A 57,671-nucleotide genomic window follows, 5' to 3' on the forward strand; every position below is an offset into this window, starting at 1 on the left:
TTTAATATTAAAAACGGTCAACATTATTTAGGGAAGTTCAAATGTAATATTCATTTTAATTTTTTACTGCTTAGCTGATTTGACAATACTTACCAATAGTCTTATTAGCTCAGTAGACTTCGATTTAAATACTTTAAATTCCTCCTCATTAATAAATTTGGTTTCATGAAGTAAATCTAACCAATAGTCTGTTTCATTAGCTTCTTTTAAGCTTATTGACATTTTACTGATAAAATCTGGTTTACTTTGAGCAAATTCAGCTTCCCTGACATTCGCCCCTATAGATGTTCCTGATTTCAATACTTGTCTTGACATCACATATTCTTTTTTATCATATGCCAAGTTTTTATATAATCCCACAATATCTACTGCAAAATTAAAACTCTTGTTTTTAATAACATTTTGTCTCATAACAACCAGAACTAAAAGTAGCCATAAACCTACAATATTAGTTCTTTATTTTCAACAAGAATTTCTCATTTTTAATTATTTCCTTTTAACTATTAATTTTTCATTATTCACTTTTAATTAAATTCGCCCCAAAGCCAACATGATCATTAATATATTGTCCGTTTTGACAAAAAACAGCCAATTCGTTCTCAATAAACGCTAAAACCGTTTTGGCTTCCTTTTCAGGATATAAAACATGTACATTCGCTCCAGCATCTAAGGTAAAACATACTTTAGAACCTGTTTCTGCTCTAAACGCCCATATTTTATTAATGATTTGAAGCGTATTGGGTTTCATTAAAATAAAATACGGCATGCTAGTCATCATCATGGCGTGGAGTGTTAAGGCTTCACTTTCTACTAGGGCAATAAATTTATCGAGATCGCCTTCTTGTAAAATTTTAGAAATGGCTTCTAAGTTTTTATGTGCTTGCTTAAAGCGTTCTTGAGCAAATGGGTGACCATACATCAAATTATGCCCTACGGTACTGCTGACTTGTTTTTCTCCTTTATCGACCAACAATATAGTATCGTGGTAGTTTTTAAAAACATCATGTACTTGATGCGGGAATTTAACGCCGAATAAATCTGAGCTTCCTTCGATATTGGCATGTTCTCCCCAAACCACCAAATCACCTTCCAAGCTTCTACAAGCACTTCCTGAGCCTAGGCGTGCTAAAAAGGATGCTTTTTGAAGGAAATAAGTTTCGTCTTCAGATTTCTCGACTGTACTCGAAATGACATCATCACTTAACAATTCCTTTTCAACACTCATGAGACATAAAGCCAAGGCACTCATTCCTGAGGCGGAAGAAGCGATACCTGAACTGTGCGGAAAAGTATTTGACGTTTCAATCTTAAAATGATAATCCTTTAAAAACGGTAAATAGGTTTCAACGCGCTTAAAAAACGTTTCTATTTTAGGTTTAAAACCATCCTTTTTATCACCGTCTAAAAACACATCAAAGGAAAAGCTGTCACTGTCTTCCTTTTTAGAAAAACTTACAGTTGTTGTGGTTTTACAGTTGTTTAATGTAAAACTTATTGAAGGGTTTTCCGGAATTTGATTTTTCTTCTTTCCCCAATATTTCACTAAAGCAATGTTACTTGGTGAGGACCAAGTGTAACTTCCGTTTTCAACAGTTTTTGCGTAGGCTTTAGGAATAAATTGTGCTTCAGTCATAAGTGGAGTAAAAAATTTTCACAAAGATACTTTTTCCTAATTAATGTTTAGCGCTCAAGGAGATGTTCTGCGCAACCTTCTCCAAACCCTACCTTAATCACTTGTTTTTCAAAATATTAATATTGTGTTAAATACTAATCTCAGTTGGTAAGGCATCGCTTTTATTGTATCATTGAAAAAATAAAATCAATAAAAACTATTACAGAATGAGATTTTCAAAAAAAATTAAAGCCTTAATTGTTTGTTTTTTAATGATGGGAGGCACGATGATGGCCCAGAGCACAGCACCACAAAATGTCACTGTTTCTGACGCAGAACTTGGCAAAATCGCCTCAGTTTTTCAAGGCGTACAAGCCATTAACGTGAAAGCCCAAGAAGGCATGATGAAAACTGTTCAAGACAATGGCTTTGAACTAGACAGATTCAACGAAATATACGAAGCCGCTCAAACTGGTAAAAGCGGTACCAATCTCACTGATGAAGAGAAAGAGAAATTTGGAGAAGTCATGAACGCACTGCAACAGCAACGTGCAGGCATTCAAAAGCAAATGGAAACGGTTATTACAGAAGAAGGACTTACGCTTGAGCGCTACCAAGAAGTAGCTATGGCACTGCAATCTGACACCAAATTACAAGTACGCTTAAAGGCTGAATTAGCGAAATAATAATACACAACACATACTTTTAAAAAAACCTTCCGAAATGAAGGTTTTTTTATGCACTTATTCACACAACTCTAACAACTTCATCATAGTTTTATAGTTTCGTGCTGTGGCCGTGATTTTTAGTTTACGTTCGAAGAAATTATTATTGCATTTGGCTTTGCCATAACCTATAGCACTATGAAAATAAATACAATCATTAGTGATGGAAAAAGTTTCATTAGGCACGTTTAATTTAGAAACTTCGGCCACCAATGCTAATTCTGGCACGTTAAACATCAACATAAAATAACTGTTTTCTTTTTTATCCTGAGGAAATGGACAAGCATCAAAAAGTTCTTGTAAAAGCTTTGGTGTTTTGACCAATACAGGAATTTCAAATGAGAAATGATTTTTTATCGCTTGATGAATTTGATTTTCTAAAACTTCGAGATTGTCTTCGGAAGACTGAAAGATTACATTCCCACTTTGAATATAAGTTTGCACCTGTTCTAGTCCACTTGAAGCAAGCACTTCGCGAAGCGCTGCCATAGGAATTTTATTTTTCCCGCTCACATTAATACCTCGTAAGAATGCTATATAAATATTCATTTAGAAGTTTTGTTTTTGGTTGAGGAATCGGTACACCAAAAGGCTATTAGGTTTTGATACGTAATGAATTGAATAATTGAACCTTTCTAAGGGAATGATTCGAATATCTCTATAACGTATTTGAAAGGCTTCTGGGTATTCGAGGATAATTTGAAGCTGCCTGTTTACATCAAGCCAAAACTCATCTTCTTTACCTGTAAATTCCATGTAGCATTTCGCTTTATGAAATTCTATACGAGCTTCTTCAGAAAAGACGACGTGCTTATCTGCCATACTGAGCTTTAATAGCTTCCCAAGAATGAGTTTTCAATGTTCCGTTTTCATCTCTATCAATCATATCGTCCATCATGGCTTTATAAGCTTCCGAAGGTTCGCTAAAACGCACCGCTTGTTCCTCTAAAGTATATTCGATATAATTTTTAAGTGAACGCTTTTCGAGTTTAGCTTGTTTTTCAAGAATTTCGATAGCTTTATCATCTAACTCAATAAGTTTTTTCGTTTTTCCCATTATATATAGATTATATATACATTAAATATACTAAAAATATATTTAATGACAACTTGAGATGAAAAGTATAATAGCTATTTCGACAAATGCTGCGCTGCAATAAACGCCCCTGTCCAAGCATTCTGAAAGTTAAACCCGCCAGTAATAGCGTCGATATTTAATACTTCACCAGCAAAATAGAGATTTTTTACCAGTTTGCTTTCAAAGGTTTTGAAGTTCACTTCTTTGAGGTTCACACCTCCTGCAGTGACAAATTCTTCTTTAAACGTACTTTTTCCGTCCACATCAAAAACAGCGGTGGTTAATTGACTGGCTAATTCTTCTAATTGCGATTTATTTAAATCGGCCCAACGGGTCGTTTCGGTCATTTGAGACGCTAAAACCAACTTATGCCACAGACGTTTTGGCAAATCAAACTGCGTAGATTTAAACACCGTTTTTTTAGCAAAACCCTGTTTTAAACTTTTAAGAAACTCTAAACAATCGTCAAAACTGCGCTTTATAAAATTAACTTCAATTTGAAACTTATATTCCCGCTTTGCCAATTCCAAAGCTCCAAAAGCCGATAATTTTAAAATAGACGGCGCACTGAGTCCCCAGTGGGTGACAAGCAGTGGCCCTTCGCTTAATAAATCAGTTCCCAGAACACGTACCTCAACATCTAAAGCGACTACTCCAGGAATATCTTGCAAACGGTCATCTTTAATATTGAAGGTAAATAATGAAGGTACTGGTTGTGAAACACTATGCCCTAAACCTTCTAATAATTTCCATATTTTAGGATTGCTTCCTGTGGCTATCATGATTTTTTTAGCAGAAAAAAAGCCTTCGGAAGTATTTATAATAAATTGTTCATTTTCAGCTTCAATCGTTTTTACAGGATGGTTGTAGTAAATGTCTACGTGATGTTTTTCAGCTTCATTTAAAAAACAATCGATAATGGTTTGTGATGAATTTGAAACCGGAAATATACGTCCGTCATCTTCAATTTTAAGTGCGACACCGCGTTCTTCAAACCAAGCGATGGTATCACCAGTCATGAATTGATGAAAAGGACCAAGTAATTCTTTTTCCCCACGGGGATAGTTTTGAACCAGTTCAGAAGGCACAAATTCGGCGTGAGTCACATTACAGCGTCCGCCACCAGAAACCTTAACTTTAGCTAAGCCCTCTTTAGCACGTTCTAAAATAGCGACTTTTAACTCCGGATTTTGCGCGGCAATGTTTATTGCTGCAAAAAAGCCCGCTGCACCACCACCAACCATTATAACGTCTTTGTTTATCATATTCTATCAGGATAATCTGAAATGATGCCAGTCACACCATATTCGATCATGCGTTCGATAGGTTTAAGATTATTTACGGTATAAGTAATCACTTTAAAGTTCTCTTTTAGCTCCTCCACAATTTCAGGAGTCAACATGGTATAATTTGGATGAATTGATACTGCATTAATGCTTTTAGCAAAAGTTACAGCTTCTTCCAAATTGGTATTGGTAAGCACACCTAGCGGAATGTCTTTGTTGATTTTATAAGCTTCTTCTAACAAATCAAACTGAAAACTAGACACGATAATATTACTATAATCCCAGCCTTTTTTTTCAACGAAAAATGTAATTAGACGACAAGCTTCTTTGGCGGTATCTTGCCCTTTGAGCTCAATATTTAATAAACACTTATTATCGACCAAAGCTAAAACCTGTGATAAGGTCGCTATTTGGTAACGCCCTTTCACCTTTACTTTTTTCAAGTTGTTCAAGGTTTGCTTAGACACTTCACCAAGGCCATCAGTCACGCGATTTAATGTGAAATCATGAAAAACCACCAACTCACCAGAAGCACAACGGTGTACATCTATTTCAATACCGTCAACTTTCAAGTCTAAGGCTTTTTTAATGGATTCTAGTGTGTTTTCTGCAAGGTGACCTTTAGCACCACGATGCCCTATTTTTAATACTTTGTTTGTCATTTTTTATCAATTGGACGCATTAAACCTTCTTGTGCTACCGATGCTATGAGTTTACCATCTCTTGTGAATATACTTCCTCTAGCAAACCCTCTGGCGCTTGAAGAACTTGGAGATTCCATAGAATACAACATCCAGTCGTTTAAATCGAAATCTCTAAAATACCACATCGAATGGTCTAAGCTAGCAGTTTGTGTATTGCCCCAGTGCGCTTTACTAGCATGCGGATTAAGAGCTGAAACTAAAATATTGTAATCTGAAATATACGTTAAAATTTGCTGTTTTGTGGCTAAATCTAAATCTTTAGCATCTCCTTTTATTCGAAACCACACATCACTATATGGCGGCACATCCTTTTTATCCATCGGGTTAACAATTTCCGTTGGTTTAAAATCGATAGGACGTTTCACTTCAAAAAAGGCTTTTAAACTTTTCGGTAAAGCATTACCAAACTGATCTAAAATTTCATTCCAGCTTAATAAATCTTCAGGTTGTTTAAGACCTGGTTTCATTTCAATTTGATGACTATAACCTTCTTCTTTGATATGAAAAGATGCCGCTAAAATAAAAATGGTATTTTCGTTTTGATGCGCGGTCACTCGGCGTACCGAAAAACTTCCGCCATCTCTTACCACGGTTACGTTATAGGTAATCAGGTGGTCTAAATTCCCGGCTTCTAAAAAATAAGCATGCATGGAATGTAAAGACCGCTGACTAGATACGGTTCGGCTTGCGGCATTAATAGCCTGAGCCAACACCTGACCACCAAACACAATTGAGTTTCCAATAGTTTTACTAACACCATTAAAAACATAATCGTTAACTTTTTCTAAAACTAAAAGTTTTAATAGATCTTCAACCGTGGTCATTGCTAGTTCTTGTTTTACGGGGTAAATTTATTAAATTATGAACGGCTACGAGAATGTTTTACCAATAGATTAATAAAATTTAATTTTTAAATGATATCTAATCCCCTTATTTTGCTTAAAATTCTGCACGATGCTATTTCCTTTTCATAAATTATTCCTGCTTACCTTACTATTAATAAACTGTAAAACAACACCATTGACAACCATTACTAAATTACCTCATGATTTAAAAGAGGCTTCGGCCATAGAAAAACTGGCAGGCTCCAATTTATTATGGACCATTGAAGATGCCGGCAATAAAAATCATATTTATGGTTTTGACTTACATGGAAATTTAAAAAAGAGTATTGAAATTAGTAATGTGAAGAATAAAGACTGGGAAGATTTAACTTCAGACCAACACGGCAGTCTGTATATTGGTGATTTTGGAAACAATAAAAAGAAACGTGAAAGCTTCTTCATTTACAAAGTTTCAGATTTTGAAAACGATAAATCTTCAGCTGAAAAAATAGAATTTATTCTTCCGAAGAAAACTAAATCAAAAGATTTTGAAAGCTTTTTTCTTCTGAAAGACCACTTTTACATATTTAGTAAAGAGAATAAAAAAACTTTAGTCTTTAAAGTTCCGAATAGTATTGGTAAACATACAGCCGTTTTGATTGATGAGTTCAAATTTGACAAACAATTAAAAAAAATCACTTCTGCCGCTATTAGCGATGATGAACAAACCATTGTTCTTCTGAATCACGACAGAGTTATGAAAATTTCAAATTTTAAAAATGATGATTTTTTTAAAGGGTCCTTAGAAGTTTTAAAATTTAAGCACGATACGCAAAAGGAAGGCCTTTGTTTTAAAAACAATCACACTGTTTACATTACCGATGAACGCGAGAAAAGTGAAGGCGGCAAATTATATGAATTTAATATCAATTAAGCTTATAAGTCTAAGCCCATTCCAAAGGAAAAACGCAGACCATCTTCACTATGAAACAAGGCCATATTTAAGGTAAACATATCCACACCATTTATAAAAACACCGCCACCCACTGAAGTATTCCATTGGTTAGCGTTGTAGCTCCCATTTAATACCAAATCATCTCCTACCCAAACGCGACCATAATCAAATCCGCCATAAACACCTAAATACAGTGGTAATAACCCTGTTTTAACTTTTCGGAAGTTATAACGTAAATCTGCGGTTTGCAGGTAAGCATTTTTACCTGTAAAACGTTCATTTCTAAAACCTCTTAAGCCATTATTAGCACCAATATTTGCAGCTTGATAAAATTCAAAACCATCACCTATATTAAAATGCCCCTTAAATTTTGTCGCAAGCACCAACTTGCCACTTTCAACCAACTTGTAATCAAAGCCCAGCTCTGGAATTATATACCCGAACTCTTTTGTATTTCCTAAATTGTTTTTATAGCCTGCTTTTAAACCAAACAACATTCCAAGCGTTGGAAAGGCATGATTATCAGAGTTTTTATATTGATAAACAACTTCAGCACCAATAAACTCGTTGCTAAAGCTCCCATCATCTCCAATATAAGCATCATTTATAAAGCGACCACTTGTTGCTTCAACCACTATATCTTCGTAAGCGACACCAAATCTAAAAGACCCGCCCAACTGGCCATTCCAAATTAACGTTGGCTCAAACTTTAAGGTTTCTAACTTCACACGGTTATAATTCAAATCAAAATCATCTGCGTTGTTTCCATTGGCTTCAAAATTAGGTGTACTGTTACCATAGCCAAAAAAGTTTATGGTATAATTCGGACTGGTAAATCTACCCGCTATTCCTAAATTAAAATTACCGAAGACATTAGCAAACTCACTATTTAGAGCTAAATCGAAACCATTTGTAGCGAAAAAATAGGCTCCAGAAAGGCTGTGTTTTGAAGTAAACGGATTTCTTTCAAAACCATAATTAGCCCATGTATTTTTAAAACCTAATTTAACCCCATCATCAGGATTCACACCAATGGCTGGTAATAATTGATTGGTATTGTTTTTTAGTTTTTTATAGTGATAGAGATTGACTTCATAATCATCCGTTAATTTTTTCTTGCCTTTTTGAGTTAAAAATTCATTTTTCTTAGTTTTTTGGTCATAAATTTTCAATTTTTTACCATTCAGGATATTATAAACATCATTATTCTGACCTCCAATTAATCGTATTTTTATTAGCTGCTTTCCTTCGCCTTGAACTTCAAAACGGTCATCATCATCTAAACCGTAGATCCAAATTTCTTTAGTATTTCTTGATTGGTAAGTTCGGTCATGAATCACATCGGCTTTTTTTCCTTTTTTGATTCTGAACACTTTCACTTTCGTTTTGCCATGAGGTAAACGTGTGATATCAAACCAATCATCTTTATGTGTTCCTTTTATTACAGCAAATCTATTAATATGCTTATAATAAGTATCTGAAATTTGCTTAAGATTAGCCCGTCTTCCTTTTAACTTCTCCTTAATTTCTTTTATGTTTTTTTGATTAAGTTCTAAAGGAAGATTTAAAAAAGCAGCATCAATAACATCATCTGTTATATGTTTTTGCAAGAATTCTACCTGACTATCCCAAACCGCTTTTTCAGACTCCGTAATGAGTGCCATATCTAAAGCGTAAGGCGAGGTATTGAACCATTTTGGTTTTTTTAAATTATTAGAATAGCTCTTCATTCCTCTAACGGAAGGCTCTAAAACCGTAATCAAATTAGGTAAAAAGCCATCAGACAAAATTGAAAAAGCTTGATCACGATCTCTAGGCACGGGACGATAAACCGTTTTACCTTTTTCTTTAAATTCTGCCCAACGCCATTGGTCGGCGTGTCTATCCCAATCTCCTATAAGCATATCAAAAAGTCTGGCTTTTATATAAGCTTGCTCGTCAAGCACGTACTTCTCATCGGCAGCCAAATTAATGAGTAAATCATCTGTACTCACCATCTCGTTTGAAAACCCAAAACTCTCCTGATCACCATGACCAGAATCTGTTCGCTCTTCAATCATGTACAATTCTTCGCCAAAACCCTCAACAAAACGTCCTAAACTTGGTTGTTTCGGTACATAGTACAATATAGGATTGGTGTGATAAATATTAACCGCATCAGCCAAACTTCCAATCACAAATGGCGCATAAGGATATGAACCTGCAAAAACATCTAACATTAACCCTTTAGTGTAAGTTTCGCTAAATTGCTCTTCAATAAATTGATCTTTAAAGGCTACAGCCTGAATAAATTGCTCGGCATCTTTGCGCAAGGCACGCATAACATATTCTTTGCCTTTATCATCTACTAAACGTAAGGATCTTGATTGCTGACCACCTCCTACTCTAACCGGTTTCAACCCGCCAAAAAGCGTATCTAAGTTGACGGTTGGCGCTAATACTTTGGTACTATAATCTTCACGGTAGCGCTCACCCCATAACCATTTATACAAGCCTCCTTTTTCGGTTTCAGAATTTGCGTAAACAGACCCTTTTTTTTCCTTCGGAAAGGGCACAGAAAGGCTATCCATCGTTTTATAATCGTCTTCAGGAAGCACCTCTGTTTGATAAACTATCTCATTTTCTGAATAAAAACGAACGTATGACGCCCCGTCTTTAAAAACATCTAACCTCGCATAACCAGGGGCTCCGTATGAAAATTGTCCACCACCAACATTTCTTGTTGCCGTCGTTTTAGACCCTGCACCACTAATAATTTGAGGTAAATTATCTTCAATAATGTACTGCAAACTATGGTCATGACCAGAAACAAATATAGTTTTGTCATTCTTTTGAGCCAAGGTCACTATTCGTTTTCTAAACGCTGAGTAACGTGAATTTTGGGTATCAACTGTAATAACACCACCCGTTTTTCGCATTAGGTTTTTTAGGGATCCCAAACCAGGCAATGGTGTCATGTGGCTTTTAAAATCATAGTGACCACCATGTGTCCCGTTAGTAAACATTGGGTGATGAATAGCTACTATTGTAGTTTTTCCTCTGGCTTTTTTAATCTCGCCATCAAAAACCTCAAAAAACTTCTCTCTCGTTTTTATCTCACAATCATCATTTATGGTGGGGTGTTTATTCCAGTTTGTCATATACCATTCGGAATCAACCAAAATTAAGACTGTGTGGTCTGAAATTTTAATACGTTCTATGGGGCAGCCATTTTCAGGTAGAAATGTGTTTTTACCAAGCCGATTTTCAATATATTTTTCTTGTCTTTTCACGCCCTTTAAACCATCATTATACCAGTCATGATTTCCAGGAATAAAAATTGTTTCGCCTTTAAAGTTTTTAACAGCATCCATTTGCACATCTAACTGATGCTCGGCAAAAGCCCTTTCTTTTTCACCTTTAGCAGGTAATCCTTTGGGGTAAATATTATCACCCAAAAAGATGGCTGTACTGTTTTCAGAAGCTTGGCTTAGTTCTTTTTCAAAGGCCTTTATGGTTTCTGTGGAAGTCCCAATTGGCGCATTACCAGCATCACCAATTAAGTAGAAAGAATGTACTATTTCCTTATTTGGAAATGTAGATAACTTGTCCTGGTCTTTATATTGTGCTTTAAAATTGGCACAGGCATGCAAAAGCAATACAAGTAGGATAGTAAAAGGAAGTTTAAAACGCTTCATAATCATGACATGAATAACTGAATATCAAGTTAATAAATTAGTTCCAATGGAGGTGACTACGCTCTTCCCAATAAAAACTAGGTGAGACTTTCATATTTTTTAGCCATTCGAGATCTTTTGTATCTAATCTAAAATCGTTTGCTTTTAAATTTGCTTTTAGCTGCTCAACATTTGATGCGCCGCTGAGCACATAATCTGGTTGAAGATGGTCCATCACAAAGCGTAAAGCAATGGCATCTACCCCAACTTTGTATTTTTTAGATAGTTGTTTTAAAATCATATACGCTTCTTTATACTTAGGAAACAGGTCATTCTCAAAAACACGTCCGTTTGCTAGAGCTTCTTTAACAATCACTGTTTTGCTGCTGGCTATCACCGTTTTTAAAACCTCAAAAGTGGATTGTTCAAACACATTAAAAGACACCTGAAAACTATCGAATAAAGGCTTTCCGTTTACTTCAATTTTTAAAGCTTCGGTTATGACTTCTTTCTGATTCTCACCACTGGTTGTGATTCCAATATTTAAATCTGTTTCATCTTTAATGCGGCATAATGCTTCTAAAACCGCTTGATTTTCCAGAACGCCACTATCAAAAGTCGCAGAATGTATTTGGTAATATTTTAAACTTGGCAGCATGGCTTTGGACACTTGCCATTGCTCGACCAATTTCTCAAGAGAATGCTCCTTGATTTCATGCTTCCCTGGATAGCCTAACTCCCAATTCGCCACATAAGTATAGCCCCATTTTGTGCCTAAAATAACAGCTTTATGTTTTGTTTGGGTTTGCCATTCCTGTAAAAAAGCTTCGCCCTTTCCATAGGAAGGTGCCGTATCAAAATAACGCACCCCTAAATCATAAGCTTCATCTAGAACTGAAAACGTGTTATTTTTAAAAGCTTCCTCGGTTTTATCAATATCTTGATTGGTTCGAATATTAATGTATTCTGGCCTCCCTAATGCCGCTAAACCTAAACCTATTTCTGTTGAAGATTTTTTGATGATGCTAATTTTAATTATTACTTTTTAACTTAGTCCCTATGAACTACAAGACAACATAGAACACCCCACTTTATTTCTAGCCCATTCCGGACGTTTGGCGAACCATTTTTCATGCTCTGGTTGTTCGGCGTAAGGTTGTTTTAAAAGTTGGAACAACTCATCAATTAAACTATAATCGCCGTCATCAGCAGCATCAATAGCCAGTTGTGCCATGTAATTTCTAAGCACATATTTCGGGTTTACCGTATTCATTTTGCTTTGCCTTTCGGAATTTGAAACAGACGCCTCATTTAAACGCTTTGCATAAGTTTCAAACCAAGTATTCCAACGGGTTTCAACGGTTCCCGTAATGTCTTCTGGCTTATAAAAAGCATCATGTATGACTTTTAAACCTTCTTCTGGTTTCTCCTTTTGAAAATGACTTAAATTCCTGAAAAAGATGGTCATATCGGTTTCCGTGAGATGCAGAATATCTTCTAAATCTTGAATGAGTAATTTGTCTGAATCAGCTTCGGTTTGTAAACCTAATTTTGAGCGCATCATTTTAAAAGATACTTTATCGAAAGTAGTTTGGTAGCTGTTTAAAATAGCTTCTAAAGCTGGGACATCTTCGATTAATGGGTAAATAGCATTGGCTAGCTGAAGCAAATTCCATAGTCCCATATTGGGTTGATTGCCGAAACGGTATCGTTTATGCTGTCTATCGGTGATATTAGGCGTCCATCCAAAATCAAAGCCCTCTAGCCAACCGTATGGTCCGTAATCTATGGTTAACCCTAAAATAGACATATTATCAGTATTCATGACACCATGTACAAAACCAACGCGTTGCCAGTGGATAATCATGTCTAAAGTACGTTGGGTCACTTTCTTAAAAAATGCCAAATAGGTATCTTTTGATGGTTCACCTAACCCTTTAAAATGATGTTTTATCGTGTAATCGACTAAAGTTTTGAGTGATTTTGTATCCTGTCTGGCAGCGAATATTTGATAATTTCCAAACCGCAGAAATGATTCGGCCGTACGACAAACAATAGCACCTTTTTCATATTCGGGATTACCATTGTACAACACATCGCGAAGCACTTGGTCGCCTGATAAGGCTAATGATAGCGCACGCGTAGTTGGCACGCCTAGGTGAAACATGGCTTCGCTACACAAATACTCCCGAATGGAAGAGCGCAAAACCGCCAAACCATCGGCAGTACGTGAATACGGTGTTTCTCCAGAGCCTTTTAATTGCAGCGCCCATTTTTTATTATCATGTTTAACTTCACATAAATTTATAGCACGACCATCACCCAATTGACCGGCCCAATTCCCAAATTGATAGCCTCCGTAACACATGGCATATGGGGTTGTATTTGGTAAAACCATATTCCCAGTAAAGACCTTTAAGAAATCTTCCGTTTTGCTGTCTTTTTCTGAAAGCCCGAGATTGTCAAGCATTTCAGGAGATACATGAAGCATTTCTGGCTGCGCTGTTTTCTTAGGCGTCACATAAGAAAAACAGGCTTTTTCCACCTGTCTTCTGTTGTTTTCCAGAACAGGATCGGCGGGTAATTCTTTGGTAAATTTATCGTTGATGTTCAGTTTCATGCTTTTAATTTATCCGAGTGTAATTGGCGGAGTTTCGTCAGTTTTGGTGTGATTACAAAACTACAATAACCCTGTGTAGGATGCGTGCGGTAATAATTTTGATGTTCGGCTTCAGCCTCATAAAAAACATCTAACGGTGAAATTTCAGTTACTATAGGTTTTTTATAGTAAGTACTTATTTCCTCAACCACACTTTTCGCGATTTGTTCTTGTTTTTCATCGTGAAAATAAATCACCGAACGGTATTGCGTGCCTTTATCGGCGCCCTGCTGATTCAAGGTAGTAGGATCATGGGTGGTCATAAAAATGATTAAAATATCCTGATATGAAATCACATCGGGATCAAAAGAAATCTGAATCACCTCGGCATGCCCGGTTAATCCGGAACAAATTTCACGATACGTAGGATGCCCAGGCACCATACCACCAGAATATCCTGAAACGACCTTTTCTACGCCTTTAACTTCTTGAAAAACCGCCTCTGTACACCAGAAACAACCACCGCCAACGGTAGCAATTTGTAATTTACTCATGATCGTCCTCCTTTTCTAAAACCATGGATGCAGAATTGATACAGTAGCGTAATCCGCTAGGTTCTGGCCCATCTGGAAAAATATGACCCAAATGTGCGTCACAAACATTGCACATCACCTCAACGCGCACCATTCCGAAAGTGGTATCTTTTTCGTACTTAATTGCATTCTCTTTAATGGGTTGTGTAAAACTAGGCCAACCGGTTCCTGAACTAAATTTAATTGTAGAATCAAATAACGGGGCATTGCAACATACGCAATTGTATTTCCCTTCATCATAGGTGGTACACAAATCTCCGCTATGGGCATGTTCTGTACCTTTTTTTCGGGTAATTCTGAATTGTTCTGGCGTTAATTCTTCTTGCCAGGCTTCCTCACTTTTGTCTATGCGTTTGTCAGGAATTGGGTTTCCGTTTACGGCGAAACTCATAACATCTTTCCAAGTTAACATATCATAATTCTTTCTTTTTATTATTTTATAACCTTAATTATTTCCAACATAAAACCAGTCGGAAAACCTTATAAAAACTTACGTTGCTATCGTCTGCGTAAAATCATCACGACATGATGTCTCTATAAAATCACAGGATTTTATAACCACAAAAAATATTGTTGTAAAGTTTAGTATTTTTACTAAATAATAAGGAGCATTTATGGAAAAACTTATCGCTGAAGCTAAAAAATTTACCTCTAATTTATTAAACGAAAAATTAGATACGGCTTTTTTGTACCATAACTTAACGCACACCCAACGTGTGGTAGAAAAATCAGAGTTTTTAGCAAATTCAGCTAGTGTAACTGAACACGAGAAAAACCTCCTGACATTGGCGTCATGGTTTCACGATACGGGTTACACAAAAAGTATTGAAAATCACGAAGAAGAAAGCACTTTAATTGCGAAATCCTTTTTAAGCAACAAACAGTGTCCGAAAGCTGATATCGACATGATTTGCGATCTTATTTTAGCCACTAAAAGGAATTATAATCCTAAAACAATTTTAGAAAAAATAATTAGAGATGCTGATTGTTCACATATAGGCAGTAAAAATTATTTTGAAATTTTAGAATTACTAAAAAAAGAATGGGAACTCACCTGCAACAAACAAAGCTCTGAAGCTGAATGGCTAGATGAAAATATTAAATTTCTAACGACTGAACATCGTTTTTACACCATACAAGCCAATGCAAGCTGGCAAAAGAGAAAAGGCAAAAACGTCTCAGAATTACTAAAAGAAAAGCAGAAATTAAAGTCGGAGAGCATCAAGCAAAAACATAAAAACGAAACCTTAAATTTAAAAAAACATCGTGCAGACGTTCCTGAGCGTGGTATTGAAACGATGTTTCGGGTGACTTTAAGAAACCACATTGAATTAAGTAATATTGCCGATACAAAAGCTAATATTCTACTTTCAGTAAACGCCATTATTGTGTCGTTATTGATTTCAAACCTTGTTTCTAAACTCGATAAACCTTCTAACGATTATTTAATTATACCTACCGCCATATTCGTGATTTTCACTGTAATTTCAATCATACTTTCCATCATGGCAACCCGCCCAAATGTGACTAGCGGAAAATTCACGAAAAAAGATGTAAAAAACAAAAAAGTCAACCTCTTATTTTTCGGAAACTTCCATAAAATGAGCCTTAAAGATTTTGAATGGGCTATGGGAGAAATGATGCAAGATCGTGATTACCTATATTCTTCCATGAAAAAAGACTTGTATTTTCTTGGTTTGGTATTGGATAAAAAATATAAAATTCTGCGTTTAACTTATGCTGTGTTTATGATTGGTATTATCGTTAGTGTACTAGCATTTGCCTTTTCCACATATTTTTACACCTACTAATCCTGGATTGTATTGAGTAAGTCGTCATAGGTAAATCCAGGCATATGATTCTGGTCATTATGATAAACCACACCTACACGAATCGCCTTCAAGCCTGTTACGGCCTGTAAATCTTGAACGTCTACAATTTTAATATCGCTGTCTAGATAGTTCTTAGATTGTAAAAACTTGATGTAACGCAAATACTCTATTTCATCTTGTTTCTGCGAATACACAATACTAATTTTACCTTTTTGGGTCACACGTTCGTTCGTCCCTTTTATAAATGCTTTATCCACCCGTTTTTTCACAATTTCATAGCGGGCATTATACGTCCCATCTACATCAAATTGCTTCTCGTCCATTCTAAAACTAATAGACAAAGGTTGATTAAACACCAAAATCATTGAAGCTGTATCTAATTGCACCGGAAAATCACTTTGCATGCTGTAATAGACGTTTTCCATTTCGCACATGACTTGCAACTGCCACAGCCTTAAATTGTATAAGTAAATTGGGTTAAAGCTATCTTCTTTAGTTATAGACTCTCCAATGTACATGGTATGCTCGACTCCATCTGTTTTATAACGTTCAAAGAAATGCGGATACATGGCTTGTGCTTCAATTTGTTTTTCATCAAGGTAAAAAGCCATCTCACGATTTATATGTGCAATGGTATCATCATAAGATTTTCTATGTTTATATAATGATTTCGTTCTATCATCAATGCTTTCAAAGTAAATATCTATATCGATTTTTAAAACATTATCCTTACGAACATGAGCAAAAACAGGTTCTATATCTTGTTTGAAAAATTGTGTAATTTGCTGCTCGCTATCAACTTGAAAACGGGTATTTAAATCTTCTAAAAAATTATTGATTTGATAAATAAACTGCTCATAAATGGGCAATTTATTTAGTTTGGTTGCTTTTTCAAAAATTGATTTGGCCGCATGAAGTTGTAAAGTTAAATCTAACTTGGTTGCTTCATTTCTAGCCTCTGAAGAGCTTTTTATATCAATTTGACCATAAAGCGGGTAAACATTTTCAAATGCAATGTGTTTAAATACAGGCTCTATCCCGTCTATTTCCGTTTTGATATAACTTTTTGCTTCTTTGATAAAGCGCCATTTTACGCTAGGGTGAATTGAAGTACATTCCTTTTGAATAATGGCCTCTATTAAATTATCCTCTTCACGTTTAGAACGCTCAACCGAGGCCACAATATAAGGGGTAATCACCCCAAGTTTATTCGCGTTTATACTATTTAAGGCATAAGGCGTTGAAGACACAACTTCAAGAATCCCCATCAAACCGTCATCATTTGCAATTGGGGCTAAAATCGCACTTTTCACACCTTGAGCGTACAAGCTTTGAATTTCTGGCGAGCAATCTCCCGCTTTTTCACGCATCCCATCTACATTAGATACTGTGAGATATTTGTGCTCATTTATTAATCTATTATAAGACCACTCACATAATGCATTACAACATTTTTCACTTTCTGTTTTCCCGAGTATATAACTACTCACTTCTTCTCCGTAATAACGATAAAATAAACCTTCTTGCTTATCAAATAATGACACTCCAACTTTGATGTCGCTAACACCAAGCAGGGACTTAAAAATACCATCAAAATCATCTAACTTAGTTCTATCACTTTTCTGATCTCCAGAAAGTAAGGTAGACTTGATATTTGAAATGGATTGATCTTCGGTAACATCAAAAATATTAGAAATTACAAAACCACTAAAAATGTAACTGTTAGGCGGAAACTTTTCTTTCCAAAGTTCAACATTTTCAAAATTATCTAACAACTCATAATAATCTTTCTCTGTGATCTTAACCGTATTAGTTTTAGGTGTGATTTCACAAAAATCGGTATTATATAAAATTTTATAATGTCGAATCACCCCATTAGCATCAGGGATTTTATAGTAAAAAGGCACCTTATATTTAACATCATAGCCATAATAAAAATTCAAAATCGTAGCACACACAATAATGTAAACATCATCGTTAGGCAGTGCATCCATCTGAAGCTGAAAATCTTCTCCTCCGGCTTCAATAATGTTTTTAAATCTTTCTGAAGGATTAAAAAACAAGTCCTGAAAAGGTACCGTTCCGGTTTTAATTTCATTTTTACCAAGTAACGGGTTAAAAGTGTCTTGAAGAAGATATTCAATCTGTTTTTCGCGTGTATTTAATATAGAAGCATCAGTAAAACCATCACGTAATTCTGGATAATCTTCAGCTAATTTTAAAATGCTATTAGCTTTTTCCGCTGTAAATGCGTTATCACTTTTAGCGAGCTCTTCGTATTGCTCAAAAAGTTTGTTAAAACTAATTTTCAACTCTAGGGGTGAATCTAATAAATTATTAATATCCATAGCACGAAAAACTTAACTCCCAAATTTATGAAATAATGAGGGTTTATCTATATCTATAAGACGAAAACGCCATAAAAACATAACACTTCCACAACAAACTTTATTAATTGGAACGAAAAAAGCTTCTCTTTTTAAGAATATCTCCTAAAAAGCAAAGCTTTTAACTTATTATGATTTCAAGAAATTAGTTCCCTTTCTTGTAGTCTTCTAAAAATTTAGCTAAACCGATATCTGTTAAAGGGTGTTTTAATAATCCTTTAATTGAAGATAATGGCCCAGTCATTACATCAGATCCTAATTTTGCACAATCAATAACGTGCATAGTGTGACGTACTGAAGCAGCTAAAATTTGAGTTTCGAAACCGTAGTTATCGTAAATCTGTCTGATTTCAGCAATAAGGTTTAACCCATCGGTTGAAATATCATCTAAACGACCAATAAATGGCGACACATAAGTTGCTCCAGCTTTGGCTGCTAATAAAGCTTGACCAGCAGAAAATACTAAAGTGACATTTGTTCTAATACCTTTATCTGAAAAGTACTTACAAGCTTTAATTCCATCAGCAATTAAAGGTAATTTTACCACAATTTGTGGGTGAAGGGCCGCTAAAGCTTCACCTTCTTTTACCATACCTTCAAAGTCTGTTGAGATCACCTCAGCACTCACATCACCTTCAACAATATCACATATTTTAGTGTAGTGTGCTAATATGTTTTCAGCGCCTGTAATACCTTCTTTAGCCATTAAAGAAGGGTTTGTTGTTACCCCGTCTAAAACACCTAAAGCTTGTGCTTCAGCGATATCATCAAGGTTTGCTGTATCTATAAAAAATTTCATAATTATACGGTTTTTAAATATTCTAATACTTCGTTGCTTACTTTTTCGCCTGTAAATCCAAATTTTTCATCTAATACAGATGCTGGTGCAGAATAACCAAAGTGATCAACACCGAACACTTTTCCGTTATCACCAACAAGACCTTCTAAATTCACCGGTAAACCTGCTGTTAAACCAAATAATGGTTTATTTTTAGGAATGATGCTGTTTTGGTAATCTTTAGATTGTAATCTGAAAACACCTTCAGAAGGAATAGAAGCAATATTAACTTTCAAGCCTTTTTCGCCTTCTAAAATTTTAGCTGCAGCTAATAATGTTGAAACTTCCGATCCGTTTGCAATTAAAACCACATCTGGATTTTCAACTTCCTTCACTAAGTAACCACCTTTTTCAGCAGCTAAAGCCTCTTGATATCTTGATTCACCTTGAGCAGGAACATCTTTAATGCCTTGTCTTGATAAGATTAAACCAGTAGGCGTATTTTTGTTTTCTAAAGCCATTTTCCAAGCCACGTTTGTTTCTGCTGAATCGGCAGGACGTAAGGCTAAGAAACTTGGGTTTCCGCTATGGTTCTTTAATTTTTCTAATAAACGAATTTGAGCTTCTTGCTCGATTGGCTGGTGTGTTGGTCCATCTTCACCTACTCTAAAGGCATCGTGAGTCCATACATACTTAACTCCTAATTCTTGGATACCACTTAAACGAATGGCTGGTTTCATATAATCTGAAAACACGAAGAATGTAGCTACCACAGGAATAATTCCACCATGTAAGGCTAATCCGTTTGCAATACAAGCCATGGTTAATTCGGCAACACCTGCTTGCAAGAAAGCTCCTGAGAAGTCTCCTTTTTTAATGGCATGTGTTTTCTTTAAGAAACCATCGGTTTTATCAGAGTTTGATAAATCGGCAGAAGACACAATCATGTTTTCTACATTTTCAGCTAAGTAACCTAATACTGCTGAAGAAGCCGCTCTTGTTGCTAAACCTTCTTTTTGAGCTAAATCGAAATCTAATTCTGGTAATTCACCAGAGAAGAAGAAGTCTAATTTTTCAGCTAAAGCTGGGTTGGCATCGCTCCAAGTTTTGATTTCAGCTTTCTTTTTAGCCGCTTGTGCTGTTTTTTCAGCAACTAAGTTTTTATAAAAATCTTGAACATCGTCAAAAATTTCAAAAGGATTATTAACGTCTGCTCCTAAGTTTTCTAATGTTTTTTCGTAATCAGCTCCTGATGCTCCAATAGGCTGACCGTGTAATTCACAGTAGCCTTCGTACATACTTCCATCAGCAGCTAAACAGCCTTTACCCATTATTGTTTTACCAATAATTAAAGTTGGCTTTTCAGTTTCATTATTGGCATCAGTTAATGCTTTTCTTATTTGATCATGATCATGACCATCGATAGTAACCACTTTCCAACCCCATGATTCGTATTTCATAGCGGTATCTTCAGTAGTCACCTCATCAGTAGAAGTTGATAACTGAATGTCGTTAGAATCGAAAAACATAATAAAATTACTAAGTCCTAAGTGACCTGCAATACGACCAGCACCTTGAGATACTTCTTCTTGAATACCACCATCAGAAATAAAACCATAAACTTTATGGTTCATCCAATCACCAAATTTAGCTTGTAAAAACTTCGCACCAATTGCAGCTCCCACACCCATAGTATGACCTTGACCTAGCGGTCCAGATGTATTTTCAATACCTCTTTTTACATCAACTTCTGGGTGACCTGGAGTAATAGAACCCCATTGTCTGAAATTAGCAACATCATCTTTAGCATAGTTTCCTAATAGGTAATACTGGGCATACATTAACGTAGATAAGTGACCTGCATCCATAAAGAAACGGTCTCTAAAAGCCCACTCCATATCTGAAGGGTCATAATTAAAAAATTCTGAGTATAAAATGTGCATAAAATCTGCACCACCCATTGGTCCACCTGGGTGACCCGATTTCGCTTTTTCTACCATTGCAACAGCTAATGCTCTAATATTATCTGCTGATTGCTGATCAATTTGTTTGTTCATTTTTTAATTATAATTTGTATTTTCTAAATTCTATGCATTGGTTTACTTCTAGAAACACAGAATATTCATAATTTAAACTTCTCAAAATCAATTTACACTCATAGTTAAGGACTTAAAAACACAACACTCATATTGATTTTAAACCGTTTACCTAGATTTATAAAATGATTTTTGCAAATATATAACCTTTAATGGGTTGAGGTAAAAAAAACCATAGAATTTAATTAAAATTAACGAAAGCGTTTAAGTAAAATTAAAAACCTATTTGCGCAACAGACAAAAGAAACTAAAACCCAATGTTCTAAAACACTTAAAACGCAACGAATCATTTAGTGAAGGAGTAGCATTTATATAATTCAACAACAAATGACATCATAACTCATTAGAAATAATCCCCTTTCCAAGAGTTTAGAGTGCTTTTCCATCTCACCAACAGAAGTCAGGTTTCTAATTATTTCCGTTTAAAAGAACGCTTTTTTAATATCAAATAGCGATCATGACAATCATTTATGTTTATGCTAAAGACATCAAATTATGACTAACATTGAGTGGTAAGACTACTTGTTTAGTGAGTAATAAGGTGTTTTTATTTTTCTCAACTTGATTGCGAACATAAAAATGAATTCATAATTTTAATGTCATAAATATTTTACTTTTACTGTAATTCAAACAAAACATTTGATTACATGCACTATAACACTCCTGTTTTGAACCAAAGCCCTTATATTAGAAAAAGCTTTCGCATCTTTCTGGTTGTTTTTTTAGCATGTTTTTATAATGGATATACGCAGGAAGCGCCTTTAGAGGAAAACAATGCCCTCACCAAGCAGCTATGGCTTAGTTTCGATTCAACCTGGGAGCTAAAAGACAGTACTTACCTAAAAACCGATGTCGGCTATCGCACCATAAGCACTAATAATTGGGATCGCTACATTGCGCGTGGCGGTTACGAAAAAAACGTCACCCCCTTTATATTAAAACACTTAAAACGTAAAGAGTCTTATATAGGTGGCTTAGGTTTATTTTATTTCAGTAATAAAGCAGGGCATAATTCTTTAGAAATACGACCATTTCAAGGCTACCGCCTCAATTTCGATATTACTAAACGCATACAACTTGCTAATTATTTTCGTCTAGAAGAACGCTTTTTAATAACCGCTCAGGACAACAGTAACCATTTCGGCTTACGATTTAGGTACCAAATTATGGCTAATATTGGATTACAAGGTTTTTTATTTTCCGACAAAAGAGGGTTTTATTTTCCTGTTGGTATAGAATTCTTTTTCAATATTGTAGAACTCTCTCAATTTAGCGATGTGATTCGTATTACCCCTGGAGCTGGATATCAATTTAACCCCACTTTCAAAGTTCAAGGCATGCTTGCTTACCATTATACCGAGCAAGACATTGGCGGCATCTATAAAACTAATGATATTATTTTTCGATTAAAGGTTATTAAAACATTTTAAAAAAATCAAATCATTGAAGACTAAAAAGCCTCTTAATATTAAGTATAACTTAATATTAAGAGGCTAGAGTTATTTGCTAAAAGTTCTATTAAACTTTTAATCTCAAATTTACTTCAAAGGTTCTACAGGAAACTTTTTCATAAGTTTTTTAATATATTTAGGAATCGTTTTATCTCTTTTTTCTGAATTATCTTTTATAACCTTAGTCATAACACCTTGCCAAATTAAGTTTTTCCCTGAGGTATCGTACATATCTACTACAAGTGTTCCTTCTTTATAGTCATCTTCATTATAAGTTGTTGTTGACGAAACCATTCCTGGCCCCATGCCCCAACCCCAGCCGCGGCGCATACCATAACCATACCCCATACCGCCATTAAAATCGGTATAAGCTGTTGTACTTGTTTTATTATTAACTACTAAATATAAAGTAATTACAGCATCTGCTCCAGATTCGACATATGATAACCCTCTAATTGAAAACTCATTTTTCAAAGCATCTAGGAAACGTTTTTTATCAAAATCATTTAATATTTTATCACTATTTTTTTCCCAACCTTTGAAACTGTAAGTCTTATATTTTGAAAAATCTGTAGATTTATCGTAATCGCTTTTTATTTGAGCAAAACTACTCGTGCCTACAAATAGCATAAGTACAAACAGAGTAATACATTTTATTGATTTCATCGTTTTAATTTTAAAGGGATTAATTAAATTTATTTTATGCAAACTACTCAAATATAATATTAAATACATTCATAATCAACATGTAAAAATGTTTTAACAATAATAAAACAAAGTTTTTTCCTGCAAATAGTTCTAAGTAGAAGTTAGACAGAGTGAAAACAAAAAAAAGCCTCAACACATAAAGTATCAAGGCTTCGTATTCCTAAAGTTGTGCGGGCGGGGAAAGTAAAACCCTAAATCTAACAATATCTTCGTGAATCAAACAAAACACCTAAACACCCTAAAACACTACGATTACAACTAACTCGTATTAAAATGAATTTATTTGAATTTGATTGAATTTAGTATTTTAGGGGAATAATTGGGGGAATAATTGGGGGAAAATATAATTCAGTTATCTATCTTTGAATAAACGATGAATTTATGGCAAGCGGGACGTATAGAACAAAAAAAAATGACGAATGGAATACTTTGTACTACAGATTTAAGCAAGGTGGGCAATTTGATATCGAACTCTCTACAGGAATCCAAGTGCCAAAAGGCAGGTGGAGCCAAACTAAACAACAAATATTGACAACTCATAAAATGAATTCCCACGAGTTCAACAAAAAACTATTTGAATTTAATATTTTTATTAGAAAAGAATATGAGGATTCAAAAATTCACACCAAGATTATCAACTCAAGTTGGCTAAAAGATAAAATATCTACATTTTTCGAAAGAAGAACAGCAAACGAAGAAACCAACCAACACCTGTTCTTAACCAATTTTATTGATGCTTTTATTTTAGAGTCTCACAAAAAGAAAACAAAAAACAACACTCCTGTTTCTAAAAGAACCATACAACATTATAAAACAACCAAAAATAAAATTATCGCATTTGAAGCTTCCACAAATGAACAGGTTCTTTTATCTAATTTAAACATCGATTTCCATACAAAATTTATCGAATTCTTAGAAGAAGAACAACAACTCAACCCAAATACAATTGGAGGCTATATTGACGACATTAAGTTGTTCTGCAGAAATGCTGTTAGAAAAAACATAAAAATCCCAAATGACTATAGATTTCCTGAGTTTTACAGCCCAAGCAACAAAACAAAAGACATTTACCTAAACGAAGTTGAAATAAACAAAATATACAACGCCACATTTAAATTAGAACACCTAGATAACGCAAGAGATTGGCTTATCATTGGACTAAGAACAGGGTTTAGAATTTCTGATTTTCTAAAGCTAACCAAAAAAAACATAAAGGATGGCTACATAGAAAAAACAACAATAAAAACAGACTTTCCTGTTATCATCCCTTTACACAACCAAGTTAAATTTATATTAGACAAAAGAAAAGGTAATTTCCCAAGATCCATAAGTGATCAAAAGTTCAATATTTATATAAAGAAGGTATGCCAATTAGTAGAACTTACAGAAAAGGTTGAAGGCGCTAAATTATGCCACATTGACACAGTAGTTGAAAAAGGTAAAAAGAAAAATATATATCGAAAAAAACACGGAATATACCCTAAGTTTGAGTTAGTTACTTCTCATATCTGCAGACGTTCATTTGCAACAAACCTTTACGGAAAAATTGACACTTTAACTATTATGAAAATAACAGGTCACAAAACAGAAAAACAGTTTTTGGAATATATCAAAATCACCCCAAAAGAATATGCCGAAAAATTAAAGGATTTCTGGAAACTAAACTCAATTAATTAACATAAAAGAAAACAACCAAAACAAAACACACCTCCTAATAAGACATTATTAATTAGCATAGATAAATAATAGTTTTTAAAAACTTAACTATCTTCAATCCTCTATACTTATGTATAAGTAAAAAAACGATATAACAGGTAGCCACTCAAAGTAGTAATAATTATCAATGATAAAAAAAACAATTAACCCTTTTTCAGCAAAAGTCACAATAGGCTTAGTTCAAGGTTACAGTAAAACACTTAACAGTAAAGCATCTATTATTAAGCACATTCAAAAACTACAAGATGAATTAATTCAAAGTAAGAAAATATTTTTAACGGCTGCTGTATCCGAAACAATTATTGTTATGAGCAGGCAAAAAGAACCTCATCTTACACTTAACTTTATAAACTACCCCAAGTTCCCTTTACCTGAAACAGTGTTAAAAGAGGAGATTGAACGTTTAACAAAAAAACTTATGATAAAGTTTAAACAAAACAGGGTGGTTATTGAATACCTAGATGAGACTATTATGTTTGAACAATCAGAAGGTATAGATCCTAATATTAGGGTTAAGTAAAAAATAAATTATATTTGCAATATCATTACGAACTCCTTTAATATGGAGTACCAACCTGCAAGTCAAGCGAAGGTGGTAAAAAAATGAGCCTAACGGAAAAAAATGACAATTCCCCAAGCATCGATTCTCGTAATGAATTTTTATTAATCTTAAAATTCATTAAAATGAAAAAAGCAGTATTACACATTCCCCACTCAAGCACATATTTTCCAAATTATTTAGGATTTGTTGTTGATCAAAAAACACTAGACAATGAAACTTTAATACTAACAGACCATTTTACAGACGAATTGTTCATCACACCGAACTCGATACCTGTAACAGCTCCTTTTTCAAGAGTTTTCTGTGACGTAGAACGTTTTAGAAAAGATTGTGATGAAGTTATGTCTGAAAAAGGCATGGGAGCCACTTACACGAAACTTGAAAACGGTGAATTAATGCGAGTCCTTACAACATCACAAAGAGAAAAGATTCTTCAGGACTATTACGATGTACATCATAAAAAGCTAACTCAAGAAGTAGAAAATCAATTAGCTATCCATCAGCAAGCTATCATAATTGATTGCCATTCATTTCCTGAAACACCACACCCAAGAGCTTTAGATAAAACAGCTAACAGACCTGATATTTGTATAGGAGCAGATAGTTTTCACACTCCTAAAGATCTTTTAGAACGCAGTATTGAGTATTTCAAATCAGCAGGACTATCAGTAAAAGTAAATAGCCCGTATAAAGGCACTATTGTGCCTTTACAATACTACAACATTGACAGGAGAGTCTATTCAATCATGATAGAGGTAAATCGAAAACTATACCTGACAGATGATTTTGAAAAATCAGATCTTTATTTTAAAACATTTAACATCTGCCAAAAGTATTTCGATTTTGTCAATATATAAAGTTTAATAAAAAAGTAAAATTTTGTATAAATTATAACAGAGTTTTCATATTTTAACATATTAATCTAGAAGCATGCATATCATGAAAAAAACATTATTTATTTTAAGCCTACTTATTTCCACAATAGGGTATTCTCAAAATATTTCAGCAATCACCCAAGACGGAAAAACGGTAACACTCAAACCAAACAAAACATGGGTGTACGCGGACTCCGAACAAGCAGTAACTGACAATAAAGGCTGTGACTTAGGTCCGAACTTTAAGGAAGGCAAAGTGAATAAAAAACTTCTAAAACATGTAATGGTTGATATGAGCTGTAAAGAGGATGAAATCATATTTATTAGTTCTTCTACAGGTATGGGAAGGGGGCTTTATTCTCTTTGTGTTAAGGGGAAACCAATGAAATATAAAAAAATAGGAACTGTTTTCATGAAGGCAGATGAAGACCCTTTCGAGAAATAATAAACATCATATTAATTTACGGATAATTAGACATTACACTAAAAAGGGAGAAAGTAAAAACCTTTCAGTACTAATAACTGCCCATCTAAGGCAGATAACATACTGCTAGCATAAAGAGTTTGTAAAGTTGTAACGGTTATGTTAGTAATAGTCTTTTTGACATTGATTTTTAATAAATTAAAAAAAATCAAACCATAACTGTTAAACAATTATAGAAAATACAAGAGAAAGATAATCATAATATCACCTATCTATTTAATGAGTCTTCAATTATACTTTTGATTTTAATTAAAGGCTGTTTATTATTCTTTTTTATTTGGTTAATCCAATTCTTCATTAAATCACTACCTCTATCTTGGAAATAGTCTAACTCATTTATAGATTTCTCAGAATTAAATGAAATTTCATTTAACTTTAAAAACATAAGTTCTCTTTTTATAGTCTCCTCCTCTTTATCAATTGAATAGAAGTTTTCAAAATTTATATCCTGAGATATAAACATATCTAAAGGCTTCTTCTTTTCAAATTGTACCCTATCCAAAGGTTCTTTCATTAATTTTTCAAAATTCACAACCCCAGAACCATATAACTTTGTACTTATATCATCATCAGGAAACCTTGTTACAGTTCTTTTCAAAATAGATCGGAAAAGCTCAATCTGCTCTACAGGAGAAAAATTATCTAAGCCAGACCCATGATGCATTCTCCACAAGCATGCAGCAGTTGCTATAATTGGCACAGCAAAACTTGACCCCTCACTCCATTTATATCCATAACCAATTCTCTTTTTTTTCTTATATGGGTAAGGAATATAGATTTCATAACCAGGAGCACAAACATCAACCTCTCTTCCTCCATGAGTGTAAGCCCATGGTCTATTATTTTGTTTTGATGCAGCTGGTGCAATAGTCCATGGGTATTTGGCGGGGTATGTGTAAACTTTTTTTGATCTAAAAACATGAGAACCGGGTGCAGCTATAAAAATCACGCCATTTTTATAAGCGTCAATGGTGGCGAGCCTATAGGATTTTCGATTCATTAATGAAGCATGACTCATAGAAACTACTGGCATTGTTCCATTCTTGATAATATAATTAATTGCTCTAGGCATTTTATTTCCAAAGGAAATTATATTCCGAGAAACTCTAAATGGAATTACATTAATACTACCATATTTATCCAGCCCATTGTTTAGATCATCAAATAAAACATCTTTTTTTGGTATTTGATTATCTATAGGAATAATCGCTTGAACACCATTAATTATACCTGCACATGAAGTACCATGACCTCCCCAAGAAATTGGGAATGGTCTTGTGCTTTGCAATTTGTCTAATGGCTTCTTAAAACTCTCCCATTTCAAAAAATTTCTTCCATTTACCTTGTCAATTCTTGTAATTTCTGGATGATTAGAATATCCTGTATCAATTAAAGCCAAGTTTATTTTACTTTTATTAATATCATAATATCCAGAACCATTTTCAAAAGATTCTTGAAGAAAAGCAAAAGCTTCTTTCAATTTAATATTGTTATGATACCAACTAGGATCTGGCCTTTTACTTTTTGAGTCGTTAATTAATTCATTTACACCTGAATACCTTTCATTTATGAGTTGTTCTTCAAAGCTATCATCTATTAAAACATCAACATCTTTTAGTACATCAAACTTAAGAAGTTCTCTTTCAATTTCAAACGCCTCACTTTGATTTCTTACTTCAATTGAAGTTTCACCTGCCAAACTCAGGCACAAATTTTTTTCTGAAAAAAAATCTAAATATTCACCGGTTACAGACTTAACAATTGCAATTGCTTTTTTTCTATCTGAATGATTCACGTATGCCGTTAATGTTGCTCTCATTTTTTAATTAGAATTAATTGCTATTTGAAATTAGACTTTTCATAACTCCTGAAAATATAAGAATAAATTCTGATAGAATTTCTTTGTTATTATAATTTTATTAATAATTATAATATTCTCTTTTGCATAAAACCACTGTAATTAGCTCATATAATCATCTACAATCCAGTAGTTATTAAGGAGAGATAACTTACTTAATCTTTCTGACATAAATTTCTTATATTTATAATCTCGCCTTATTAATTATTAGCAAAGTTTAGTGTTCCATTTTCTTAATCAGAAGCTCTCCTACTTTAAAACAAACACTATTATGAAAAAATTATTTGGCTTTTTTGTTTTCTTCTTATTTTTTACTTCTTGCAAAACCATTAAAGTAACTCCTCCTCCAAGATTGGTATATGATACTCCAATAAGAACTCCTAATTACTCTACTGTAAAAATAAATGCTTCTATTTCACAAAACGACGTAATAAACTCCATAAGAAGTCAAATCAAAAATCCAATCGTAAATGAAAACCCTATAAAAGTTATTGCTACTATAGCAGCAACAGAAAGTATAACAGAGAAAGAATTAATTAAAAAATTAATTACACCTTATAAACCAGGTTATTGGCTAGAAGTTAGTAAAAAAGTATCTAAAACGGTGACAGAAAGTTATTCATGTTTGTTAAAACCATGGAAATGGGGTAAATGTTGGAAAAATGTACTGAAATCTGTTTGGGAAACCACTTTAGTATGGGTTGAACCTCAAGCAGCCGTATTTCAATGGGTTGCTGTAGAAGTAATTAAAACATATCAAAAATTGTACAAAACAGAAGTTAGAATTCATTATCCAACCGATCTAGTTGATGTTAAGCTTAGTTTTAATGGAAATACTTTTGAATTTAACACTAAATTTAGAACAAACTTAAAGTTTGATTATGACCAAGCTATTATTCCTTTAGGTCCAACGCTCAGTCTTAATAGTGTCATAAAATCTCCTGTTGATTCCTATGTAAAAGCTAAAGGTAACATAACAATAGTGGAACCAGGTAAAATAAAAATAGATATTGATAAAAGTGCTACAACTTTTCGATTTGGTGAATTCTCTCCCAACCTTCCAGTTTTAGAAGGACAAGATTTAGACAATTTACTATTTCCAGTTTTAGCAAATTTAATAAAACCTCAAATAGAAAAAATGGCTGAAGACGCTATTAATGATGCATTTGTAGAAGCAATTGATGACAATGATGATAAATTAAATTTCAGAAGTGAAATAGATGATTTTACTAGAAGCATTGGTCAACCAAAAGAAATAGCTGATAATGTATGGATAAACATTAATCCAAGAAAGGTCCTATCTGGTCAAATTACTGGAGCAAATAATAGGATATTTTATACTGCAGGATTGGAGTTTATTCCTCAAATAAATTTAACCCCTATAGAGCCATCAATTTCCCCAAATGATATTCCATTTGAAACAAGAATTAATATCAAAAACGAATCATATTTAGATTTACAATTCAATTTTGAATTAAAAACAATTGGCAATTTAATTAAAACAGATTTGAATAATTATATCTCAGAACAACCTTCTATCAAGAAAATTATTAAAGTTTCTGATGTTGAAATATTTAGAACTGACAATGACAATCTTTCAATTAAAATTATAATGAAAAAAAAGAGACTATTTGGTTCCTGGACGTTCTTTGCTAATGCATATATTACTACTAAAATGAATTATAATTCTTTAAGAGGCCATTTTTCTCTTGACAATATAGGGTTTACTTTAGAAACTAAGGAATCTTTAGTTTCATCTATTTTAAATTCCATTGTAGATGATAAAGTGATTGAATTACTTGAGGAGAACTCAACATTTTCTATTAAAGATGAATTAAGAATTGCCAACAGTGCTATAAGAGATACGACAATGGTTTTGGATCAAGGAATTCTATCCCTAAAATTTAAAGAAATAGAAATTTCTTCCCCCTATATAACAAGTAAAAATCTTGAAGTTAACGCTAAGTTTAAAGGCAAGCTTAATTTTTCTTATATACCTGACGACCAGAAGCCAATATATTCCAAATCAACTACTAGCGCACGTTTATTCCTAGATAGCGATGAACAATCAGAAGATATAATATTACAAATGTCAAAAAATATAATATCAAAGGATTTAAATACCACTTCAACATCAATAGACTCAGTAAATTATCAAAGTTATGAAAGACTTAACTTTAAAAAAGCCTCTGATGATATGGATTATACCACTTCTGATTATGTAATTAATCTAAAAATTGGTGATACTATTTTTGAGGAAAAAGATGGTAAAATCAGAAAAAAAATAATAAAATTTGAAGACTTACCTCAATCTAATGAAATATTGATATCAGAGAAACCTGGGGAAATTGAAAGGCAAAGGATGAATCAATCTGAGTATTTTTTAAAATTTCTAAATAAGGACTTGGACTATGAACATGAGGTAAAAAAGGTTGTTCAAAAAGATACCATCAATATTTCTGACGCAATGAAATATATTGATCAAAATGTAATTATTGAAGGAACTTTAGTTTGTTTAAATGAATTTACAGCTCCAAGCGGGGAACAAATAAAAAAACTGCAAGTAGATGATTGTGAAAATGATGATGTCAACATATTTGTATACTTGGCTTCTGTTTCTGACAATATACCTGATGAGACTTACATAAATAAAAAAGTATTTATTGATGCAATAATATCATTTGAAAGTGGGAAACCAACAATAAAAATCAAAAACAACAATCGCATTAAACTACAGAATTAGCTATGAAATTTTAAGATTTTAATGAAAAAGGGAAGCTAACCACTTCCCTTTAACCTATTAATCTCCGAACCTAAAATAGCGATAGCCACTAACTTTAAGTGAGCTAATTTCTTCTATTGCTTGACGTATTTTGGGTTAATCCCCGACGATTGAACAATTTCTATTTCTATATCTGAATAGCTTCCAAAGTGATATGTGTTTGTAATAGTTCCACCTGTTTGAATACTTATAATATAATTATCACTATCAATTGTTTCAGAAACAGCAACTAAACCATTTGACGTTTCAATTCCATTTTTCCAACATGAAGTCTGACTACCTACGATATCGCAAAAATCATCATATGTAAACCTAAACCCTATCCTTGTCTCACCAAGCAAACCAAGCTCCTTGAATCCAGTTTGAGGGGTTTATATCGGTATTATTACAGAATTATCATCAGATGATGATAATGATGATGATGATGATGATGATATTAAAAATGTCATTGCTAAAAATAGACCAAGTATCTTTTTTATAATTTTACTAATTTACAGTTAGTATTCAGAGATTAATTTAAGATTTTTATTTCATTTTTTTACAAAAAAACACCTACTTATTTTTTTTTAGAAATTCACCTATGCGTGTTAATAAACTCTGTAGGATCTAAATAACCTCTAGTATTAATGTCATAACCTGATCCTATCTCCATACCAATTTCATCCCTGATTTCGAAGTGTAAATGAGCTAAATATTTACCATTTGCAGTCCCTATTGTACCAATTTTATCTCCTTTTTCAACATACATTCCTTCAGTAACCAATATTTCGTCACAATGGGCATACATAGACTCATACATTTCGCCATTTTTTAATATATGAACTATACGTATAACATTACCCCACGCAAAAAAAACCTCTTCAGCATAACTTACATAGCCTTTAGAAATAGCGTAAATAGGGTCACCTAAATCTGTATTTCCTCCACCAACACCATTCCAATCATCACCTAAGTGATTGTTTTTTCTAAACGACTGAGCATTGTAGTAATTATCAGCATCAGGTTTACCAACAGGATAATCAAAACCATTGGCGTAATACTTTTTATCAAAGTTTTTTACAATAGCTTCAACTTCTCTTCCCTTGTTATTACAGGAGAAAAGTATTAAGCTCACTATGCCTATTATGGTAACTTTCATATGTAAATTTCTTAGATACAAAAAATTATATTTCAATTTCGAAATCTTCTTCGAAGTACTCTGTAAAATTAGAGAAGCCCCAATCTTTATCATAATCGAATTCCTCAATACTCGGGCTGTTATGCCCAGCTATATTACAGTCTAAAAAATGAAATAGTTTTTTCAAATGTTCTTCGTCCTTCTTTCGTTTCATTTTCACTAACATCACCATAAATCAAAAACTTCTCCGTAACGCCTAATTCAGAATCATATGATACATTTATAGAATAGCTTAAATCATCTTCACCTAATGATTAAAGATAGCCATCGACTAAATCATCTAATTCTTGCTGTGTATCACTATCAAGGATATCACCTGTCTCAGCCCAACTTGCAGAACGCATCCCAACTGACTTTATGATAATTTTATCTTTTTTCTTAAAAAATACATCCATCAAGCCTACCCCCATTTTATTAATGCATTTTATCAAACTTAAAACCCAAACAATCACTCCCATACTTTTACACTAAATACAGGGGTGAATTTTAGCACCTCTGAGAGACTTTCTCTCATATACTGATACAAGTAATCAATATTGTCTTCAGTTGTAATTAAACAGTCGTGAAGGGTAAATAACAGCTTCTTACCATTAAACTTTCTATTAAATCCACGCGCAACTATATCCAACATGAAATAACTCTCCATTTGTAACACCAAATAAGAAAAACACCTATGATCAATTTTCTTAAACTGTTTTAACCATTTTAAAATACTTGGAAAAAGCATATTAAACTCTGCTTCTTCATTTAGAAACTGTCCTGACTCAGCATTTAGCATAGACAAGAAATTAAGCTTCACAACTTGACGCAAATCATCTTCATCACCATCAAACGGTCTACCAAATATTCGCTCAACATTTTTTAGGTAATACTCATCGGGTTTTAAGGATTTATCGAAGTTATGAATGGTATGCATACCCTCTATAAAAGTCTCATAAAACTGCCCTGAAATGACTTTTTCTCCGAAAAGAGCAATCTCTTTATCCATAGGTGTTTCAAGCGTTTTACAGAACATATAATGACGATAGTAATACTTATTAGAAGTAATAACATTAGACATATGAATATCATTAGTATTTATATTACTTAATATGTAATACAAAATAGTTGGTATAGAAGCAGATAAATCGCATTCTACGAGTTTTTTTCCGTCGTACCTCAAAAAAGGGCGTAACTCTTTTGAGAGATTGGTTAATTGATGATGCAACCTACCATCGGTTCTCTCTGAATATTTTATTGAAAATTCTCCATTCGCTATCTCTGTAATTTTACCTGCATTTAGCAAGTGTTTCTTGTAGTTTAAATTCTCATCATACAAATCGGTATTTTTACGGCTTGCCGCCTCTGAATCTATTGTTAATTTTTCATTGAAATATTTTCCTAAAAAATTATATTCCTTTTTAAAAGCATTATCACTTTTAAGAACAGCTTTAGCCCTTAAAAACCTCAGCAGTTTTTTATCTGTGACATTAACAATTTCAACCTTTTCTTTAAAAAAATAAGGATTTAATCGGTACGAATAACAGTTTCCTACAGCATAAGAATCTCTAAACAAAACATTTCCTATAACAGGAAAGTTTTCGCATAAATACCTTAAATGAAGCCTATAATCGTACGGGTGCTTCTTGGTTATCATTGAGCATAACGGAATCCAAATATCGGTTTCATCGCTCTCTAATTTATACGCTGTTTTTTTTATAATCTCACTAACTAACCAATAAGCGTAATCTATATTAAAATTAAAATCAGGAGGGGAGTGTTTTAATCGGTTATTTAGGTTTAATATACACGGTTTTATAATACTATATTGTTTCATTTTTTCATTTAAGTTTAGGCAATACCAAGCCTAGCGATGAATTAACATCGCTTAGCGGTATTGTCATTAAAAAATTAATTACTAGTTGCCTGTATTAGGCAGAAATGTTAATACAAGAAGAAAGCTCTTCGTGTGTTTCTGTTAATTCTAACATTTCTTTAGAAAGTGAAGCAGGCACAAGATGGCGTACTTTTTCGCGTTTCCAATTTTCAGAAATCCTGAAGGTGTTTTCATTCTCACACCCTTCAATAAAATTGAAGCGTTTAAAAAAGATTAAATACGTTTCAAAAGCCTCTAATTTAAAAGTATAATGAGGTCTTTTAATCCAATCATTTTCTTCTTCATTTAAAAGTGTTTGAAAATACAGAATCGCTGTTTCTCTGCTTAATTTAGCTTTCTCTAATTGCACCTCTAAGTAGTTAAAGCTTTCTACTACTTTTTCGTAAGTGGTTAATTCTACTCTCATTAGGCTACATCGTTTAAAAGATTTAACAATTCGCTTTTTGAGTAGTACACGCGACCTCCTAATTTTTTAGGCTTAATTAGGTCTTTCTTCCCATACTCCCATATGGTTGTATAAGAAATGTCTAAGAAACGGCACGCCTCATCTCGTGTGAGCAAATCCTTTTCTACTGTTTGAGAGCTTGAGACTAAATCTCTTACTTTTCTCAGTTCTGAAGCTACTGCTTCTGTAATCATTACTTGTAAGTCTTCTACGGATAGACCAAAGCCTTGAAAATTTTTCATCTTCTTTTAATTTTACACTTCTCCTTCATTGAAAAAGCTAAAGCAAAATTGAAAAAAGGGAAAACAGGGAAAAACACAGGGGAATTTTTTTTACAAAACACTAATTATCAATACATTATGTTTGTATTTTTTATTTTAGGTATTTTTTTTAATTTTTCCCTACTAATATTCAACTTGGATTCAATTATATCTGAAGTCTTTTTTACTGAATTAAACGGATAATGTCTATTTTTAGAATCGAGATTACTGTAATACTTTCTGTACTGCTCAGCATTTTCAGTTTTAAACAAAGTAAAATCGCTAATAAATTTTTTAAAATCTTTTATTCTATCAAGCTCTCCTTCGTAAAAATCAAAAACAAAAAAAAGATATAAAATATGAAACTGACTGACAGCTTGTGAGAAGTCATTGCTTCTTATGTTTAATTTAGAAAACTTATTATTCTGCAATAAATTGAAAAGAATATTAATTTCCGCATCACAAAAACCTTTTGTATCTAAATTTGTAACAAGTAAAGTATGTTTCTTCTTTAAATCCTCTAATTCTTTTTTAAGTTCTTCATTTTTATGACGCTCTTCAATAGAATTTTCAGTTTTAACACCAAAATATGTATAGTTAAGGTATTCAAGAGGTAATTGACTAAGGTTTTGTTTTACATCAAACTTCAACCCTCCTAAACAATGATTATAATCACCAACAGGAAGAGTTTCTAACAGATGTATTATAGTTTCTTTAGAGTCTAAGAAAAATTCTTGCTTTTCAAAATTATCTATAAAGCCCTGGACTTGAAAATGATTCTTATTAATGGATTCAAAAAGCGAATGCTCATACTCTTTTTGTTTTAATTTTTTAAAGTTATCCGACAAATCTAAACTTAACCTGTTATACTGCAAAAAAGTGTTTTCAATATGACTCAATTCGTTTGTTAACTCACTTTTCATTAAGGATTCAACACTATTGTAAAACTGTACAAAGAATGATATATAAACACCACTGTTTATTTTTTTAAATTGTAGATACTTTTCAAAATAATTACCAAAATCCTCAGCACTTATATCTAAAGGCATACCTCCATCATAATAATGATTGTAATTGTCAGAAAAATATTCAATAATTAATCTTTGTTCATCCTTATCTAAAAACTCATCAAAGGACTGAAAATCATCATTGTAATTTATTTTCGAAGTCAATATTTCAGGAATTTCCTCAATATTTTCATCTAAAAAATCTTTATAATCTTCAATTATGTTTTTTTCTTGATAAAAAAAATCAATTATATCATTTAACAATTCGTAATCACAAAATGTAAACACAATAAAATCTAAAAGCCTTTCTTCCCTTGTCATACTCTAAAACATTTAAACAACCGCTCTATTTCCATAATCCCTATACTGAGATTCGAAAAAATTATACAATACTTCTGTTTTAACAGCAATGTCGCCATCTTCGTAAGTTGGATAAGGAAGCTTACTATACAAGTAATCGTTAATGGCTTTTCTTACCGCAGATTTGGTTTGGCTTTTCTCTGTCCAATCCACCACCTTAAACTCATTATCTTGTAGCTTTTTAAGCAAATTTTTAGCAGCTTCTTTAACCTCAGCTTTCTCCTTATCGCTTATCTTTTTACCTTTATTTAGCATATCGAACACCGCCAACTCTTCTTCGCTTAACATTTCCTTACCTGATCGTTTTTCCTCTTCGGTAAGCTCTCCAAATAAGTTAAGCAATTCGTCAAACACTTCTTTAATAGACTTATATTCTTTACCTAAGTTATAGTCTTCTATAATTTCCTCGTAACGCTCGAAATAATCTACACGTAACGGGTTGTTTTTAATTAAAGCATCCAATTTTTTCTTTACACGCTCCTGTAAGGATTTAACAGCAATGTTTTGATTAGATTTTAACTGCTCGAACTCGGCTTTTATTTTATCGAAATCTAACTGACTTATATCTACCTGCTTCCCGTAATCTTCTACTTTGTTAAGTTCTGTATTATAAGTTTCTATAGACTCGTTAACCACATCTTGCACTTGCTTTACTAAGTAAGTAACATCGGCTTCATCTACTTTATCGGCAATTAAATTATATAAGCCATTTATAGCATCGCGTTCTGCTTTGTAATTATAAATGGCTTGGTTAGGCATTAAGGCTTTATATTTTTTAAAAACCTCTCTTGCCAATACATTAAATTTATTTCTGGTGTCTTGATTTTTACAAACAGCATTATAACCTTCCTGTAAATACTTAATACGGTAGATGGTATCTTCAGCTTTAGCTATTAGGTCTAAATCAAAATCGCAATCGTGTTTTAAAAAAGATATTGAAGCATCTATGGTTTCTTTTAACTCTTCCTCTAATTCCTCTATAGGCTTTACAGGTGGCTCATCAACAGTTTCTTCGCCTGCCGAACCTTTACTACCTCCACCATAAATAGCCAACGCATTAAGTAACGCTTTGTATGTCTCTATATAATCTACTATTAAGCCGTTGTTTTTACCTGTATGCACACGGTTTGCCCTTGCAATGGCTTGCATTAAGGTATGTGATTTTAATGGTTTATCTATATACAAGGTAGAGAGGCTTTTTACATCAAACCCTGTAATCCACATAGCACAAACAATGGCAATTCTAAACGGATTAGCTTCATCTTTAAACTCGCTTTCTAAATCGCGGGTATTCATTTTTTCGCGATGCGGTTGTATATCTAAATCCCAATCTCTAAACTTTTTAATCTCGTTTTGCTCGGAACTTATGATAACAGAAACTTCGGTTTCCTTTACCCATTTTAAATTTCGATAGGCTATTATTTGTTCCTGCTCATCGGTTATTTTAGTAACCTCTTTTTCTAATGTTTCAATGTACTTTTGCCATTCTGCAGTAATAAAATTGTACATTTTTACAGCCGTAACTTTATCTAAAGCCACAAACAATGCTTTTCCTTTATAGCCTCTTGTATTAAAATGCTGCACCACATCTTTAGCTATAGCTTTTAAACGCTTATTAGCTGTTAAAATAGGATACTCTCTTGCAAATAATTTTTTTAGTTTTTCTTCTTCATTATCATCTAAATCGAAGGCGTCTATTTTACTTTTTATTTGCTCGTCTATTTTTGGATTTTCAAGCTTTAATTTCTCCCCTCTGTTTTCATAATACAACGGAACGGTTGCGCCATCTTCTATAGAGCGTTTAAAATCGTATTTAGACACATAGTCTCCAAAAATACGCTTGGTTAACTCGTCGTCTTTAAAAAGAGGTGTTCCTGTAAAGCCCATAAAAGAAGCGTTAGGCAAAGCTTTACGCATATTCATTGCAAAAGTACCGCCTTGTGTACGGTGGGCTTCGTCTGAAATAACAATAATATCGTCGCGCTGACTTAATTCTTCTTCAAAATTAAATTTATGAATGAGTGAGAATATGTATTTATTATCGGTTTGCAGTAATTCTTTTAAATGCGTTGCCGAAGTGGCTTTGGCTTTTTTGTTTTTTGCAGCACCAACCCCTTCATAGGTACCGTAAATTTGGTCGTCTAACTCGGTTCTATCGGTTAATAAAACAAAGGTGTAATTACTACTTAATTGTCTTGCTATTTTTTGAGTAAGGAAAACCATTGAATACGATTTACCCGAACCTTGTGTATGCCAAAACACCCCTAAGCGTTGCGATTCTTCTTTAGAAATTTCGCCTTTACTATAGTTTTCTTTTAACGTTTTAAGATGTTTAACCGCTTTATTTACCCCTAAAAACTGATGGTTTCTCGCTACAAGCTTAGCTACTTTTTCTAATGAATCATCATACAATATAAAGTTTTCAAAAATATCTAACAGGTTCTTTTTATCGCAGGTGCCTTTAATAACCGTTTCTAAACTAATAATACCTTCTTCTTCCTCTTTAATACGTTTCCACTCGTGGTAATGTTCAAATTTTGAAGTAAACGAACCTACTTTGCTTTCTATACCATTACTTAAAATAATAAAAGCGTTGGTATGCCACATTTTAGGTATAACATCTTTATAATCGGTTAGGTTTTTCTCGTAAGCCGATTTTATAGAAATATGATGCGCCTTTAACTCTATAAACACCAATGGCAAACCGTTTACAAAACCAACAACATCGGGTCTTCTTTTCATTCCCGATACGCCTTTTACCCACAATTGCTGAACGGCTAAAAAATGATTGTCTTGAGGATTTTTAAAATTAAAAACCTGTATTTTCTTTTCTTTAATTAACTCACCTTTTTCGTTTTTGTAAGTTACAGAAATGCCTTTTTTAAGCAGTTGGTATTTTTCTTGGTTAATATCTGCTAAGGTTTTAGAAGCTTCTGCTTTTGCTATTTGCTCGTAAGCTTGGGTGTATGCCACCTCAGGCAAATTAGGATTGAGTTTTTTTATAGCGGCAATAAAATGATGCTTTAAAACCACCTGCTCTTGGCTGTCTCTACCAATAGTACCCAAAGCCCCAAAACTTTCGTTATGAAACACATTGGCAGTTTCCCAACCCAAACCTTTTAACAGGCTTATGGTGGTTTTTTCTATTAAGTTGTCTTCTGAATAATCATTGCTCATACTTCTAAAGTTCTATTCATTAAACGTGGTAAGAGTAGGTCTCTTGCTTCCTTTAAATAACTATTCTTTTTTGACAGTATATTTTGTTCTGAAAATATAGGCTTTACTAATTTCTGAAAATCAATTAACAAATCATCGGTCGGTAAATTAATTTCTATTTTTCTAATTGAACTAATAGTAAATGCCTTCTGACTAGAACCAATAGATATAGACTTAATTATATTTTTAAACTCTAAACTCTTAAAATAACTAATTAAATAAATAGAAAATTCTTCTGAAATATTAGTTATCCAAATTAAATTACCGTCTTTAAAATAAAACTCCTTATCAAATTTATTAACCCGATAGACATTCCCTATTGTTCCAACACTAGTAATTAAAATATCACCCTCAACAGGTGCTCCAAATTTATTTTTAAGAGTATTAAATTTCTCTTCACTTATATAAAATGGTTCTCGGACATCTTTAAATTCTGTCTTTAGAGTAATTTCCTTGCCTCTATAAAATAAAACACCTTTATCTACATAATCTGAGCTGTAAATTCTTTTACTAGATTTAACTTCAGAAATTTCATTTAACAATTTCTCTTCCCACCCTTCAGGCAAACCTGTTTCTTCGTTGATGGGTGTATTTTCGTGGTTTGGGAATTTAAAATCTACAAACCATTCTTTATAGAGGCGTTGCGCTGTTTCTTCTAACAATTGAATACGCTTTAGGTTGTTTTCAATTAAATCATCATACGCACTTAAAATGGAGGCTATTTTTTTTTGGGTTGGTAGTGGTGGGAGTGGAAATTCATAATTTCTAATAGCTTTAAGACCTAAATTCTTTATAGTAGAACCTGTAGCAAATGCTTCAGCATAACTTTGAAATTTTTCACTTTCTAAAATATACCGAATATAAAGTTTACTAACATCTTGATTTATATTTAAATAACAAGCACTTTTTCCTAAAGCAATTTTTTCGTCATTATAAATACCTACATTTCCTAAAGTTCCATTTATAGATACAAAAACCGTCCTATCGTTTAGTTCTTTCTTTATTTTTTGATATTCTTCTTCTCCAATTTTTTTTGTTTCAGCCTTTATTTCAACTTTACCCTGTTTGAGATTGTTGCCATTTATAAAGTAATACTCCCCATTTTCATCATATTTTGGTGTTCCGTGTAGTCCATCCCCAATTTTAGATGTTACATTTAGTAAATTTGTGTTCTCCCAACTCATATCCCCAAGTCCGTTAAATCAGTTTGTATTTGTTCAGCTAAATCAACAGCTTCCTCATTTAACAAGTGTAGTTCTTGTTTAATTTCTGCCATACGCTCATCAAAATCAAAACCTTCCTCTTCCTCTATGGGTGCAACACCTACATAACGCCCTGCGGTAAGGCTGTAATCGTTGGTTTTAATTTCGTCTCGGTTAACTATTTTACACAAACCTGCTACATTGGTATAAATACCTTCAGGGAAACGCTTTTCTAACCAATGCGCTTCTTTAGTAAAATAAGTATGTTGGTCTATTTGTTTGTTAATAGCTTCTAAAAATGTTTCAAGGCTACTAATGTGGTCTTGGGTCTGTTTTTTAAGAGTCTTATCTTTTTTAACCGCCTCTGTTTTTAATTCGGCTTTAAGCGTTTCTATTTGCTTTTTGGTAGCGGTGTTTAGTTTGCGTTTGTCTTCTTTTATGTTTTCCGCTTTAAGCGTATCTGTTACAGTAGCTAACAACTTTTCTGCATAGGTGTTTTTAAGCAGAATATTAGCTTCTTTTAGGTGCTGTGTAGCGTTTTCTTTGTACTGCGCAAGTGTTTGTGCAAACAGGGTATTATCGCCCCTGTAAAGCGCTACAATAGCGTGTATGTTTTGTAAATGTTCATCGGTAAAATCGTGTAAGTTAGAGGACACTTTACGATACACATCCCTGAGGTCTAACATTAGGGTTTTGTCTGCTCTATCGGCATCTAATTCCTTAGCACGGTCAAAAAACCAAATAGAACACGGTAAAGAACGGGTGTAGAAAAACTTAGTACCTATAGACACCATAACATCTACAGCTCCTGTTTCTACCAATTGTTGGCGTATGGTTTTTTCGGAATGCCCTGCATCACTTGCAGAACTTGCCATAACAAAACCTGCTCTTCCGTTTTGGTTTAAGTATTTATAAAAATATTGAATCCACAGGTAATTGGCGTTGTCGTTTTTAGGTAAACCAAACGGTAAACGCGGGTCGTTTTTAACGCTTTCTTTTTTCTTATCTACCCCATCTACATTAAACGGTGGATTAGCCATTACAAAATCGCAATCGCCCACTAAATTATGATGGTCTTGATAAAAACTGTTTCCCTGCATAATGTTGGCATCCAAACCGTGAACAGCCATATTCATTTTAGCCAACTTGGTGTTGGTATCTGCTTTTTCTTGACCGTAGAAGGTTACTTTTTTAGAGGCTTCTGTTTGTAGCTTTTCCTCAATAAAATGGGCGGTTTGCACAAACATACCTGCACTACCACAGGCAGGGTCGAACACCGTACCGTGGTTAGGCTCTATAATTTTTACAATGGTATTTACAAGACTTGGCGGTGTAAAAAACTCGCCACCTTCTTGTGCGCCACTCATTGCAAATTTGTTTAAGAAGTATTCGTAAATACGCCCAAAAACATCGCCTGTAACATTATCTAACAAGGGGTCGTTAAAAATACGTATCAAACGAAACAGTAAATCGCTTTCAAAAAGCATATACTCTTTAGGCAATACATCTTGCAGCACGTCGTATTCTTCCTCAATACTTTTCATTGCCTCGTTTAGGTATTCGCCAATGTCTACACTTTCAGGAAGCTCGTTAATGGTTTTCCATTGGGCGTTATCGGGTAAATATATAGCGTTGGCAGAAAGAAAATCTGTTTTATTTACAGGTCTTTTTCCTCGTTGTGGATGCGAAGGTAAAGTAGCTTCTATTTCTACTTTAGCAGTTACAAAACGATTGTATGCGTGTCTTAAAAATATTAAACCCAACACAGGAAAACTGTATTCGGTTGCTGTAAGTTTACTATTTGCTCTTAGGTCGTCGGCAGCTTTCCAGAGTCTATCTTCAAGCTGCTTTAATTGGTCTCTTGTCATGAAATTTAATCAGGAATTTACATTCTAGCAAAATACGAAAGTTTTACGACCTGAAATAAATTTAATGCGTGCATTCAAGGAGACAACCACCTATGGTGTTTTGTTTAAAACAAATGGCTTTTTTGGGGCTACCCCCCGTATTTTTATTTTTGATTTCTTTTTTTCAGGAAAGGCTCATTTTTTTATAAACCGTTTTAGTTTTTTCAATTAAACTGTTTCTATTTGGTTTTATAACGTGTAAATATTAAGATAGTTTAAATAAGCTTCGAATACATTAAGCAAGTAAAACAGGGGGAGAATTGGGGGAATTTGAAAATAAAAAAAGCCTCAATACTCACAGTATCAAGGCTTTATATTCCTAAAGTTGTGCGGGCGGGGAGACTCGAACTCCCACACCTCGCGGCACTAGATCCTAAGTCTAGCGTGTCTACCAATTCCACCACGCCCGCTAAAGGACTGCAAATATAAACAAGATTTTTAAATTGCAAACTTAATAGCGCTAAAAAAATTCTTTTTTATACTTTTGAATACATCCGAAAAGAAAAATAGCATGAAAAACATACAATCTTATATCACCGAAAACAAAGAACGCTTTTTAAACGAGCTTATTGAGCTGCTTAAAATCCCTTCTATAAGTGCAGATTCAGCATACAAAACAGACACTTTAAAAACAGCCGAAGCCGTTAAAACGAGCCTAGAAAAAGCTGGCTGTGACCATGTAGAAATCTGTGAAACCCCAGGAAATCCTATTGTATATGGCGAAAAAATAATAGACAAAAACCTACCTACAGTTCTAGTTTACGGTCATTACGATGTGCAACCACCAGACCCAATAAATCTGTGGGATTCACCACCTTTCGAACCTGTTATTAAAACTACCGAGAAACATCCTGATGGGGCTATTTTTGCACGTGGCGCTTGTGATGACAAAGGCCAAATGTACATGCATGTTAAAGCTTTAGAATTTATGACTAGCACCAACCAACTACCATGTAATGTAAAATTTATGATAGAAGGCGAAGAAGAAGTAGGCAGTGTCAACCTCGCTCCTTTCGTAAAAAATAACCATGAAAAATTAAAAAACGATGTCATTTTAATTTCCGACACCGGTATGATTGCTAACGACACACCATCAATCACCACAGGTTTACGTGGCTTAAGCTATGTTGAAGTTGAAGTGACTGGCCCAAATCGTGACTTGCACTCTGGATTATACGGTGGCGCGGTAGCTAACCCTATCAATATTTTAGCTAAGATGATTGCCTCTCTTCACGACGAGAACAATCACATTACTATTCCTGGTTTTTATGATAAAGTTGAAGAACTTTCTACGGAAGAACGTGCCGAAATGGCCAAGGCTCCTTTCAATTTAGAAAATTATAAAAAAGCTTTAGATATCGATGCGGTTTACGGCGAAAAAGAATTCTCAACCAACGAGAGAAACTCCATAAGACCAACTTTAGATGTGAATGGTATTTGGGGTGGCTACACCGGTGAAGGCGCTAAAACCGTGATTGCCAGCAAAGCTTATGCTAAAATCTCCATGCGTTTAGTACCAAATCAAGAATGGGAAGACATCACCAATTTATTTCAAAAGCATTTTGAAAACATTGCACCAGAGGGCGTAAAAGTTAAGGTAACGCCTCATCATGGCGGACAAGGTTATGTGACCCCAATAGACAGCATAGGTTATCAAGCCGCATCAAAAGCCTACGAAGACACCTTTGGAAAAACCCCTATACCACAACGTAGCGGAGGAAGTATTCCAATTGTATCCCTTTTTGAACAAGAATTAAAAAGTAAAACCATTTTAATGGGCTTTGGACTAGACAGCGACGCCATACATTCACCCAACGAGCATTTCGGTATTTGGAACTACCTGAAAGGCATAGAAACCATACCAGGGTTTTATAAATATTTTACCGAATTATCTAAATAATTAGGGTGTTACCAGCTTTCACTTTTTTATTAAGCAAAAACTTGTAACGGATAGCCCTAACACAATAAAAAAAACCATATAAGATTAGCTTGAGGCATATAATCTTATATGGTTTTTATTTATAAAACGGTTGAAGCGACTTAATTAAGCAGCAACTTCAGCTTTAAAGTGGTCGTAAAGTTCTTTACAACCATAACCAATAATTGAAAATTGTTTGTTTTTCATCAAAGCTTCAGCATGAAGTTTTGATAAGGCATCAACACCATGTTTATCCATACTTTCAATATCTTTAATACTAATGGTAAGGTTGTCTACAGAATCAAATATGTTATTGAACTCATCTTTGAAAATCTTAACATTGTTTTTGTTTAAAATGCCTTTTACTTTAAAAAAGTTGTTACAGCTGGTAATTTGTAAATCCATGTTAAATGTGTTAAATGGTTAGACGATAAATGAAAACTCATCATAGGGTTGCCAAGTAAAAATAATAAACCAAGGTACTATGCCTACTATTTTTTCGACCAAGGGATTTGAACATCAGACAAAAGGCGATTGCACACACAAATCATCGATGAGTAACCAAATAACTACAAGATTTCATTACATTTACTACATCTTATACGTTACATTTATAACATTTAGATTTCTGAAATGAAAAAGACAATCCTATCTCTATGTCTACTCTGTACATTTACTTGTTTTTCTCAACCTCAAAGCGATGCAGATAAAAAAGCCATATACAAAGTATTAAAAAACCAAAGATTAGCATGGTCTAAAAATAATATTGAAGCATACATGGCTGGTTACTGGAAAAGTGACTCACTTAAATTTTATAGCACAAACGGGGTAACAAAAGGCTGGGAAAACACATTAGAGCGCTACCTCAAAGCCTACCCTACAGAAGATCACACAGGGATATTAAGCTTCAAAATTAACGACATTTCTAAAATTAGTGATGATGCTTATTTCGTGTTAGGTGAATACCATATTAAACGCGAATTAGGAAATGCTGATGGTATCTTTATGCTTGTTTTCAAAAAGATTAACGGCGAATGGAAAATTATTGCTGATACCTCTACTTAAAACTTATAAACACCTTTTCTCAATTCAATGAATCATGATACGTTAAAAAAAGCTTTAGAATCTTTTAACCTACTCACCCCTGCTGAAATTGACGACTTCATACAGGCAACAACCAACAAGCGGCTCAACAAATCTGAATATTTTATTAAAGCCGGTGAAACTTGTAAATCAGTAACTTTTGTTTTGTCTGGGCTTTTACGCTCCTACCACACATCTGATAAAGGAGATGACCTTACCTATTGCATCACCTTTCCAAATAATTTTATGACGGCCTATTCCTCATTTTTAACAAATCAACCTACCCAAGAAAACATACAGGCAATTACAGATACAGAACTACTAAGCATCCCTAAAGATAAAATTGAAAACTTAGCGAAAACGAGCCTAAATTGGCTACACTTTCAAAAAATTATTGCAGAACAGCAATACATTGAATTAGAAAAGAGAATCTTTCTTTTGCAAGGCACCAGTGCTACAAAACGTTATGCAGACTTACTAAAAAACCAACCAAACTACATACAGCACATCCCCTTACAGTATTTAGCTTCTTACTTAGGTGTTTCACAAAGACATTTAAGTCGAATACGCAAAGATTTTCCTTTTTAGACATTTGTCCTAAATAATAGAAAAATCAGGGTGTAATTTTGTCTTTCAATCAAAAAAGATAAAAAATGTCAAAAAAAATACTCATCATAAACGGCCATCCCAATAAGGAAAGTTTAAACTTTGCATTTGCAAAGGCATATAAAAAAGGAGCCATAGGGGCGCATGCCGAGGTTCAAGAAATAATCATTTCAGATTTAAACTTTAATCCAAATCTTGAATCCGGCTTTCAAAAAAGAACCGAATTAGAGCCAGATCTTTTAGCTTCTTGGGAAAAAATCAAGTGGGCAGACCACTTGGTTTGGATACATCCTGTTTGGTGGGGAGGGTTACCAGCACTTCTCAAAGGATTTATAGACAGGTTGTTTTTACCAGGTTTCACTTTTCAATATAAAGAAAACTCTATGTTTTGGGATAAATTATTAAAAGGAAAAACGTCTCACATTATCACCACACTCGATCAACCCAGCTGGTATTACAGACTCTTTTATGGAAGACCAAGTGTAAACCAACTAAAAAAATCAACCTTAAAATTTTGCGGCATTAATTCTGTTAAAGTGTCCTATTTCGGTATTATTAAAAATTCAGATATTGTTTTGAGGCAAAAATGGATCGCTAAAGTGGAAAAGTTAGGCAGGCAACTAAAATAAAACACCACCCTAAAACCACTACAACTTCTTTACATAATCAGTAATTATCACAATCTGCTGTGCGCCAACTTTACCCTCAATGTATTTGTCGTTTTCACGATCTAAACGAATGTTTCTAACTGCCGTACCTTGTTTAGCCACTAAACTAGATCCTTTAACTTTAAGGTCTTTAATAAGCACAACCGAATCGCCGTTATCTAAAACAACACCGTTTACATCACGATGTATAATTTTATTAGCCTCATCCTCATGCTCGCCAGTTGCTCGGGCTAAAGCCAGTGCTTCGTCATCTAAATACATCATATCAACCAAATCTTTTGGCCAACCTTCATTTCGTAAACGTTGCAACATACGCCAAGCCATAATTTGCACAGCCACATGCTCATTCCACATGCTATCGTTTAAACAACGCCAGTGGTTGGGGTCCATATCTACGCGCTCTTCAATTTGGTCCAAACAGGTTTTACAAACCAAAACATCATTAGCCACATTTTCATTTAATGATGGCGGAATGGTATACTGTGATAAATCATCGTTTGCTGCACATAACTCGCAGGTAGAGTTACTTCGTTCTTGCAATGTTTGTAAAACGCTCATAGGTATAACAATTTAGACTGTAAAAATACAGCTAAATAAAACCTTCAGCAAATTTAACCTCAGTCAACCTATCAAATAACTACTTAGAAAGTCCTGACACAAAAGTATACACATTATCTGTATGCGTACCAACAAAATACTTACGAACCATTTCTTGGTGTTTTTCCAAGGCAGCATCACTTTGCCATACGTTCTTTTCTAATTCACGAAGGTTTTGAAACATTTTATCTAAATCAGAAATAGACGACAAAAAATAAGCGTTTTTCAATTCACTTCCATTAGCACCCCAAGCATGTCTATAAGTGAAAAATCCCTTTATTAAGTTGTTATCTTTTACCATTTTATCAAAATCATCTTGTAGTACACCTATAACTTCCTCTGTTTTACCATCTTCAGGAAAAGTTAAATATTGCGTACGCACATAACAAACCATATCATGCGACCAATCTTTGATTTCTTTCATAATAGGAAGCACAGAATAAATCTCGTCTGAATGATCATGACTGTAAAATGAGCGCTGCTTTTTCTTAAATTCTTTGAGTTTTTGTTCATTTCCCCAAGCAGCCTTTTCTAATTCAAGATTTCGCTGTGCTGCTTTTTCAATAGCCATCCATGAGCCATAAACTCGCACCAATATTAATTCACCACTGCTTCCAGACAACTGAGGTTTATAAAAAGAAGAGGCTAATATGTACTCGTTCTTTTTAATTACTTTTTCTAAATACTCTTGTTCTATGGCTTTCCATTCATCCATATCAATATTGGTCTTATCTTGATTCCAACTCAGGGTAGTAGAAGTCATGTACTTTGGTGTTTGCGTCGATTGGGCTAAAACGGTTTCGGAGTAAAACAACATGAGCAGAACTGCCATGCATGTTAAGCTGTTTTTAATAGTTTTCATAATCCATCTAAAATTAAAGTTAATAAATACGACTTTAAGATATGGGGCGATGATTACACTATTAATAAGGTTTTGATTTTCAGAGAGATACTAAAGATACAACAAATATTCTTCGGTTTTATAAACTCTTCAAGTTTGTTTGCATTTTTTTAGTCATTCCTTGTACTACCATGTCGTAAGAATGATCTATTAATGATTTTATGAGTTCGGGATTTAAACCACCTTCATTGAGATATAAGGTATTCCAATGTTTTTTATTCATATGATAACCAGCACGAATACTTGGGTACGATTCCCGCAGTTCTAAAGCATATTCAGGTTTAGCCTTTAAGTTTATTGCTGCTTCACCTTCTTCCCATTTTTTTAATGAAATTAAAGCGTACATTTTACCTAATATTTTAAACACTAAAGTGTGTTCATCAAAAGGAAAATCTTCTGTAACACCTTTTTTGTTTAAGCAATAGCTTCTAATTTGTTCTATATCCATGATAACCCTTGTTTTATTTAACTCATTACATTATACAAAATAGGTTTGCTAGGACTTGCATCATTTTCAAAAGGAGCTATTTGTAAATTTAAAAAGTACTCGCCATCTTTAACATGGTTTGGCACATAAATAAACTCAGTTATGGTTGCATCTAAACGCAATTTTCCGCTGGTATTCCAAAAAGCATTGTGAGCCAAAAGCAAACATTCATCCTTTTCTTTATCAACACTTGGCACATCTACCAAGAGATGTTTAATTCCTTTTTCTCTTAGATAAATTGCAGCATCTTCCAACATATAAGTAGGGTTAGTATGAGAGTAATGTGCTGACAGTTTCTCCTTTGTATTGGGGATGGTACGTATCACTACAGCATCACGTTTTTTGTTCCCTAAGGCAAACTTGAGCTGCTTTTTAGAAATCACAAAATCACCATTTAACCGCTCTGGAGCTACAGTTATTACTTCTGCTAAAAAGAAAAATGTACACAACTGCTGGTTTATGGAATGTACTTTTTCTGTTATATGACCTACACATTCCGTGTGTGTTCCGTGGGCATGCGGATTAAAACTAATCGTATTAAAATTAATACAGGCCCCATCCTTCACCGAAATTTTCTGATCACCATCTTCAACTGGTTCGATGATAGGCGCATCAACATACCAGGCACGCACATTTTCTTCTGAAGCCCGTAGCGGAATAGAAATATCAATAGGTTTGTTTAAATTTATCTGAAGTTTTCGGGAGTTGTATTGGATTGTAGCATTCATATCCAAATATAATCAAATCATAAACAGTTCTGAAGCAATTCCATCAATTAAAAATTTGCCTTTTTGTGTGGCTTTTAGTCGTTGTATCGGTTTGTTTAGCTCGTTAACATCGTTGGAAACAACTAACAGGCCCTCCTTAATAAAGTTTTTGGATTGTTTTTTCAAATGCATAAGAAAATCAACTCCAAATTCAGTTTCAACACGATTTAGCGCTACACCCCAAATGGTTCGTAAACCCGTCATCATATACTCGTTAAACCGATCTTCTTGAGATAAATTCTCACTGGTATTTGGTAAAACCCCATTTTCGATACCTGCAATGTATTTGGTGTTATTAGAAACATTCCAAAAGCGCTTATTATCAAAAAAAGAATGCGCCGATGGCCCAATACCCAAATAGGGCTTCCCTTGCCAGTAACTTGTATTATGCTTTGAAAAATATTGAGGCTTCCCAAAATTTGATATTTCATAGTGCACAAAACCTGCTGCTTCGGTACGTTTTACCAAATGATTAAAATGCGCTAAGGCTAAATCTTCATCGATAGGCGGAAACACCACCTTTTGAACAAAGGTCGCTAAGGCTGTTTTCGGCTCGATGGTTAAGGCGTAACTTGAAATATGATTCACCCCAAACTGAAAAGCTTGCTCTAAATTAGCGTTCCACTTTTCTAAACTCATATTTGGAATCCCGTAAATTAAATCGATAGTAATATTATCAAAATAACGCGTAGCTTCTTCCAAGCAAGCCTTCGCTTCATTGGCATTATGCGCACGATTCATGGTTTTTAAATCATCTTCAAAAAAAGATTGAATGCCTATACTCAATCTGTTTATAGGCGACTTAGCCAGTTCCTGGATGCTATTTTTGGTTAAATCATCTGGATTGGCCTCAAGTGTGATTTCAGGCTGTTTAATAACCGTATAATTTTTATAAACCGTTTCTATAAGCAACTGAAGCTCATCATTTGATAATAAACTGGGGGTACCACCACCAAAATAAATGGTTTCAATGGTTTCATTCTGAAAAACCTTCTGCTGGATTTCAAGTTCCTTGACTAAGGCCAGAATGAGCTCATCTTTCTTTTTTAAGGATGTTGAAAAGTGAAAATCACAGTAAAAACAAGCCTGTTTACAAAACGGAATGTGAATATAAATACCAGCCATGAGCTTATGGAGATTAACCTATTTTATTAGGATTCTTCTTTACAAAAGCATCCCAACCTGAGTAGCTTTTCCCCACAGTCACACGACCTGAGTTGTAGAAGTGACACACCGCTGCAGCAAGCCCATCGGTAGAATCTAAGTTTTTAGGTAAGGTTTTAAGCCCTAGTAAACTTTGAAGCATTTTAGCCACTTGCTCTTTACTCGCATTTCCGTTACCGGTAATGGCCATTTTTATTTTTTTAGGTAAGTATTCGGTAATCGGAATTTCGCGACTTAAACCCGCAGCCATAGCCACACCTTGGGCACGACCTAGTTTAAGCATACTTTGTACATTTTTACCGAAAAAAGGGGCTTCAATAGCGATTTCATCTGGATTGTGTGTATCGATAAGCTCGATGGTACGCTCGAAAATAAGTTTTAATTTGATGTAATGGTCGCTGTACTTTTTTAAATCCAACTCATTGAGCTGCAAAAAGTGCATGTTTTTACCCACCACTTTTATAAGTCCGAACCCCATTATAGTGGTTCCAGGATCTATTCCTAAAATTATTCTTTCCTGCATTAATCATTACAATAGTAACAGCCGCTTAGCGAAATAGACGCTCCAATTGTTACAGTTAACATATCACCATTGAAAGCACCAAAACCGTCTGAAGGTTGGTCAAATGCTTTTCCAAAGCCAAAGATATAAGAACCATCCAAATAAATAGATAAAACGTCGTTAATACCGTAGTGAAATTCCATTCCCGCCATGGCGTTGAAAAAGTTTAACTTATTTTCACCATACACATCCAAAGGTCTCACCATTGAATAACCTGGCCCAGCATGTATAAATGTGGCCATACGCGGCGAAAAGCGAATAATATCAGAAGCGTCATAAACCCCTTGTAAATTTAATCGGATGTAGTTGCTTTTAAATGCATTAGAATCCTTATCGTTTGAGAAACGATTATAGCCTAAATCTAATTTAGCACCAAACTTATGAGATAGCATATACTGCAAGCCTAAGTTTATGGTTGGGAAATTTATTGGCTTGGCCTCAAAACCATCAACAAACCCTTGAGCCATCGGGCTATTAATTCCTGTTGCAAATTGTACTTTAAAAGTACTCGTATTATCTTGAGCTTGAGTGAAACCAAACCAAAAAAACAGGATAGCAACTACCCATGAACTCTTAATTTTTTTAAAATAAGCAATCATTACGTAATATTGATTTAATTTGCACCATTATCGTACAGACTCTATCATACAAAACCAAGCACTTCCTTTTTTTGCTTATTAAAATAAGCATAGTTATTGCTGCTCTGTATTTTATATATCAGAAACTAATTAACAATAATACGTTACATTTTTCTGATTTCTACATTATTTTGACCGAAAATAGCAGTTTTTCAGTCAAAATAGTAAGTTTTCTAATCTTTTTATCTGCTTTTAATTGGTTTTTGGAAATTTTAAAGTGGCAAACACTTGTTGCTCCTTTTAAAAAGTTAGCATTGAGAACCGCCACAGAACAGACCCTAGGAGCGCTAACCGCCTCTTTAATGACTCCTAATCGTATTGGGGAATACGGAGCCAAAGCCATGTACTACCAAAGTTCATTTCAAAAGAAAATTGTTTTCATCAACCTTATTAGCAACCTTTTACAATTACTAGCAACCCTTTTTTTTGGCGTTATAGGCTTATTTTTCTTTATAAAAAGTTACAATACCAATCTTAATCTGTTCCGCTTGTCGTTGTATGGTGTTGGTTTATTTGCCATTATTCTACTGGGGGGCTACATTCTTATTAAAGGTAATTTCAGGTATAAAAACTTTTCTCTAGAAAAAATTAGACAGTTTTTAATTGCTTACCCAAAGGACAAGCTTTTCTTTGGATGTTGTCTTTCGTTTTTTCGTTATGCCGTATTTTCATTTCAATTTTATTTCTTACTTCTAATTTTTCAAATTAACCTCTCGTATTTTGAAGCACTTAGCATCATCGCAAGCATGTATTTATTGGCATCAATAGTACCCTCGATATTTATTTTTGATGTGTTTATAAAAGGCGGTATTGCAGTTTATTTATTTTCGTTTGCCCATGTGAACGAGTTGCATATTTTATCAATCATCACGCTTATGTGGCTATTAAACTTTGTAATTCCAAGTCTTTTAGGGAGCTATTATGTGCTTAAGTTCGACTTAAAAAACCGTATTACCTAATGGTTTTAACAGCACTTCTTATCACATTATCTTACCTGATTTTAATTGGTGGTTTTATTTACGGCTTTGATAAAGTGAAAGACTTCAAAGAAAAAAACACAGGTCCTAAAACTCGATTTTCTGTAATTATTCCGTTTAGGAATGAAGCCAATAACTTAGTTCGGCTATTAGCTTCGATTGAGGCTTTAAACTACCCTAAAGACCTTTTCGAAATTATTTTGGTTAACGATGATTCAGAAGATGATTCTGTTGCTATCATCACTTCCTTCAAGGAAAAATATCAAGGAAAACTCAGCGTTATTAACAATCAAAGAAAAAGCGGTTCGCCTAAAAAAGATGCCATAACCTCAGCGATAAACCAAGCACAATACGAATGGATTATCACAACCGATGCTGATTGTGTTTTACCTCAAGGTTGGCTAAAAACTTATGATGCTTTTATTATTGAAAACATTAGTCTTTGTATAGCAGGCCCTGTCACTTATCATTTAGAAAATTCTTTTTTAAATCGTTTTCAGTGGTTGGATATCATGAGCTTACAAGGAGCTACTATTGGTGGTTTCGGACTAAAAAAACCATTTTTATGTAACGGTGCCAACTTAGCCTATACAAAATCTTTGTTCTTAGAATTATCTGGATTTGACGGTAATTCCAACATTGCTAGTGGTGACGACTTGTTTCTTTTAGAAAAAGCCACACATAAATACCCAAAAAAAGTACATTATTTAAAAAGCAGTACTGCCATTGTAAAAACTAACGCTCAACCCCATTGGAAATCGCTTATTTCACAGCGTGTGCGTTGGGCTGCGAAAACAACCGCTTACAAAAACGGTTTTGGAAAATTAACTGGTATACTCGTATTTTTCATGAATTTTTTAGTGGTTCTACTTTCTGTGCTTAGCTTGTTAGAACTTTTTAGTTTTAAAATATTCAGTTTTATTTTAATTGCTAAATGCGGAATAGATTTCTATTTAATTTACAAAACAACTGTGTTTTTTAATCAGAAACACCCCTTAAAAAGCTACTTAACAGGCTTTTTAATCTATCCTTTCTTCAGTGTTTACGTGGCCTTGGTTTCGATATTCTCTGACTATAATTGGAAGGGGCGCAGCTTTAATAAGTAACTAGTTTACACTAATAATTAATGGCAACTGAAATTCGGTAGTCACTGGTTGTCCTCGTTTTATTGCGGGATCTATTTCTGGCAACCCTTCTAAACTTCGATTTAAAAGTCTTTCAATGTTAGGGATTTCTTCAACGGTAATGGAGTCTATATTAGCTTGAATTAAGAGCAACTCACCGCTTTTAGATACTTGAAATTCGAGCATAATCGTATCATTGACATCTTGAGTCACGATAATACTTTCTTCTTGTAAATAATTAGTAATGTGATTAGTAAGTGTATTCTGAAAGCAAGTTTTACGTGCTTCTATAGTTTCGGAAGTTTCACAGATAGAAAAACCTGGGTATTCATCAACATCATTCCAATTGAAAGTCTTCAATTCTTCGTTCAAAATGGCTTCTGAAGATGTTTTTTTCACATTAAAGTACTCGCAAGACACGAGCGTAAAAATGAACAGAAAGACAATGGCGTGTTTCATGAATTAAACCGAAAGCCGAAAAATACAATTTTTTTATTCCAATTGTAATTTAAAATGTGATTAAAATAGCCTGCCCCGTTGTTTGGAGTATCATATCGCTTTGAAACTAGCGGCAACAATAACGACACTTTATAAAAAGAAGAACCCTGTGGGTCTCTCACCTCCACAGGGTCATGTAAATTGCTATTATCAACTAAAAAATTGAGGGATTAATTAATTTTCGAATTGTTGATACATCAAAGATAGGTAACAGAATCCTTTTTAAATTGCGGAAAACCCGCAGCAACAGTTATTAAAAAATATATAATACTGATTTTCAGATGATTGTGAGTTTATTTTTTTTATTTTTTTTTAAAAAAATCTTAAATCATAGTGAATTCCTACACAAAGCCCTTTTTACGCGCTTGACTCAATAAGGTTTCATCTTGCCCGTCTTCTACTTCAAAAAGATCACGTAGTTGTTTTTTACGCTTCTCAATAGCACTTAATGAAATACCTAAATGTGATGCTAAATTTTTAGTTTTCACGCCTTGAGATAATAGGTGTAAAATTTTTCTGTTTTTATCATCTATCACGATATCACTGCTAATTGTTCTCCTAATAATACTACTAACCGTAGAACTGTAAACCGTTTCGCCATCTAACACTCTTTGAAACGCAACAGCAAGGTCATTTGAGGTTAAATCACTTTTAATAATAAGACCTTCTGGTTTTATATTTTTAATAATATTATGGATTCTAAACGCTTCATCAAACATCGTTAAGATTATAATTTTCGACTGTGACAGAACCTTTCTAACAAACTCCGCTAAATCTTCACCTGAATTCATGGAGCCGTCTCTTGAAGCTGGTAAGCTAATATCAAGAAACAACACGTCATAATGTAGGTTACTTTTCACCATTTTATTGATTGCAGATAAAGCTTCGTCGCAATTGTTAGCAATATCAATATCTAATTCTTGATTATCGCGTTTTGTAAAAAGCAAAGTATTTTGATACCCCTCAATAATCATGGGGTGATCATCAATCATAAGTAGTTTAATTTTTTCGGTCATAATTTTATGTTAAGATATGGGGACATCTATTTTTACGGTAGTTCCTTCCTCTTTTTGAGAAGATATAGCTAACGTTCCATTTATTTCATTAATTCGAGATTTCATGTTTTTTATTCCGATTCCAGATTTCACTCTATTGACATCAAAACCGGATCCGTTATCGACAATACTCAAACTAACAGCTTTATTTTCTAACTTAAAAATAAACTGAACGTCAGTCGCTTCGGCATGTTTATAAATATTATGAAGTGCTTCTTGAATAATTCTATAAAAGTGAATTTTAATTTTATTAGAAACATCATCCCAATCTATAGCATTTTGCCAGTCAATTGTATAACGCAACCCATAGGTTGCAGTTTGGGTCTCAACCAAGGTTTTAATAATATCTCTAAAACCAGAACCTGAAACAAAATCGGTATTTAATTCATGTGACACTTTTCGAATCTCTTCTTCAATAACTTTTAGTTGATTAATATATTGCCCCCTTGTTCTAATAGCTTCTTCTGTATGTGTCATATTTAAGCTATCTAAACTTAAGCGCGCACCAAATAATTTCCCTAAAACACCATCATGAAGTTCTTCAGAAATGCGTTTCTTTTCCAAGGCTCTAGCATCCTCAACGACTTCATTTTGAGAAAGCATTAAATTATAAATTTCTTCGTTGGTTTCTTGTTGCTTTTGAATGAATTCTAAATCTTTATTTTTATTACGTTGCGCAAATATGATATAAAGTAAAACTGAGGCAACAATAATGACTATTGAAATAATCAATAACCACATACGCTCTTTAGCGATTCTGACATTTTCTTCTTCAATTTCATTGGTTTCAAACTTGATTCTAGCAAACTTATTTCGAGTGACTCTCTCTCTTTTTTGCAAGCTATCATTTAACCGTATATAATGTCGCAAGTGAGTTGCGGCCACCTCGCCTTCTTCTATTTCAGAAAGTAATTTTAAGGACTTTAAAAGATCATCATTGTAGAACTTTTCAGCAATCCGCTTGGCTTCATAAGCATAATACTTGGCAGAATCCTTTAGACTTATTTCGTTATAGTATTCAGCTAAGTGCTGAAGTATAATAATGGAATTGTAACTATCTTTACCCCTGGCCTCACTCAACTTCAGTGCTTTATGATATAACCCCGGCAAAGCACTTCTATCTCCCGACAAGTATAAGGCATGCGCATAGTTATCTAAAACTAAGGCGTGAAAACCAGGTCGCTCTTTAACCAAAATCTCATCATCAAGAATCTCCTTCAGGGTGTTTATGGCTAATTCATATCGCCCTGCTTCTTTTAAAACATTGCCTAAATTATTATTAGATATAGCAATTGAATGTTTATTATTTCCTTTAAGTTTTAATTTTAAAGCAATCGATTTTCTTTGATATTCAATAGATTTATCAAACTGTTCAAGCACATTAAATACCACTCCTAAATTATTGTACAAATAGGCTTTTTTACGAATAACTTCTTTTGAGGGGTGCTCTATTTTATTAAGTAATTTAATACCCTCTATAGAGGTTAACTCGCTCGCTGTATAATCCTTGCTTTCTCTTTGAAGTATGGCTATATCTAGAAGAACATTTGCTGTATTATAATGATCTTTTAAACCTCTATATAATTTTTCAGCTTTATTATTATAATAGTATGCA

The 57,671-nt window shown here is 33.7% G+C and carries 55 protein-coding genes, 1 tRNA gene and 1 riboswitch (1 of these 57 running past the window's edge); of the genes, 15 read left to right on the forward strand and 41 right to left on the reverse strand.

The window, feature by feature from the left end; translation table 11 throughout:
- Window positions 1–63: 63 nt before the first annotated feature.
- Window positions 64–411: a four helix bundle protein gene (locus F6U93_RS08250; RefSeq protein ID WP_150938701.1), complete on the reverse strand. Its 348-nt coding sequence runs from the start codon at window positions 409–411 to the stop codon at window positions 64–66.
- A 103-nt stretch (window positions 412–514) separates the two neighbouring features.
- A complete protein-coding gene (locus F6U93_RS08255) occupies window positions 515–1,633 on the reverse strand; it encodes a diphosphomevalonate/mevalonate 3,5-bisphosphate decarboxylase family protein (protein ID WP_150938703.1) in 1,119 nt (372 codons plus the stop codon).
- A 206-nt stretch (window positions 1,634–1,839) separates the two neighbouring features.
- On the opposite strand from F6U93_RS08255, the gene F6U93_RS08260 reads away from it, so the two are divergent.
- The gene (locus F6U93_RS08260) at window positions 1,840–2,298 is read left to right on the forward strand and encodes a DUF4168 domain-containing protein (protein WP_150938705.1); all 459 of its coding nucleotides are present in this window, start codon (window positions 1,840–1,842) and stop codon (window positions 2,296–2,298) included.
- Between the two features lie 57 nt (window positions 2,299–2,355).
- Here F6U93_RS08260 and F6U93_RS08265 read toward each other — a convergent pair whose 3' ends face one another.
- From F6U93_RS08265 to F6U93_RS08290, 6 genes are all read right to left on the reverse strand, one after another.
- On the reverse strand, window positions 2,356–2,886 hold the full coding sequence (locus tag F6U93_RS08265; RefSeq protein ID WP_150938707.1) for a DUF1697 domain-containing protein: 531 nt from the start codon (window positions 2,884–2,886) through the stop codon (window positions 2,356–2,358).
- Window positions 2,887–3,159, reverse strand: coding sequence for a hypothetical protein (locus tag F6U93_RS08270; protein WP_150938708.1), 273 nt, complete (start codon window positions 3,157–3,159; stop codon window positions 2,887–2,889). It abuts the gene before it with no gap.
- Entirely contained in the window at window positions 3,149–3,394 is a 246-nt protein-coding gene (locus F6U93_RS08275; RefSeq protein ID WP_150938710.1) for a hypothetical protein, read from the reverse strand. Before F6U93_RS08275 ends, F6U93_RS08270 begins: the two co-directional genes overlap by 11 nt.
- Before the next feature lie 74 nt (window positions 3,395–3,468).
- Entirely contained in the window at window positions 3,469–4,680 is a 1,212-nt protein-coding gene (locus F6U93_RS08280) for a BaiN/RdsA family NAD(P)/FAD-dependent oxidoreductase (protein WP_150938712.1), read from the reverse strand.
- Complete coding sequence (locus F6U93_RS08285) at window positions 4,677–5,363, reverse strand: glycerophosphodiester phosphodiesterase (RefSeq protein ID WP_150938714.1); 687 nt, start codon at window positions 5,361–5,363, stop codon at window positions 4,677–4,679. Before F6U93_RS08285 ends, F6U93_RS08280 begins: the two co-directional genes overlap by 4 nt.
- A complete protein-coding gene (locus tag F6U93_RS08290) occupies window positions 5,360–6,229 on the reverse strand; it encodes an acyl-CoA thioesterase (RefSeq protein ID WP_150938716.1) in 870 nt (289 codons plus the stop codon). Before F6U93_RS08290 ends, F6U93_RS08285 begins: the two co-directional genes overlap by 4 nt.
- A gap of 130 nt (window positions 6,230–6,359) precedes the next feature.
- Between F6U93_RS08290 and F6U93_RS08295 the strand changes: the two genes are divergently transcribed.
- On the forward strand, window positions 6,360–7,163 hold the full coding sequence (locus tag F6U93_RS08295) for an SdiA-regulated domain-containing protein (RefSeq protein ID WP_150938718.1): 804 nt from the start codon (window positions 6,360–6,362) through the stop codon (window positions 7,161–7,163).
- A gap of 2 nt (window positions 7,164–7,165) precedes the next feature.
- On the opposite strand, the gene F6U93_RS08300 is transcribed toward F6U93_RS08295, so the two are convergent.
- The 5 genes from F6U93_RS08300 to msrB are packed head-to-tail and all read right to left on the reverse strand — an operon-like array spanning window position 7,166 to window position 14,444.
- Window positions 7,166–10,861 (reverse strand): metallophosphoesterase, encoded by a 3,696-nt coding sequence (locus F6U93_RS08300; protein ID WP_150938720.1) that lies wholly within the window; start codon window positions 10,859–10,861, stop codon window positions 7,166–7,168.
- 37 nt (window positions 10,862–10,898) lie between these two features.
- Window positions 10,899–11,879 (reverse strand): aldo/keto reductase, encoded by a 981-nt coding sequence (locus F6U93_RS08305; RefSeq protein ID WP_317132839.1) that lies wholly within the window; start codon window positions 11,877–11,879, stop codon window positions 10,899–10,901.
- An 18-nt stretch (window positions 11,880–11,897) separates the two neighbouring features.
- Window positions 11,898–13,460: a protein adenylyltransferase SelO gene (locus F6U93_RS08310; RefSeq protein WP_150938723.1), complete on the reverse strand. Its 1,563-nt coding sequence runs from the start codon at window positions 13,458–13,460 to the stop codon at window positions 11,898–11,900.
- Window positions 13,457–13,993, reverse strand: coding sequence for a peptide-methionine (S)-S-oxide reductase MsrA (msrA, locus tag F6U93_RS08315; RefSeq protein ID WP_150938725.1), 537 nt, complete (start codon window positions 13,991–13,993; stop codon window positions 13,457–13,459). Before msrA ends, F6U93_RS08310 begins: the two co-directional genes overlap by 4 nt.
- A complete protein-coding gene (msrB, locus tag F6U93_RS08320) occupies window positions 13,986–14,444 on the reverse strand; it encodes a peptide-methionine (R)-S-oxide reductase MsrB (RefSeq protein ID WP_150938727.1) in 459 nt (152 codons plus the stop codon). The genes msrA and msrB overlap by 8 nt, the downstream gene beginning before the upstream one ends.
- A gap of 202 nt (window positions 14,445–14,646) precedes the next feature.
- On the opposite strand from msrB, the gene F6U93_RS08325 reads away from it, so the two are divergent.
- Window positions 14,647–15,843 carry a Pycsar system effector family protein gene (locus F6U93_RS08325; protein WP_150938729.1) on the forward strand — a complete coding sequence of 399 codons (1,197 nt, stop codon included), beginning with the start codon at window positions 14,647–14,649 and terminating at the stop codon, window positions 15,841–15,843.
- On the opposite strand, the gene F6U93_RS08330 is transcribed toward F6U93_RS08325, so the two are convergent.
- From F6U93_RS08330 to F6U93_RS08340, 3 genes are all read right to left on the reverse strand, one after another.
- Window positions 15,840–18,212: a GAF domain-containing protein gene (locus F6U93_RS08330; protein ID WP_150938730.1), complete on the reverse strand. Its 2,373-nt coding sequence runs from the start codon at window positions 18,210–18,212 to the stop codon at window positions 15,840–15,842. The two genes, F6U93_RS08325 and F6U93_RS08330, sit on opposite strands and share 4 nt — an antisense overlap.
- Before the next feature lie 184 nt (window positions 18,213–18,396).
- Window positions 18,397–19,050 (reverse strand): fructose-6-phosphate aldolase, encoded by a 654-nt coding sequence (fsa, locus tag F6U93_RS08335; RefSeq protein WP_068605241.1) that lies wholly within the window; start codon window positions 19,048–19,050, stop codon window positions 18,397–18,399.
- 2 nt (window positions 19,051–19,052) lie between these two features.
- Window positions 19,053–21,086 (reverse strand): transketolase family protein, encoded by a 2,034-nt coding sequence (locus tag F6U93_RS08340; RefSeq protein ID WP_150938744.1) that lies wholly within the window; start codon window positions 21,084–21,086, stop codon window positions 19,053–19,055.
- Between the two features lie 686 nt (window positions 21,087–21,772).
- Here F6U93_RS08340 and F6U93_RS08345 point away from each other — a divergent pair.
- Window positions 21,773–22,555: a DUF2490 domain-containing protein gene (locus F6U93_RS08345; protein ID WP_150938746.1), complete on the forward strand. Its 783-nt coding sequence runs from the start codon at window positions 21,773–21,775 to the stop codon at window positions 22,553–22,555.
- 108 nt (window positions 22,556–22,663) lie between these two features.
- Here F6U93_RS08345 and F6U93_RS08350 read toward each other — a convergent pair whose 3' ends face one another.
- Window positions 22,664–23,242, reverse strand: a complete 579-nt coding sequence (locus F6U93_RS08350) for a DUF4136 domain-containing protein (protein ID WP_150938748.1) — start codon at window positions 23,240–23,242, stop codon at window positions 22,664–22,666.
- 423 nt (window positions 23,243–23,665) lie between these two features.
- On the opposite strand from F6U93_RS08350, the gene F6U93_RS08355 reads away from it, so the two are divergent.
- The 4 genes from F6U93_RS08355 (at window position 23,666) to F6U93_RS08370 (ending at window position 26,882) form a co-directional block, all read left to right on the forward strand.
- Window positions 23,666–24,961, forward strand: a complete 1,296-nt coding sequence (locus F6U93_RS08355; protein ID WP_150938750.1) for a phage integrase SAM-like domain-containing protein — start codon at window positions 23,666–23,668, stop codon at window positions 24,959–24,961.
- Window positions 24,962–25,127: 166 nt separating this feature from the next.
- Window positions 25,128–25,520, forward strand: coding sequence for a hypothetical protein (locus F6U93_RS08360; RefSeq protein ID WP_150938752.1), 393 nt, complete (start codon window positions 25,128–25,130; stop codon window positions 25,518–25,520).
- Between the two features lie 17 nt (window positions 25,521–25,537).
- Window positions 25,538–25,632: riboswitch (SAM-I-IV-variant riboswitch) on the forward strand.
- Entirely contained in the window at window positions 25,604–26,419 is an 816-nt protein-coding gene (locus tag F6U93_RS08365; protein ID WP_150938754.1) for an N-formylglutamate amidohydrolase, read from the forward strand. (Overlaps the previous riboswitch by 29 nt.)
- Before the next feature lie 82 nt (window positions 26,420–26,501).
- Window positions 26,502–26,882: a hypothetical protein gene (locus tag F6U93_RS08370; RefSeq protein WP_150938756.1), complete on the forward strand. Its 381-nt coding sequence runs from the start codon at window positions 26,502–26,504 to the stop codon at window positions 26,880–26,882.
- 247 nt (window positions 26,883–27,129) lie between these two features.
- Here the strand turns inward: F6U93_RS08370 and F6U93_RS08375 are convergent, their stop codons facing one another.
- Window positions 27,130–28,740, reverse strand: coding sequence for a S8 family peptidase (locus tag F6U93_RS08375; RefSeq protein ID WP_150938758.1), 1,611 nt, complete (start codon window positions 28,738–28,740; stop codon window positions 27,130–27,132).
- Between the two features lie 310 nt (window positions 28,741–29,050).
- Between F6U93_RS08375 and F6U93_RS08380 the strand changes: the two genes are divergently transcribed.
- Window positions 29,051–31,522, forward strand: coding sequence for a DUF4403 family protein (locus F6U93_RS08380; RefSeq protein ID WP_150938760.1), 2,472 nt, complete (start codon window positions 29,051–29,053; stop codon window positions 31,520–31,522).
- Window positions 31,523–31,635: 113 nt separating this feature from the next.
- Here F6U93_RS08380 and F6U93_RS08385 read toward each other — a convergent pair whose 3' ends face one another.
- The 12 genes from F6U93_RS08385 to F6U93_RS08435 form a co-directional block, all read right to left on the reverse strand.
- Window positions 31,636–31,902, reverse strand: a complete 267-nt coding sequence (locus F6U93_RS08385; protein ID WP_150938762.1) for a hypothetical protein — start codon at window positions 31,900–31,902, stop codon at window positions 31,636–31,638.
- 233 nt (window positions 31,903–32,135) lie between these two features.
- Window positions 32,136–32,699 (reverse strand): M23 family metallopeptidase, encoded by a 564-nt coding sequence (locus F6U93_RS08390; protein ID WP_150938763.1) that lies wholly within the window; start codon window positions 32,697–32,699, stop codon window positions 32,136–32,138.
- A 25-nt stretch (window positions 32,700–32,724) separates the two neighbouring features.
- A complete protein-coding gene (locus F6U93_RS14630; protein WP_191963476.1) occupies window positions 32,725–32,892 on the reverse strand; it encodes a hypothetical protein in 168 nt (55 codons plus the stop codon).
- Between the two features lie 100 nt (window positions 32,893–32,992).
- Complete coding sequence (locus F6U93_RS08395) at window positions 32,993–33,196, reverse strand: hypothetical protein (protein WP_150938765.1); 204 nt, start codon at window positions 33,194–33,196, stop codon at window positions 32,993–32,995.
- A complete protein-coding gene (locus F6U93_RS08400) occupies window positions 33,187–34,554 on the reverse strand; it encodes a hypothetical protein (RefSeq protein WP_150938767.1) in 1,368 nt (455 codons plus the stop codon). The genes F6U93_RS08395 and F6U93_RS08400 overlap by 10 nt, the downstream gene beginning before the upstream one ends.
- 94 nt (window positions 34,555–34,648) lie before the next feature.
- A complete protein-coding gene (locus F6U93_RS08405; RefSeq protein ID WP_150938769.1) occupies window positions 34,649–35,020 on the reverse strand; it encodes a hypothetical protein in 372 nt (123 codons plus the stop codon).
- The gene (locus tag F6U93_RS08410; RefSeq protein ID WP_150938771.1) at window positions 35,020–35,301 is read right to left on the reverse strand and encodes a helix-turn-helix domain-containing protein; all 282 of its coding nucleotides are present in this window, start codon (window positions 35,299–35,301) and stop codon (window positions 35,020–35,022) included. Before F6U93_RS08410 ends, F6U93_RS08405 begins: the two co-directional genes overlap by 1 nt.
- Before the next feature lie 107 nt (window positions 35,302–35,408).
- Window positions 35,409–36,647: a hypothetical protein gene (locus F6U93_RS08415; RefSeq protein WP_150938773.1), complete on the reverse strand. Its 1,239-nt coding sequence runs from the start codon at window positions 36,645–36,647 to the stop codon at window positions 35,409–35,411.
- 12 nt (window positions 36,648–36,659) lie between these two features.
- On the reverse strand, window positions 36,660–39,863 hold the full coding sequence (locus F6U93_RS08420) for a type I restriction endonuclease subunit R (protein WP_150938775.1): 3,204 nt from the start codon (window positions 39,861–39,863) through the stop codon (window positions 36,660–36,662).
- Complete coding sequence (locus F6U93_RS08425; RefSeq protein ID WP_150938777.1) at window positions 39,860–41,086, reverse strand: restriction endonuclease subunit S; 1,227 nt, start codon at window positions 41,084–41,086, stop codon at window positions 39,860–39,862. Before F6U93_RS08425 ends, F6U93_RS08420 begins: the two co-directional genes overlap by 4 nt.
- Entirely contained in the window at window positions 41,083–42,972 is a 1,890-nt protein-coding gene (locus F6U93_RS08430; protein WP_150938779.1) for an N-6 DNA methylase, read from the reverse strand. The genes F6U93_RS08425 and F6U93_RS08430 overlap by 4 nt, the downstream gene beginning before the upstream one ends.
- A gap of 367 nt (window positions 42,973–43,339) precedes the next feature.
- Window positions 43,340–43,421, reverse strand: a tRNA-Leu gene (locus tag F6U93_RS08435).
- A gap of 101 nt (window positions 43,422–43,522) precedes the next feature.
- On the opposite strand from F6U93_RS08435, the gene F6U93_RS08440 reads away from it, so the two are divergent.
- Window positions 43,523–44,911: a dipeptidase gene (locus F6U93_RS08440; RefSeq protein WP_150938781.1), complete on the forward strand. Its 1,389-nt coding sequence runs from the start codon at window positions 43,523–43,525 to the stop codon at window positions 44,909–44,911.
- Between the two features lie 144 nt (window positions 44,912–45,055).
- Here F6U93_RS08440 and F6U93_RS08445 read toward each other — a convergent pair whose 3' ends face one another.
- A complete protein-coding gene (locus F6U93_RS08445) occupies window positions 45,056–45,334 on the reverse strand; it encodes a hypothetical protein (RefSeq protein ID WP_150938783.1) in 279 nt (92 codons plus the stop codon).
- A 228-nt stretch (window positions 45,335–45,562) separates the two neighbouring features.
- On the opposite strand from F6U93_RS08445, the gene F6U93_RS08450 reads away from it, so the two are divergent.
- The 3 genes from F6U93_RS08450 (at window position 45,563) to F6U93_RS08460 (ending at window position 47,247) form a co-directional block, all read left to right on the forward strand.
- On the forward strand, window positions 45,563–45,994 hold the full coding sequence (locus F6U93_RS08450) for a YybH family protein (RefSeq protein WP_150938785.1): 432 nt from the start codon (window positions 45,563–45,565) through the stop codon (window positions 45,992–45,994).
- A gap of 27 nt (window positions 45,995–46,021) precedes the next feature.
- Window positions 46,022–46,600: a Crp/Fnr family transcriptional regulator gene (locus F6U93_RS08455; RefSeq protein WP_150938787.1), complete on the forward strand. Its 579-nt coding sequence runs from the start codon at window positions 46,022–46,024 to the stop codon at window positions 46,598–46,600.
- A 65-nt stretch (window positions 46,601–46,665) separates the two neighbouring features.
- Complete coding sequence (locus tag F6U93_RS08460) at window positions 46,666–47,247, forward strand: NAD(P)H-dependent oxidoreductase (RefSeq protein ID WP_150938789.1); 582 nt, start codon at window positions 46,666–46,668, stop codon at window positions 47,245–47,247.
- Between the two features lie 18 nt (window positions 47,248–47,265).
- Here the strand turns inward: F6U93_RS08460 and F6U93_RS08465 are convergent, their stop codons facing one another.
- The 7 genes from F6U93_RS08465 to F6U93_RS08495 all read right to left on the reverse strand — a co-directional run bounded on the left by F6U93_RS08465 (window position 47,266) and on the right by F6U93_RS08495 (window position 52,363).
- Window positions 47,266–47,844: a PhnA domain-containing protein gene (locus F6U93_RS08465; protein WP_150938791.1), complete on the reverse strand. Its 579-nt coding sequence runs from the start codon at window positions 47,842–47,844 to the stop codon at window positions 47,266–47,268.
- Between the two features lie 79 nt (window positions 47,845–47,923).
- The gene (locus F6U93_RS08470) at window positions 47,924–48,745 is read right to left on the reverse strand and encodes a hypothetical protein (RefSeq protein ID WP_150938794.1); all 822 of its coding nucleotides are present in this window, start codon (window positions 48,743–48,745) and stop codon (window positions 47,924–47,926) included.
- A 118-nt stretch (window positions 48,746–48,863) separates the two neighbouring features.
- Window positions 48,864–49,232 carry an MmcQ/YjbR family DNA-binding protein gene (locus F6U93_RS08475; protein ID WP_150938796.1) on the reverse strand — a complete coding sequence of 123 codons (369 nt, stop codon included), beginning with the start codon at window positions 49,230–49,232 and terminating at the stop codon, window positions 48,864–48,866.
- A 17-nt stretch (window positions 49,233–49,249) separates the two neighbouring features.
- Window positions 49,250–49,999: a cyclase family protein gene (locus tag F6U93_RS08480; protein ID WP_150938798.1), complete on the reverse strand. Its 750-nt coding sequence runs from the start codon at window positions 49,997–49,999 to the stop codon at window positions 49,250–49,252.
- Between the two features lie 12 nt (window positions 50,000–50,011).
- Window positions 50,012–51,163, reverse strand: coding sequence for a radical SAM family heme chaperone HemW (gene hemW / locus F6U93_RS08485; protein WP_150938800.1), 1,152 nt, complete (start codon window positions 51,161–51,163; stop codon window positions 50,012–50,014).
- A 13-nt stretch (window positions 51,164–51,176) separates the two neighbouring features.
- Window positions 51,177–51,725 (reverse strand): crossover junction endodeoxyribonuclease RuvC, encoded by a 549-nt coding sequence (ruvC, locus tag F6U93_RS08490; protein ID WP_150938802.1) that lies wholly within the window; start codon window positions 51,723–51,725, stop codon window positions 51,177–51,179.
- Entirely contained in the window at window positions 51,725–52,363 is a 639-nt protein-coding gene (locus F6U93_RS08495; RefSeq protein WP_150938804.1) for a cell envelope biogenesis protein OmpA, read from the reverse strand. The genes ruvC and F6U93_RS08495 overlap by 1 nt, the downstream gene beginning before the upstream one ends.
- Window positions 52,364–52,434: 71 nt before the next feature.
- On the opposite strand from F6U93_RS08495, the gene F6U93_RS08500 reads away from it, so the two are divergent.
- Together F6U93_RS08500 and F6U93_RS08505 are read left to right on the forward strand one after the other, a co-directional pair.
- The gene (locus F6U93_RS08500; RefSeq protein WP_225312624.1) at window positions 52,435–53,361 is read left to right on the forward strand and encodes a lysylphosphatidylglycerol synthase domain-containing protein; all 927 of its coding nucleotides are present in this window, start codon (window positions 52,435–52,437) and stop codon (window positions 53,359–53,361) included.
- Window positions 53,361–54,485 carry a glycosyltransferase family 2 protein gene (locus F6U93_RS08505; protein ID WP_150938807.1) on the forward strand — a complete coding sequence of 375 codons (1,125 nt, stop codon included), beginning with the start codon at window positions 53,361–53,363 and terminating at the stop codon, window positions 54,483–54,485. Before F6U93_RS08500 ends, F6U93_RS08505 begins: the two co-directional genes overlap by 1 nt.
- Here F6U93_RS08505 and F6U93_RS08510 read toward each other — a convergent pair whose 3' ends face one another.
- The 3 genes from F6U93_RS08510 to F6U93_RS08520 all read right to left on the reverse strand — a co-directional run.
- Entirely contained in the window at window positions 54,486–54,962 is a 477-nt protein-coding gene (locus F6U93_RS08510; protein WP_150938809.1) for a hypothetical protein, read from the reverse strand.
- Window positions 54,963–55,342: 380 nt separating this feature from the next.
- A complete protein-coding gene (locus F6U93_RS08515) occupies window positions 55,343–56,017 on the reverse strand; it encodes a response regulator (RefSeq protein WP_150938811.1) in 675 nt (224 codons plus the stop codon).
- Window positions 56,018–56,026: 9 nt separating this feature from the next.
- Window positions 56,027–57,671 carry the 3' portion of an ATP-binding protein gene (locus tag F6U93_RS08520; protein WP_191963477.1) on the reverse strand. It continues 344 nt past the right edge of the window, so the window shows 1,645 of its 1,989 coding nt (coding positions 345–1,989); its start codon lies beyond the right edge, outside the window — the gene reads right to left on this strand; its stop codon occupies window positions 56,027–56,029.

The sequence above is a fragment of the Pseudotamlana haliotis genome (assembly GCF_008806375.1).
GTDB classification, from domain to species: domain Bacteria; phylum Bacteroidota; class Bacteroidia; order Flavobacteriales; family Flavobacteriaceae; genus Pseudotamlana; species Pseudotamlana haliotis.

Excerpts from the sequence above, each read along its gene's own strand:
- F6U93_RS08255 (WP_150938703.1), bottom strand. The coding sequence starts at position 1,633 with ATGACTGAAGCACAATTTATTCCTAAAGCCTACGCAAAAACTGTTGAA.
- ruvC (WP_150938802.1), bottom strand. The coding sequence starts at position 51,725 with ATGCAGGAAAGAATAATTTTAGGAATAGATCCTGGAACCACTATAATG.
- F6U93_RS08415 (WP_150938773.1), bottom strand. The coding sequence starts at position 36,647 with ATGACAAGGGAAGAAAGGCTTTTAGATTTTATTGTGTTTACATTTTGT.
- F6U93_RS08260 (WP_150938705.1), top strand. The coding sequence starts at position 1,840 with ATGAGATTTTCAAAAAAAATTAAAGCCTTAATTGTTTGTTTTTTAATG.
- F6U93_RS08445 (WP_150938783.1), bottom strand. The coding sequence starts at position 45,334 with ATGGATTTACAAATTACCAGCTGTAACAACTTTTTTAAAGTAAAAGGC.
- F6U93_RS08425 (WP_150938777.1), bottom strand. The coding sequence starts at position 41,086 with ATGAGTTGGGAGAACACAAATTTACTAAATGTAACATCTAAAATTGGG.
- F6U93_RS08510 (WP_150938809.1), bottom strand. The coding sequence starts at position 54,962 with ATGAAACACGCCATTGTCTTTCTGTTCATTTTTACGCTCGTGTCTTGC.
- F6U93_RS08395 (WP_150938765.1), bottom strand. The coding sequence starts at position 33,196 with ATGGGAGTGATTGTTTGGGTTTTAAGTTTGATAAAATGCATTAATAAA.
- F6U93_RS08420 (WP_150938775.1), bottom strand. The coding sequence starts at position 39,863 with ATGAGCAATGATTATTCAGAAGACAACTTAATAGAAAAAACCACCATA.
- F6U93_RS08300 (WP_150938720.1), bottom strand. The coding sequence starts at position 10,861 with ATGAAGCGTTTTAAACTTCCTTTTACTATCCTACTTGTATTGCTTTTG.
- F6U93_RS08455 (WP_150938787.1), top strand. The coding sequence starts at position 46,022 with ATGAATCATGATACGTTAAAAAAAGCTTTAGAATCTTTTAACCTACTC.
- F6U93_RS08285 (WP_150938714.1), bottom strand. The coding sequence starts at position 5,363 with ATGACAAACAAAGTATTAAAAATAGGGCATCGTGGTGCTAAAGGTCAC.
- F6U93_RS08250 (WP_150938701.1), bottom strand. The coding sequence starts at position 411 with ATGAGACAAAATGTTATTAAAAACAAGAGTTTTAATTTTGCAGTAGAT.
- F6U93_RS08475 (WP_150938796.1), bottom strand. The coding sequence starts at position 49,232 with ATGGATATAGAACAAATTAGAAGCTATTGCTTAAACAAAAAAGGTGTT.
- F6U93_RS14630 (WP_191963476.1), bottom strand. The coding sequence starts at position 32,892 with ATGAAACGAAAGAAGGACGAAGAACATTTGAAAAAACTATTTCATTTT.
- F6U93_RS08405 (WP_150938769.1), bottom strand. The coding sequence starts at position 35,020 with ATGAGAGTAGAATTAACCACTTACGAAAAAGTAGTAGAAAGCTTTAAC.
- F6U93_RS08325 (WP_150938729.1), top strand. The coding sequence starts at position 14,647 with ATGGAAAAACTTATCGCTGAAGCTAAAAAATTTACCTCTAATTTATTA.
- F6U93_RS08380 (WP_150938760.1), top strand. The coding sequence starts at position 29,051 with ATGAAAAAATTATTTGGCTTTTTTGTTTTCTTCTTATTTTTTACTTCT.
- F6U93_RS08295 (WP_150938718.1), top strand. The coding sequence starts at position 6,360 with ATGCTATTTCCTTTTCATAAATTATTCCTGCTTACCTTACTATTAATA.
- F6U93_RS08280 (WP_150938712.1), bottom strand. The coding sequence starts at position 4,680 with ATGATAAACAAAGACGTTATAATGGTTGGTGGTGGTGCAGCGGGCTTT.
- F6U93_RS08360 (WP_150938752.1), top strand. The coding sequence starts at position 25,128 with ATGATAAAAAAAACAATTAACCCTTTTTCAGCAAAAGTCACAATAGGC.
- F6U93_RS08345 (WP_150938746.1), top strand. The coding sequence starts at position 21,773 with ATGCACTATAACACTCCTGTTTTGAACCAAAGCCCTTATATTAGAAAA.
- F6U93_RS08470 (WP_150938794.1), bottom strand. The coding sequence starts at position 48,745 with ATGAAAACTATTAAAAACAGCTTAACATGCATGGCAGTTCTGCTCATG.
- F6U93_RS08290 (WP_150938716.1), bottom strand. The coding sequence starts at position 6,229 with ATGACCACGGTTGAAGATCTATTAAAACTTTTAGTTTTAGAAAAAGTT.
- F6U93_RS08270 (WP_150938708.1), bottom strand. The coding sequence starts at position 3,159 with ATGGCAGATAAGCACGTCGTCTTTTCTGAAGAAGCTCGTATAGAATTT.
- fsa (WP_068605241.1), bottom strand. The coding sequence starts at position 19,050 with ATGAAATTTTTTATAGATACAGCAAACCTTGATGATATCGCTGAAGCA.
- F6U93_RS08340 (WP_150938744.1), bottom strand. The coding sequence starts at position 21,086 with ATGAACAAACAAATTGATCAGCAATCAGCAGATAATATTAGAGCATTA.
- F6U93_RS08450 (WP_150938785.1), top strand. The coding sequence starts at position 45,563 with ATGAAAAAGACAATCCTATCTCTATGTCTACTCTGTACATTTACTTGT.
- F6U93_RS08410 (WP_150938771.1), bottom strand. The coding sequence starts at position 35,301 with ATGAAAAATTTTCAAGGCTTTGGTCTATCCGTAGAAGACTTACAAGTA.
- F6U93_RS08350 (WP_150938748.1), bottom strand. The coding sequence starts at position 23,242 with ATGAAATCAATAAAATGTATTACTCTGTTTGTACTTATGCTATTTGTA.
- F6U93_RS08365 (WP_150938754.1), top strand. The coding sequence starts at position 25,604 with ATGAGCCTAACGGAAAAAAATGACAATTCCCCAAGCATCGATTCTCGT.
- F6U93_RS08355 (WP_150938750.1), top strand. The coding sequence starts at position 23,666 with ATGGCAAGCGGGACGTATAGAACAAAAAAAAATGACGAATGGAATACT.
- F6U93_RS08480 (WP_150938798.1), bottom strand. The coding sequence starts at position 49,999 with ATGAATGCTACAATCCAATACAACTCCCGAAAACTTCAGATAAATTTA.
- F6U93_RS08505 (WP_150938807.1), top strand. The coding sequence starts at position 53,361 with ATGGTTTTAACAGCACTTCTTATCACATTATCTTACCTGATTTTAATT.
- F6U93_RS08370 (WP_150938756.1), top strand. The coding sequence starts at position 26,502 with ATGAAAAAAACATTATTTATTTTAAGCCTACTTATTTCCACAATAGGG.
- F6U93_RS08460 (WP_150938789.1), top strand. The coding sequence starts at position 46,666 with ATGTCAAAAAAAATACTCATCATAAACGGCCATCCCAATAAGGAAAGT.
- F6U93_RS08515 (WP_150938811.1), bottom strand. The coding sequence starts at position 56,017 with ATGACCGAAAAAATTAAACTACTTATGATTGATGATCACCCCATGATT.
- F6U93_RS08495 (WP_150938804.1), bottom strand. The coding sequence starts at position 52,363 with ATGATTGCTTATTTTAAAAAAATTAAGAGTTCATGGGTAGTTGCTATC.
- msrB (WP_150938727.1), bottom strand. The coding sequence starts at position 14,444 with ATGTTAACTTGGAAAGATGTTATGAGTTTCGCCGTAAACGGAAACCCA.
- F6U93_RS08400 (WP_150938767.1), bottom strand. The coding sequence starts at position 34,554 with ATGAAACAATATAGTATTATAAAACCGTGTATATTAAACCTAAATAAC.
- F6U93_RS08465 (WP_150938791.1), bottom strand. The coding sequence starts at position 47,844 with ATGAGCGTTTTACAAACATTGCAAGAACGAAGTAACTCTACCTGCGAG.
- F6U93_RS08265 (WP_150938707.1), bottom strand. The coding sequence starts at position 2,886 with ATGAATATTTATATAGCATTCTTACGAGGTATTAATGTGAGCGGGAAA.
- F6U93_RS08390 (WP_150938763.1), bottom strand. The coding sequence starts at position 32,699 with ATGAAAGTTACCATAATAGGCATAGTGAGCTTAATACTTTTCTCCTGT.
- F6U93_RS08440 (WP_150938781.1), top strand. The coding sequence starts at position 43,523 with ATGAAAAACATACAATCTTATATCACCGAAAACAAAGAACGCTTTTTA.
- F6U93_RS08430 (WP_150938779.1), bottom strand. The coding sequence starts at position 42,972 with ATGACAAGAGACCAATTAAAGCAGCTTGAAGATAGACTCTGGAAAGCT.
- F6U93_RS08330 (WP_150938730.1), bottom strand. The coding sequence starts at position 18,212 with ATGGATATTAATAATTTATTAGATTCACCCCTAGAGTTGAAAATTAGT.
- F6U93_RS08375 (WP_150938758.1), bottom strand. The coding sequence starts at position 28,740 with ATGAGAGCAACATTAACGGCATACGTGAATCATTCAGATAGAAAAAAA.
- F6U93_RS08275 (WP_150938710.1), bottom strand. The coding sequence starts at position 3,394 with ATGGGAAAAACGAAAAAACTTATTGAGTTAGATGATAAAGCTATCGAA.
- msrA (WP_150938725.1), bottom strand. The coding sequence starts at position 13,993 with ATGAGTAAATTACAAATTGCTACCGTTGGCGGTGGTTGTTTCTGGTGT.
- hemW (WP_150938800.1), bottom strand. The coding sequence starts at position 51,163 with ATGGCTGGTATTTATATTCACATTCCGTTTTGTAAACAGGCTTGTTTT.
- F6U93_RS08310 (WP_150938723.1), bottom strand. The coding sequence starts at position 13,460 with ATGAAACTGAACATCAACGATAAATTTACCAAAGAATTACCCGCCGAT.